This is a genomic window from Calothrix anomala FACHB-343, from assembly GCF_014696435.1.
GTDB lineage: Bacteria > Cyanobacteriota > Cyanobacteriia > Cyanobacteriales > Nostocaceae > Aulosira > Aulosira anomala_A.
On record NZ_JACJQG010000057.1, the window covers coordinates 1 to 57,671 of the forward strand.

At 38.5% G+C, this 57,671-nt stretch carries 56 protein-coding genes and 1 tRNA gene (1 of these 57 running past the window's edge); 9 read left to right on the forward strand and 48 right to left on the reverse strand.

Annotated features, from left to right (window positions below):
* Window positions 1–311: 311 nt before the first annotated feature.
* From H6G08_RS26500 to H6G08_RS26660, 34 genes are all read right to left on the reverse strand, one after another.
* Window positions 312–1,448: a hypothetical protein gene (locus H6G08_RS26500; protein WP_190548508.1), complete on the reverse strand. Its 1,137-nt coding sequence runs from the start codon at window positions 1,446–1,448 to the stop codon at window positions 312–314.
* 16 nt (window positions 1,449–1,464) lie between these two features.
* On the reverse strand, window positions 1,465–3,018 hold the full coding sequence (locus tag H6G08_RS26505) for a cellulase family glycosylhydrolase (RefSeq protein WP_190548510.1): 1,554 nt from the start codon (window positions 3,016–3,018) through the stop codon (window positions 1,465–1,467).
* Between the two features lie 9 nt (window positions 3,019–3,027).
* A complete protein-coding gene (locus H6G08_RS26510) occupies window positions 3,028–3,681 on the reverse strand; it encodes a hypothetical protein (protein WP_190548512.1) in 654 nt (217 codons plus the stop codon).
* Window positions 3,682–3,686: 5 nt separating this feature from the next.
* Complete coding sequence (locus tag H6G08_RS26515; RefSeq protein ID WP_190548514.1) at window positions 3,687–4,094, reverse strand: hypothetical protein; 408 nt, start codon at window positions 4,092–4,094, stop codon at window positions 3,687–3,689.
* Window positions 4,095–4,120: 26 nt separating this feature from the next.
* Entirely contained in the window at window positions 4,121–4,804 is a 684-nt protein-coding gene (locus H6G08_RS26520) for a hypothetical protein (protein ID WP_190548516.1), read from the reverse strand.
* 2 nt (window positions 4,805–4,806) lie between these two features.
* Complete coding sequence (locus H6G08_RS26525; protein ID WP_190548518.1) at window positions 4,807–5,895, reverse strand: tail fiber protein; 1,089 nt, start codon at window positions 5,893–5,895, stop codon at window positions 4,807–4,809.
* A 31-nt stretch (window positions 5,896–5,926) separates the two neighbouring features.
* Window positions 5,927–7,630, reverse strand: a complete 1,704-nt coding sequence (locus H6G08_RS26530; protein WP_190548520.1) for a hypothetical protein — start codon at window positions 7,628–7,630, stop codon at window positions 5,927–5,929.
* Between the two features lie 24 nt (window positions 7,631–7,654).
* Window positions 7,655–8,263 carry a phage tail protein gene (locus tag H6G08_RS26535; protein WP_190548522.1) on the reverse strand — a complete coding sequence of 203 codons (609 nt, stop codon included), beginning with the start codon at window positions 8,261–8,263 and terminating at the stop codon, window positions 7,655–7,657.
* Window positions 8,264–9,454 (reverse strand): baseplate J/gp47 family protein, encoded by a 1,191-nt coding sequence (locus H6G08_RS26540; RefSeq protein ID WP_190548525.1) that lies wholly within the window; start codon window positions 9,452–9,454, stop codon window positions 8,264–8,266.
* A 7-nt stretch (window positions 9,455–9,461) separates the two neighbouring features.
* Complete coding sequence (locus tag H6G08_RS26545; protein ID WP_190548527.1) at window positions 9,462–9,806, reverse strand: GPW/gp25 family protein; 345 nt, start codon at window positions 9,804–9,806, stop codon at window positions 9,462–9,464.
* A 626-nt stretch (window positions 9,807–10,432) separates the two neighbouring features.
* Window positions 10,433–11,167: a phage baseplate assembly protein V gene (locus H6G08_RS26550; protein ID WP_190548529.1), complete on the reverse strand. Its 735-nt coding sequence runs from the start codon at window positions 11,165–11,167 to the stop codon at window positions 10,433–10,435.
* A 416-nt stretch (window positions 11,168–11,583) separates the two neighbouring features.
* The gene (locus tag H6G08_RS26555; RefSeq protein WP_242046275.1) at window positions 11,584–14,373 is read right to left on the reverse strand and encodes a peptidoglycan DD-metalloendopeptidase family protein; all 2,790 of its coding nucleotides are present in this window, start codon (window positions 14,371–14,373) and stop codon (window positions 11,584–11,586) included.
* 3 nt (window positions 14,374–14,376) lie between these two features.
* Entirely contained in the window at window positions 14,377–14,904 is a 528-nt protein-coding gene (locus tag H6G08_RS26560; protein WP_190548531.1) for a LysM peptidoglycan-binding domain-containing protein, read from the reverse strand.
* Entirely contained in the window at window positions 14,905–15,693 is a 789-nt protein-coding gene (locus tag H6G08_RS26565) for a hypothetical protein (RefSeq protein WP_190548533.1), read from the reverse strand. It lies immediately after the preceding gene.
* A 73-nt stretch (window positions 15,694–15,766) separates the two neighbouring features.
* A complete protein-coding gene (locus tag H6G08_RS26570; RefSeq protein ID WP_190548535.1) occupies window positions 15,767–17,686 on the reverse strand; it encodes a phage tail family protein in 1,920 nt (639 codons plus the stop codon).
* 416 nt (window positions 17,687–18,102) lie between these two features.
* Window positions 18,103–18,507, reverse strand: a complete 405-nt coding sequence (locus tag H6G08_RS26575; protein ID WP_190548537.1) for a hypothetical protein — start codon at window positions 18,505–18,507, stop codon at window positions 18,103–18,105.
* An 18-nt stretch (window positions 18,508–18,525) separates the two neighbouring features.
* Window positions 18,526–18,999 carry a hypothetical protein gene (locus tag H6G08_RS26580; RefSeq protein ID WP_190548539.1) on the reverse strand — a complete coding sequence of 158 codons (474 nt, stop codon included), beginning with the start codon at window positions 18,997–18,999 and terminating at the stop codon, window positions 18,526–18,528.
* Window positions 19,000–19,014: 15 nt separating this feature from the next.
* Window positions 19,015–20,508, reverse strand: a complete 1,494-nt coding sequence (locus tag H6G08_RS26585; protein ID WP_190548541.1) for a phage tail sheath subtilisin-like domain-containing protein — start codon at window positions 20,506–20,508, stop codon at window positions 19,015–19,017.
* Between the two features lie 3 nt (window positions 20,509–20,511).
* Window positions 20,512–21,129 (reverse strand): hypothetical protein, encoded by a 618-nt coding sequence (locus tag H6G08_RS26590; protein WP_206758301.1) that lies wholly within the window; start codon window positions 21,127–21,129, stop codon window positions 20,512–20,514.
* Complete coding sequence (locus H6G08_RS26595; protein WP_190548545.1) at window positions 21,129–21,599, reverse strand: hypothetical protein; 471 nt, start codon at window positions 21,597–21,599, stop codon at window positions 21,129–21,131. Before H6G08_RS26595 ends, H6G08_RS26590 begins: the two co-directional genes overlap by 1 nt.
* 11 nt (window positions 21,600–21,610) lie before the next feature.
* The gene (locus H6G08_RS26600) at window positions 21,611–21,958 is read right to left on the reverse strand and encodes a hypothetical protein (protein WP_190548547.1); all 348 of its coding nucleotides are present in this window, start codon (window positions 21,956–21,958) and stop codon (window positions 21,611–21,613) included.
* A gap of 6 nt (window positions 21,959–21,964) precedes the next feature.
* The gene (locus tag H6G08_RS26605) at window positions 21,965–22,921 is read right to left on the reverse strand and encodes a phage major capsid protein (protein WP_190548550.1); all 957 of its coding nucleotides are present in this window, start codon (window positions 22,919–22,921) and stop codon (window positions 21,965–21,967) included.
* Between the two features lie 32 nt (window positions 22,922–22,953).
* Window positions 22,954–23,526, reverse strand: coding sequence for a hypothetical protein (locus H6G08_RS26610; RefSeq protein WP_190548552.1), 573 nt, complete (start codon window positions 23,524–23,526; stop codon window positions 22,954–22,956).
* 327 nt (window positions 23,527–23,853) lie between these two features.
* On the reverse strand, window positions 23,854–25,341 hold the full coding sequence (locus tag H6G08_RS26615) for a hypothetical protein (protein WP_190548553.1): 1,488 nt from the start codon (window positions 25,339–25,341) through the stop codon (window positions 23,854–23,856).
* A gap of 3 nt (window positions 25,342–25,344) precedes the next feature.
* Entirely contained in the window at window positions 25,345–26,595 is a 1,251-nt protein-coding gene (locus H6G08_RS26620; RefSeq protein WP_190548555.1) for a terminase large subunit domain-containing protein, read from the reverse strand.
* Window positions 26,570–27,085: a radical SAM family protein gene (locus H6G08_RS26625; protein WP_190548557.1), complete on the reverse strand. Its 516-nt coding sequence runs from the start codon at window positions 27,083–27,085 to the stop codon at window positions 26,570–26,572. The genes H6G08_RS26620 and H6G08_RS26625 overlap by 26 nt, the downstream gene beginning before the upstream one ends.
* Before the next feature lie 66 nt (window positions 27,086–27,151).
* Entirely contained in the window at window positions 27,152–27,583 is a 432-nt protein-coding gene (locus H6G08_RS37255) for a hypothetical protein (RefSeq protein WP_190555591.1), read from the reverse strand.
* Window positions 27,584–27,594: 11 nt separating this feature from the next.
* A complete protein-coding gene (locus tag H6G08_RS26630) occupies window positions 27,595–27,999 on the reverse strand; it encodes a helix-turn-helix domain-containing protein (RefSeq protein WP_190548559.1) in 405 nt (134 codons plus the stop codon).
* 114 nt (window positions 28,000–28,113) lie between these two features.
* A complete protein-coding gene (locus H6G08_RS26635; RefSeq protein ID WP_190548561.1) occupies window positions 28,114–28,359 on the reverse strand; it encodes a hypothetical protein in 246 nt (81 codons plus the stop codon).
* A 180-nt stretch (window positions 28,360–28,539) separates the two neighbouring features.
* Window positions 28,540–29,361 carry a phage antirepressor KilAC domain-containing protein gene (locus H6G08_RS26640; protein WP_190548563.1) on the reverse strand — a complete coding sequence of 274 codons (822 nt, stop codon included), beginning with the start codon at window positions 29,359–29,361 and terminating at the stop codon, window positions 28,540–28,542.
* Window positions 29,362–29,702: 341 nt separating this feature from the next.
* Window positions 29,703–30,347, reverse strand: coding sequence for a cobalamin adenosyltransferase family protein (locus H6G08_RS26645; RefSeq protein ID WP_190548565.1), 645 nt, complete (start codon window positions 30,345–30,347; stop codon window positions 29,703–29,705).
* Window positions 30,348–30,386: 39 nt separating this feature from the next.
* The gene (locus H6G08_RS26650; protein ID WP_190548567.1) at window positions 30,387–30,617 is read right to left on the reverse strand and encodes a hypothetical protein; all 231 of its coding nucleotides are present in this window, start codon (window positions 30,615–30,617) and stop codon (window positions 30,387–30,389) included.
* A gap of 471 nt (window positions 30,618–31,088) precedes the next feature.
* Window positions 31,089–32,609 (reverse strand): hypothetical protein, encoded by a 1,521-nt coding sequence (locus H6G08_RS26655; protein WP_190548569.1) that lies wholly within the window; start codon window positions 32,607–32,609, stop codon window positions 31,089–31,091.
* 124 nt (window positions 32,610–32,733) lie between these two features.
* Window positions 32,734–32,886 (reverse strand): hypothetical protein, encoded by a 153-nt coding sequence (locus tag H6G08_RS26660; protein ID WP_190548572.1) that lies wholly within the window; start codon window positions 32,884–32,886, stop codon window positions 32,734–32,736.
* A 640-nt stretch (window positions 32,887–33,526) separates the two neighbouring features.
* Here H6G08_RS26660 and H6G08_RS26665 point away from each other — a divergent pair.
* Complete coding sequence (locus H6G08_RS26665) at window positions 33,527–33,703, forward strand: hypothetical protein (RefSeq protein WP_190548574.1); 177 nt, start codon at window positions 33,527–33,529, stop codon at window positions 33,701–33,703.
* Between the two features lie 116 nt (window positions 33,704–33,819).
* Here H6G08_RS26665 and H6G08_RS26670 read toward each other — a convergent pair whose 3' ends face one another.
* The 7 genes from H6G08_RS26670 to H6G08_RS26700 all read right to left on the reverse strand — a co-directional run bounded on the left by H6G08_RS26670 (window position 33,820) and on the right by H6G08_RS26700 (window position 38,511).
* On the reverse strand, window positions 33,820–34,374 hold the full coding sequence (locus H6G08_RS26670; RefSeq protein WP_190548576.1) for a hypothetical protein: 555 nt from the start codon (window positions 34,372–34,374) through the stop codon (window positions 33,820–33,822).
* A 42-nt stretch (window positions 34,375–34,416) separates the two neighbouring features.
* Complete coding sequence (locus tag H6G08_RS26675) at window positions 34,417–35,556, reverse strand: tyrosine-type recombinase/integrase (protein WP_190548578.1); 1,140 nt, start codon at window positions 35,554–35,556, stop codon at window positions 34,417–34,419.
* Between the two features lie 112 nt (window positions 35,557–35,668).
* A tRNA-Pro gene (locus H6G08_RS26680) sits at window positions 35,669–35,742 on the reverse strand.
* Between the two features lie 50 nt (window positions 35,743–35,792).
* Window positions 35,793–36,158 carry a DUF1818 family protein gene (locus H6G08_RS26685; protein WP_190548580.1) on the reverse strand — a complete coding sequence of 122 codons (366 nt, stop codon included), beginning with the start codon at window positions 36,156–36,158 and terminating at the stop codon, window positions 35,793–35,795.
* Window positions 36,159–36,201: 43 nt separating this feature from the next.
* Window positions 36,202–37,461 carry an RNA-guided endonuclease InsQ/TnpB family protein gene (locus H6G08_RS26690; RefSeq protein WP_190548612.1) on the reverse strand — a complete coding sequence of 420 codons (1,260 nt, stop codon included), beginning with the start codon at window positions 37,459–37,461 and terminating at the stop codon, window positions 36,202–36,204.
* A gap of 214 nt (window positions 37,462–37,675) precedes the next feature.
* Window positions 37,676–38,194, reverse strand: coding sequence for a hypothetical protein (locus H6G08_RS26695; protein ID WP_242046276.1), 519 nt, complete (start codon window positions 38,192–38,194; stop codon window positions 37,676–37,678).
* Between the two features lie 80 nt (window positions 38,195–38,274).
* Window positions 38,275–38,511 (reverse strand): DNA-directed RNA polymerase subunit omega, encoded by a 237-nt coding sequence (locus H6G08_RS26700; RefSeq protein WP_096593431.1) that lies wholly within the window; start codon window positions 38,509–38,511, stop codon window positions 38,275–38,277.
* A 237-nt stretch (window positions 38,512–38,748) separates the two neighbouring features.
* Between H6G08_RS26700 and H6G08_RS26705 the strand changes: the two genes are divergently transcribed.
* Window positions 38,749–39,186 (forward strand): fasciclin domain-containing protein, encoded by a 438-nt coding sequence (locus H6G08_RS26705; protein WP_190548582.1) that lies wholly within the window; start codon window positions 38,749–38,751, stop codon window positions 39,184–39,186.
* Between the two features lie 94 nt (window positions 39,187–39,280).
* On the opposite strand, the gene gnd is transcribed toward H6G08_RS26705, so the two are convergent.
* Complete coding sequence (gnd, locus tag H6G08_RS26710; RefSeq protein ID WP_096647240.1) at window positions 39,281–40,711, reverse strand: NADP-dependent phosphogluconate dehydrogenase; 1,431 nt, start codon at window positions 40,709–40,711, stop codon at window positions 39,281–39,283.
* 313 nt (window positions 40,712–41,024) lie between these two features.
* On the opposite strand from gnd, the gene H6G08_RS26715 reads away from it, so the two are divergent.
* Window positions 41,025–41,819 carry a Ycf66 family protein gene (locus tag H6G08_RS26715; RefSeq protein WP_190548584.1) on the forward strand — a complete coding sequence of 265 codons (795 nt, stop codon included), beginning with the start codon at window positions 41,025–41,027 and terminating at the stop codon, window positions 41,817–41,819.
* 381 nt (window positions 41,820–42,200) lie between these two features.
* Here the strand turns inward: H6G08_RS26715 and H6G08_RS26720 are convergent, their stop codons facing one another.
* From H6G08_RS26720 to H6G08_RS26725, 3 genes are read right to left on the reverse strand one after another with little or no spacing between them, the layout of a single operon-like run.
* Window positions 42,201–42,605: an HNH endonuclease signature motif containing protein gene (locus H6G08_RS26720; protein ID WP_190548586.1), complete on the reverse strand. Its 405-nt coding sequence runs from the start codon at window positions 42,603–42,605 to the stop codon at window positions 42,201–42,203.
* A 52-nt stretch (window positions 42,606–42,657) separates the two neighbouring features.
* Window positions 42,658–42,789 (reverse strand): hypothetical protein, encoded by a 132-nt coding sequence (locus tag H6G08_RS38340; RefSeq protein ID WP_277877818.1) that lies wholly within the window; start codon window positions 42,787–42,789, stop codon window positions 42,658–42,660.
* On the reverse strand, window positions 42,782–49,627 hold the full coding sequence (locus H6G08_RS26725; RefSeq protein WP_190548588.1) for a PAS domain S-box protein: 6,846 nt from the start codon (window positions 49,625–49,627) through the stop codon (window positions 42,782–42,784). The genes H6G08_RS38340 and H6G08_RS26725 overlap by 8 nt, the downstream gene beginning before the upstream one ends.
* Before the next feature lie 285 nt (window positions 49,628–49,912).
* On the opposite strand from H6G08_RS26725, the gene H6G08_RS26730 reads away from it, so the two are divergent.
* Together H6G08_RS26730 and H6G08_RS26735 are read left to right on the forward strand one after the other, a co-directional pair.
* Window positions 49,913–50,725, forward strand: a complete 813-nt coding sequence (locus tag H6G08_RS26730) for a radical SAM protein (RefSeq protein ID WP_190548590.1) — start codon at window positions 49,913–49,915, stop codon at window positions 50,723–50,725.
* A 29-nt stretch (window positions 50,726–50,754) separates the two neighbouring features.
* On the forward strand, window positions 50,755–51,381 hold the full coding sequence (locus tag H6G08_RS26735; protein WP_190548592.1) for a 4Fe-4S single cluster domain-containing protein: 627 nt from the start codon (window positions 50,755–50,757) through the stop codon (window positions 51,379–51,381).
* Window positions 51,382–51,497: 116 nt separating this feature from the next.
* Here H6G08_RS26735 and H6G08_RS26740 read toward each other — a convergent pair whose 3' ends face one another.
* Window positions 51,498–51,992: a DUF6174 domain-containing protein gene (locus H6G08_RS26740; RefSeq protein ID WP_190548594.1), complete on the reverse strand. Its 495-nt coding sequence runs from the start codon at window positions 51,990–51,992 to the stop codon at window positions 51,498–51,500.
* Window positions 51,993–52,470: 478 nt separating this feature from the next.
* On the opposite strand from H6G08_RS26740, the gene H6G08_RS26745 reads away from it, so the two are divergent.
* Entirely contained in the window at window positions 52,471–53,496 is a 1,026-nt protein-coding gene (locus H6G08_RS26745) for a tetratricopeptide repeat protein (protein WP_190548595.1), read from the forward strand.
* Window positions 53,497–53,954: 458 nt separating this feature from the next.
* Here the strand turns inward: H6G08_RS26745 and H6G08_RS26750 are convergent, their stop codons facing one another.
* Entirely contained in the window at window positions 53,955–54,419 is a 465-nt protein-coding gene (locus H6G08_RS26750) for a CYTH domain-containing protein (protein WP_190548597.1), read from the reverse strand.
* 379 nt (window positions 54,420–54,798) lie between these two features.
* Between H6G08_RS26750 and H6G08_RS26755 the strand changes: the two genes are divergently transcribed.
* The 3 genes from H6G08_RS26755 (at window position 54,799) to H6G08_RS26765 (ending at window position 57,215) form a co-directional block, all read left to right on the forward strand.
* The gene (locus H6G08_RS26755; RefSeq protein WP_190548598.1) at window positions 54,799–55,461 is read left to right on the forward strand and encodes a bifunctional 4-hydroxy-2-oxoglutarate aldolase/2-dehydro-3-deoxy-phosphogluconate aldolase; all 663 of its coding nucleotides are present in this window, start codon (window positions 54,799–54,801) and stop codon (window positions 55,459–55,461) included.
* Between the two features lie 23 nt (window positions 55,462–55,484).
* Window positions 55,485–55,997 (forward strand): L,D-transpeptidase, encoded by a 513-nt coding sequence (locus H6G08_RS26760; RefSeq protein WP_190548600.1) that lies wholly within the window; start codon window positions 55,485–55,487, stop codon window positions 55,995–55,997.
* A 93-nt stretch (window positions 55,998–56,090) separates the two neighbouring features.
* Window positions 56,091–57,215, forward strand: coding sequence for an amidohydrolase family protein (locus H6G08_RS26765; protein ID WP_242046277.1), 1,125 nt, complete (start codon window positions 56,091–56,093; stop codon window positions 57,213–57,215).
* Window positions 57,216–57,324: 109 nt separating this feature from the next.
* On the opposite strand, the gene H6G08_RS26770 is transcribed toward H6G08_RS26765, so the two are convergent.
* Window positions 57,325–57,671: the 3' portion of a hypothetical protein gene (locus tag H6G08_RS26770; RefSeq protein WP_190548602.1), read on the reverse strand. It continues 115 nt past the right edge of the window; 347 of the gene's 462 nt are visible here — the last part of the coding sequence; the start codon falls outside the window, past its right edge; its stop codon occupies window positions 57,325–57,327.

The window sequence follows — 57,671 nt, forward strand, 5'->3', positions numbered from 1 at the left end:
TGGGATATGCTTTACTCATGTTGCTCTCTCGGTGCTGTCTACTATCTATTCACAGCGTATACCGAGAGAGCTTTTTTACAATCTGTCCGACTTTTCAAACATCCTCTTAGGAGATATTGATAATCCTATTGGTACAGAAGAGTTATTACTAGTAGTCTCCTGTCCCTGATTTAAATAGGCAGAGGTAGTAGCCAAATGAAGTTGATACTTATCTGTTGTTAAATTAAACATAAATATAGTTATTAATATAAATAAAGGCCCTTACTCAAACAAAGTAAGGGCTTTTTAATTAAATTATTGAAATTAATTTATTATCCTTCTATATAAAGACGATTCCATCTAAGATTAGAACCATTAACTGCTGTAGCTCTAAGCTGAATTCCTCCACCTAAATACTCATTAGCAGTAGGTAGATTAGTAGAAGTACTTCCACTAAAAGAAGTACCATCAGTTACATTATCTAACCTGTAACTAATAGTGCTACCTGCTCTAGGACAATAGATGTAGAAATCAAGCAACTTCTGTGCAGCAAATGTAGCCCCTGTGATTGCGGATACATTCTGAGTAGTACCGTCCTTAGTAGTAAATTGCCAGCTAGTATCTCCTCTTGAAGTGGAATATTGAAACCCTACAAAGTTACCATCTGGATTATCTACAGCAGTAACATAACCGTCCCAGAAGCCTTTGTTATCAGTAGAAGGAGTTCTACTATACATTCCTATAAATATTCTGGTGTCTGGGTAGCTGGTATCTGGTAGATAAATTCTGGCAAAGAAGAAGAAACCCCCAAAGCCATTAGGATTAGTTCCTCGACAAAAGATTCTACTATTAGTACTAATATTACAGAATATGTTAGTTGTATTAGGGACTATCTGATTGTTTAGCTGACTAGCACTGGCTAAATTAGCCATGTAGGGAATTGAATCATCAGAAGGAATAACGTGTGAGGTAGTACCAACTCTAGTTGAGTTTTGACCATAAGTACCTACAGCTACACCGTCTACTGGGAAGAATACCACCACCTGATTTCTAGCTAGCCCAGATTGAGCTATGTATTCTCTAGCGTCAGGGGTCTGCCAGATAGGAAATACTCTGCCTGATATATCAGTTGAATACATCAGAACATTACCAGAACTCGGAGCAGAAGGTTTACTACCACTAGCAGCTATGCTTTGGGATGTAATTGTCTTAGTGCCAGTAACAGTCTGATTAGTGTTGGTTGTTACTATAGTGCTTGCGTTAATGCTGTCAAGCTTAGTTTTATCAGCAGCACTCATCGATCCAGGAGCAGAACTAGTAGCGGGTACTCCCACCATTAGTTCATTTGGGGTCATTTTTCTATTTCCTGTAGTCCCCTCACTAACATCAACTATGGGAAATATGTCATTTGCTCTATCTAACTGAGCGCCAGTTAGAGCAGTCTCTTGACTGATTTTTGTATTACTCATTTGAATAATTCTTTAATTAATTAATAACTGTATCTTCCCGAAGGATAAAGGAATTGTCTTCTCTTAGTAGGAAAGTATTATCTTCCCTAAGTATTCCTAAGTTTATAGTGTTGATATTATCTTCTCTCAGCAGATAAGTACCGTCTTCTCTTAAGATAAAGTCCCCATCTTCTCTGAGTAAACTGCCGTAGATAATTTCAGAATCTTCTGTCAGTAAATAAGTACCATCTTCCCTTAAGAGATAACCACCATCTTCCCTAAGAACAAAGTATTCAGAGATAGGATAAGGTGAGGAATCTGAAGGAAGTTGTATCTTATAAATAAAGTCAGATAACTTTCTTATAGTCGTATCAGATAAAGCTTTACTTAATCCTAAGACTGTGTGAATCTTACCAAAGTAATTAACACCACCTATCTTTAAAGTACTCTTATATAAGGTATTATCCCAATATCTAAGCCAATTCCAGAAGTCTTCTCCATTATGTCTACCACCATTACTAGGTCTTAAATTAGTGGGTTTAGTACCATCTAAAGGAGTGATTGTATAGCCGCCTTGGATGTTTTTATTATCAATAACGTAAGTTGGTGTAAGACCTCTACCAGCCCCAGTATCACCATGATAATCCCAATATAAAGCACCAATTCTTTTCTCCCTTGAAATCGCGTAGGAAGCTTGAGTAGCCTTCTCAGTTGGATTTAAATTATTATCTGAACCAAACTCTCCTAAGAAGATAGCTAAGTCTAATTCATGTACCCTATTAATATAATTTCTAAGCTTCTCGGTGTATTGTTCTTGGGTATATGAATCGGTATCTAAGCCCCAAGTTTCATATACGTGAATACCAAATAAAATATTGTTGTAATTAGCTATAGGAGCATAAGGATTATTAGGGTCTCTAAAAGATAGTAAACTTCTACCTCTACTCAGAATTGCTGATGAGCCTGTAGGAACTGGATTAGCATTATAGCTAACACCTTCCTGCCCAAAGAATAAACCATTACAAACTATAGGGTTCGTCTTACCAGTATCTCTAATTGCCTTAATAAGTACTTGGTACATTCTTGCCCAAGAATCCAACTGACTGGCTGGATTCATATTACCAGGTTCATTTATTGGTTCTAGCCAGACATAAGGATTATCTTTGTATAACTCAGCATATTCCGCCCCTATATCAGCAACCTGTTGGAGGCTAGGATTAGTGGTTGAAGATAATATATAACCAGCAGCTTGACCGTTAACATGGTGGCAATATTCGAGCATACATACAATACCCCTGCTAGTAATTTCTTCTACAGCATTGGCAATTGATTCTGCTCTTGTATCTCCACCTAGAGTAGTATTTAAAGGATTACAGCATACTCTTATTGTATTGACTCCCCAAGCCTCAGCATAAACCATTGAGTCTTCAATATAAGGCCCAATAACTCTAGGCTGACCATTTATCCAAACTGTACCTGCTCTTTGATTAGTCTTGCCGTATCTATAGCCAAGAAAGTTAAAACCTCTAGGAATAAATTCAGAACCATCAGGGGCAAATATTCTTTTACCTACTATATTAAATCCAGACATATTAATTTATTAGTTGTTAGATACAACTACCCCATTTAAATATAATTTCTTATTATTACCATTAGAAGTAGCTGCCCAAACTCTAGTAGTATTTGTAGGAAAGTTAGATGATGGATTATCGTAAGTAATGGTAGTGCCAAATTGAGTAGCTGAGAGGGTATTTGAATCCGCATACCCTAAATTAACATTCTCACTTGAAGTAGGTACATTAGTGCTTAAAAACCAGTTTGAGCTATTAATAGAAGATGCATTCTCTCTGATTATTAAGGTTGAAATGTGGTCTGCAAGCCAAGCACTATCTACTAATAAATAGTTGGAACTAATCACAACACCATCAGGATTGAATTGTCCATTTATTACTATCCTGGGTTGAAGTAATGGATCATTCTGAAATGAATGTTTAGCCTTTCTACCTTGGTCATACCAGCCTACTAAATAACCAACACTAGAACCTACAAATTGAATTAAGCTTTCTAGGTTTATTAAGTTCTTATTTGTGTAGGGAATATCTACTACAGTATTATCTCTACGTACCCTCATGCAAGGGCCTTTATAAGAGGATACAAGCCGAACTATAGAATAGACAAATTCTAGTTCTGGGTAATTGTCTAATGGTAAATAACTACTATTTAATTGGTTATTTAATCCAATTCCTAATTGCATAGCTTTTACCTCTTATAGGCAATTACTTTTCCATATTCCAAGGTAAATGCTGATATATTCCCATATAAAATGAATCCTGTTGGTAACTCTACTCCTACGGCTGGGGTAGAAGTATTAGCACAGGTCATTGCAACAAAGGATGCAGCCTCAATTATTTGAATTGCCACCCAGGAACCTGATTGAGGAAGGGTACTAGTAACTAGAGTATGTCCTCTCTGCCCCAAAGACATTTCATTAAATGACCTAATATCGCTAGCTGTAGATTCAGTAGCAGCATTTAATGGTAAGGGTAGAGAGGTATTTATTATTGTATTGTCTTGCTGAGTTACATAAGGGTCATCAATAGTACCTGTCCCAGATGCCTTTAGATAAACATTCTTATTAAAAGCATCTTTAACTATAATATTAGCCATAATTTCTATTTAAATTATTTGATTTATCATGAGGCTCTCAGCCAAACAACTGGAGCACCTGTTTGTAATGTGAAAGAACTTGTAGGTGCAGTACTAGGCAAAGATCCATAGCTCTGAGAAGCTCTGGAACAAGTATTAAAAGATGTTGATACTGAAGTAGTTCCTAATACAAAACCTCCTATTGCAGCAGAACTACCAATAGTAGAGATAACAGCCGAACCACCACTCTGAGCTACTGCTAAAGCATACCAACCAGGTGTCAGATTAATGTTAATTGTTGCTTCTTTAGCCCCTGTAGAATCTATAGCAACATCACCAGCATCTACTATTAAGGAACTAGGTGTTATTCCACCTGAAGTAACATTATATATACCCAATCTTGCAGTATTTCCTGCTGAAGCTTGTGTAGTAACGTTAATACAAATCCTATCAAAGCTAGCTGTTACTGGCGTGTAGAAATAAATGTAGTAAACAAATCCTGTAGCTAGACTACCAGTAGTAGGAGCATTAAAGTAGTGTGGTGTGTAATATCTACCCGATACAAATCCGGGGTGATTAGGGCTAGCTATAGCAATATTCCCACTAGCATCAACAGGAATTACTGTTTGAGCATATTGTCCATTAGGTAGAGGAAACATACCTCCAATATTCTGACCAGCCGCAATGATTAAATCTGCATACTGCCCATTAGATAAAGCGATTCTTGTCATATTTAAGTTTTTATGATGTAGTGAACTACAAGAAATGGCGGCATATTCTCATGTGAACCGTTACCACCTTGGGTATTGGTAGTAATTCCTGTACTAGCCGCACTCAAATTAATCCCAGACCTTGCACCAAGAATACTAATATTAGTGCCTGAAGTTAAGGCTTCAAATTCATTAGTTACAAGAAACTGATGACCACCATTACTATCAGCAATATAATTACCAGTACCGTCATTTCTATTAACTCTTACTTTATGGCTGTGGCCTGGATCATTAATGCCGTGGTTATGTCCTGGGTCGCTAATAGCGTGATTATGTCCTGGGTCATTAATTCCATGATTATGAGAAGGTATTTGAGAAACGTTTAAAGTAACTGTTTCTTGACCACCAGATTGACCTAATGTTCTATTAGTTAATCCGGCACCTTGTCCTGCACCAAGACCTACCCTTCCTCTACGATCAGGAACTCTAAAGGTAGTGGTTCCATTTCCACCATAAGTAGTACCTATAACAGCGTATAAGGCCGGATAACTATTAATTTGATATTCTGCCCCATTGCATAATAACCAGCCCGTAGGAGCCGTATTACCAGCAAATTCAGTCATCATTCCTGTCGGTACTATCTCAGTAGAAGGAATGGTTGAAGGAGAAATTCTGTCTACTAATTTATCTCTTAGGTCTATAATATTTCCACTTAAACTTCCCTCAGCAGTCGTCAATTTTGCTAAAGGGAATGATTCATTAGGTAATACACTAGATTGTTGTACTAACCCATTACTATTGATGAATATATATACAGTGGTGTTATCGGGAATATTAATAGAACCTGTAGAGATAGTTACAATATTACCGTTACTAAGTAGTACAGAACCCCCTAAATAATTAAAGGTTAGCCCTGATTGATGAGTAACCTTAAATCTGTCGTAAAAGCTATAGAATCTGGACTTTATTTGGTCATTACCATCATCTAAATAGCTGTCTATAATCTTCGGCCCATGTCCAATATAATCCTGCCCATCTGGGATAGGATATGCTATCTGATTTGCATCTTCGGCATAAAAGACATCACCATCAGAGAATATACGCCTTGTCATATTTCTTATTTACTAATTAATAAATATTTAGTTAAAAGGAACTGAGAGCCACTCTACGCCATAAATTTGTGGCCACACAAACGTGTATGAAATTTGGAGATATTCTAATGTCTCCTGGGTTGCCTGTAGCTGTTGAGCTACCTAAATCACTAGTTAAAGTATTATTTAAGCTTGTACAGCTTAATTGACCGTTAACAGTAGTATTGCTATTAAGGGTAATTCTGCCATTATTACGGTCTATGCTAAATGCAAATCCTAAATAATTCCCCGCATCGTCATATCTACTAATTGCCAGATTAGATCCAGTATTACTACCAGATTCTAAATCCTCGGTCTTAAATAGTTCCCATCTTGTTAATCCACTGCTGTTTGACAGTCTAATATTTGAACGAGAGCCGTTAGCAGATTGAATATCAATCCCAGGAGTATATGTCCCTGAAGGTTTAATATTTAAGGTTGTGCTAAATACTGTACTGTTATTAAAAGTAGTTACTCCAGTAAAAGTAGAACTACCATAAAATACTGGGCTAGTGTTAGGAGCATAAAAATTAAGGATGTTCCTGACATGGGCTGTAGTAGCTATTCTCGTTGTATTGTCAAATGGGTCTGAAGGGGTAGTAGATTTAGGAGCCCCTGTAAATGTAGGGCTTGCTAAAGGAGCTAATGTCGATAACTTATTATTTACCCAAATAGAATTAACTACTCTACCTGTATTATCTGTACCAGGAGGTGTTGGTATATAAATCGACCTATCGAAACGGTTTATAGATATACAATAACCAATTAAATTACCCGAATCATCATAAGCATTGATAGTTAAATTACTACCTGCATTACCACCAGTTTCAGTCTGCTCACTCTTAAATATTTCCCATCTAGCTAAACCAGTATTATTACTAAACCTAATTACTGACCTAGCTCCACTAGCTGACTGAATATCTAATCCGGGATTAAATAAACCTGGAGTTCCTGTACTAAGTGGTCTAGTTCTTAAGGTGTTATTAAAATTAGCTACCCCAGAGAAAGTAGGTGAATTAATATTAGCTTTTAAAGTAATGTCATTGAGGACGGATTCTATCTTCGTATAAACAGCATTCTGAGAAGTAGCTAAACCTGAATTACTCCATGAAGGCCCATAAGGAGTAGCATCACCTAATATTAAGCTCCCGTTTGGTTCAATAGGAAGTTGCATCCAATAGGCATTATTAGTAGGTAATACTCCCGTAATAGGGGTAAAACTTCTAGAGATATAAGCTCTATTTAAATAAGTTACTAAATCTCTATACCTATAAGTTACTGCTTCATTCCAATCTCCTCTAGGAAAGGGGCCCCCAATAGTTGAAGATAAGTTAGGATCAGCAGCAATTAATTGTGCTATTCTTAATGCCCCAGTGTCTAATACATCGTTCACCATTCCAGTAGGAACTAGATTGGCAAACTGTACTGGTGTACTATTAGGTACTAGTGCATAAAAGTCTAGAAGGGCAGGTTCAATTAAATTACCATCACCATCTGTCTTAAAGAATTCAAACCTATATGTTATCTTCTTAGTTTCTGATTCATCTAGATTTATATCAACCACACCATTAGTGATGGTGAATACACTTGGTTCTATAAGATATATAGAGTCTGGAGTAGCACTTACTTCTACAAGAGTTCCGCTAAGAGTTACTCTTAACTTACCCGTTATAGGATTGCCCCCAGAATCTAGGAAAGTTCCTAAAATCTGACTCATATTTGAATATATTTAAATTAGTTTTTATAAAAGTGTGTAAACAATAAGTTGACTATCATCTAGTATTAAGTAGTCCTTAATTACAGAATCATCAAAATTAATGTTAGCTTTACACCAACAAGGCCCAAAGAGTTTAATTAACTTTTTAACTAGTTCAACCTGAGGAGTATCCCTGTAAATTGTCTTTAGATATACTGTATATTCCCAACCAGATTTACCTAAAGGATCTTCTCCTAATTTAGATTGCCCAAAGATAAAATCTCCTCTACCTGCAATCTCATGTGGTATCTCAAAGCAGAATAAAACTGTACTCAGAGCTTCTCTACTACCCTTATTAGACCAGATTTTAGTATATGAATAATTTAATAGACTTCTTTTATGCTTATCCTGCCAGTTCTTATCCCAGTAAACACCTGTAAACCCACATAAAGGAGCTAAGAAGTCTAACCAGTTAGCATCACAGGTAAGAGGATTTAATTGTCTAGGAATATCATCAACTTTAGTTTTAGTTGCTATTAATAATTCATCCCAGAAGGCGGTTAAATATCCAGTTACTAAATTATCTTTATAACATTCAGGTAGGCGAGAGAATATTGGAGCTTTATCTACTATCCACGCCTGATAAGTTGTCATTTACAATTCCCCAATGAATGTTTCAGATTCTCCAGCCCCTCTAAGAGATTCATATATTACTCTATCTTCAGATAGCAGTTGAACAAACAAACTATAGGGGTAAGGTAATGAGTATTGATTTGGTATAACTATGTTAGTTGGAGAACCATTAAGACTAAGTGTTTGTATATTCTTAATCCCCTCAGTTAGCCTTAGGTGATACTCTACTTCATTAAGGATGATATCTTGACCAACTGGGTAGGTAGATGGGTTTAAATAACTTTTATAAGCTTCCCATAAATCATTTATAACCTGTTCAACATTAGCTCCAATTGTTACTTTAGCTATCAATGATGCACTGATATTTATAAGCTCCATTGGGCTTATATAAAGCTGTGTACCTAACTGAATTCTTCTGCTTAATGAATCACTAACTAGTTGCACTTGAGCGTCATTAGCGGGTTCCTGATTGGCATTTAGAAGAAATAAATGTACTGCCCCTAACTCTTCCTCATTCTTATTTCTAGATAATAATCCTATTGCCTTAGCTACAGAACCTTCACCTAATATTGTCTCGGCAGCAACTTCATAATCATCTTCCGATACTAGATTTCTAATTCTTAATTCAGTTAATCCTCTACTTATGGTTTGGTCTAATGTTTCTGCATCAGTACCTCCTGAAGAAGATTCAACATTAGTTATCGAGGATAAGAAACTAAGGGGCTGGGTAGCTCTAGTTATTGTGTAAGCTGGTAGATTATATTTGCTACCTACTTCCTCAGCAGTAGCAGTCACAGAACCAGCTATAAGTCCAGGAGGGATTTGAAGGGTAGCATCAGTGAAGAATGAATATTGCCCCGAAGAGTCTACTACCTCAAATCCCTCAGGAATTGTAAATGGTGTTGATTGCGGTGCGGTAAGGGTAAAAGTTAATGTAGTTACTGCCTTAGTACCTAGAGATTGCTCTACACCCGTGACCTTTAAGAAGTCCACTACTAAAGCTAATGGAAGTTTATTTACATGATAGAGAAACTCAGAAGCAGCAAAAGCTTGACCTTGAATTAAGGCAGCTACAGGTGAATTCTCAGAGAAATCGTTTAGCTGACCCCCTGAGGCGTTGTATACCCTAAGTTGAGCTTGGGAAACTATTGATTCTTCATCTCTATCATCTAGAAGAATCGTATCTAATGGGATTGATGATATATCCGTCATATTAAATTTAAATTCTTACTGTAATTGATTCTTCTTCATCTTGATACTGCCAATAAACCGTTATAAGGGCTTCCCCTCGGTCGTTGATATTGCCCGCTACTTGGAATTCAACATCGGGAATATATCTTATTAATCCTTCTCTAATCTCAGCAGAGAAAGTATTTATATCTTGAATGGATTCAAATAAAGGATCTCTCATCCCATAAAGCGGCCTCATGACCCTTTGTTTAGGTTCAGTTTGCAGCCAAGATAATATATGCCCCTTAAATAATTCCCCTTCACTGGCTACCTTTAAGTTGCCCCTGATTGGGTCAATTTGTAATGGGAATGCTATCCCTTTCTGTATTGTCATATCTGTTTTCTATTAAATACTAATGTCCGAGTTTATTAAATTAGGGTAAGTGATACTTAGTAAAATAATTTGCATAGTAGGAGCAAAAGGGGTGTGTAAATTGGCTGAAAGTCTTATAGGGAAAGGGTTATACTTACTCAGTATAGAGTACTATGCTATCTTTCTCTCTCTCCTTCCCTCTCCTTTCCTTTCTTCCCTGGTCTCCTTCTCTCTGGTCTAGTTTGCGGCGATTTACTGTCTAGGTTTCTATCTGGTTTATTATTTAGGGATTTTAGGTGATTGATAATAGTTTAATTAATCAACGGTAGAATCAGGCTTTCAGACGTTAAAACGAAGTAATTTTATAAGCTCAAAGCTATATGGGGTAAGGATTACAGCATATTACTATGGATACTTATACTATGTATATCCTCAATCTACCCTTCTCCCCCTACTCACCTCATCTTCCCCTACTTCACTCCTCTCCTTTCCCCCTTATCCCACCCACCCTTCCTAAAACGCTCCGCTACGCTCCGCCCCTTACCTAGACCATTTAATAGACCATTTAATAGTACTAAATACCTAAACTAGGTAACTGTCTAGGTTAGGCGGTTTATTCTCTATTGAATCTAATTTCACCTATATTGTTACCAGCCCTTATTGACTATTACATCCCCGTCACTATCTACAGCCCCTAATGTTGTAATCTGCTTCCCGTTAACAGATAGAGTTGAGCAGTTAGTTAGCTCGATACCATAACCCCCGCAGTTAATTGTTAGCACCCCACCACCCATCTCTGATGTCCCATTACTGTAGAGCTTAATAAACCACTGACCAGCTTTTAACATTACATACTGGGCTGCTACCAAAGTAAGTGCTTGTAAAGCATCCATTAAGATATTTCTCTTAACTTCTACTTTGAAGTCTTCTTCAGCAGTATGGGTTGCACTCTTGTCTGTAGTGGTAGAGAATTCTCCTTTGACGGTTAATGAATCATCACCACCAATTTCAACAACCTTATTACCAGGAATACTTTCAGAATAATCATCTTGAACTGATTCCTTATCTCTAGGGGGATTAGTTGCATTCATTAGGGATATATAATATCCATTAGTCTCAACCCCTTCTGCATAAAGCACTAGAACTGTTTGCCCTACGATAGGTAAAGGCGGGTCAACAAAAGGAGATGGTAATAATCTCCTTAACCAGTCACTTTCTAACTGAGGAGCAGATGGTAGAGATACTTTTACCCTTCGTTTGTTCTCTGGATCTTGGTTATTTACTACTATCCCCATCACGGGGTAATTGTATCTTCCTACTGAATCTAATGCCACCTGTGAGGCTTTATTAGAATCTAATAATATCTTAAATATCTCTTCCATAAATTTAAAATATACTACTACCTACTGAAGGTAGTTTTACTCTTGTTGTAGGGTTAATAGGAGTACCATTAACCCTAATTTCCCAATGTAAATGTGGCATTTATATTCACTCAAGGTCGTTAATCTTGAGCCGCTACTTTAAGTAACTGCTTGTACTTTAATACAAGATTAGACTACATCTTAATCCTCTAAGGATTCTCCCCATTTCCACCTACTTAGGTGTACTCTTCTAAAGATAGTCGTTGAAGCTTTTCCTTGTCTAATTGATTTAGGAACTTGCCTGCTGATTACCCAATCTTTAACTTTTCTAACCTTCACACTTACCTTTTCAGATTATGTTGTGGTGTTAAAGCTCTTAAGGCTTCCCAGCAATTAAGGGAGATTCAATATAAAGTTACCTCTATATTGGGCTACATTTAACCTGTACTATGCCCAGTGCTGCCCATTAATCCTATTAATTGACCTTGCTGAACTTGTTGTCCTACTTGAACTTTAATACCCCCATCCTCTAAGTGACCATATAAAGTCTTCTCATTATTAGAATGGTCAATGATTATCTTGTTACCATAACCATCTGAAGCATTACCCGCAGTTGATACTGTTCCTGAAGCTGCTGCATATATAGGAGTACCTGAAGAATTAGCTATATCTACTCCATTGTGGTTTCTGCCACCTCTAGGCCCAAATGGAGAGGTGAATGTGCCTTTAGTTGGGATAATGTAGCCTGTAGGATTACTACTTGTTGAATTTGAATTAGTATTAGGAGGAAGGTCTGCACTAGCGTTCTTATTCTTGAGTGGAGAATAGCAACTTACTTTAGTAATAAAGGTGCCCCTAGAGTAATCATGGGTAACCGTATCAACTACCCACATCCTATCTAGGAAGGTACTTACACCTTTAGTCAGGAATGGTGTATCTGGATCTAATGTCAGAGCTTCTGGGGTAGTAGGGAATTCAGCACTAGCTAGTATGCCCTTAATCCTGTCCTCATTAGCTTTCCTGTCAGCATCTTGCTTATCAGTAGTGCCAGTAGTCTTAGGGGCAGGTGCTTTGATTGGTGATCCAGTTGTTGCGATCGCAGAATCTCTACCAGTACCAATTACATTCTCCTTCCTCTTCTGCACCATTTGACCTGTATCTGGGTCAATCTCATATTTCCTTTCCCCTGTTGAGTTATTAGCTCCTGGTACAGATGACCTAGCACCACCTTCAGCATCCTTTTGGGCTTCATGTACTACCTCAAAGCTAGTGCCCATATTATCCCCATACTCTAGGACAAATATCTCCTTATCTGTAATGACACCTGCTCTAGGTTTAATAAATAAGGTAGCCCCCTTGGTATACACCCTGTAACCAATCCTTCTAGCTTCAATTAGTAAAGCTTCATAGTCAGTTTGACCACGCTGAGGGAAATAATTATAAGTTGGGCCTTCCTCAGGCATATCTAGCTTCATGCCATAAGAGCTTGTTATTCTCTGACCTATCTTCTTGAAGCTAAGGTTAGTGTAAACAGTATTCTTAATTCTCTGAGTTAATACCCATGAAGCAGCTTGCCCAGTAAATTCAAGAGCATTTGGTTCAAATAAACTGAATCTTAAACCTGTATGGATAAAGGAATAAGCTGCTATTGTCTTGCCGCTATAACCCAACTCAACTGTAATCTGTGAGCCAGCTAAAGTAACTGGAGTAGGCACAGCTTCCTTAGTGGGAGTAGTAGACGTAGACTCGGCTGCTTTAGTAGCAGCACTAGCCGAGGCAACTGTACTGAGTGCTTTTACTACCCTTTCCATATAGGGGTATAAGGCATCCCTTAATGGTGCAAAGTTATCATTATTAACTCCAGCGATAGTTAATCCAGTTAGGACATTATTAAGTGGAGCTATCTCTAGGATTGTGATTCCCCTGGTAGGTGCTCCTAAATTGTCTCTATGCTTGAAAGGAAAGTGTCCAAACTCCTTAGCTAAGGCAACATCCATAACACTAAGGAAGTTACCACTGGCATCATACTTAGCCCCTGCTATAACTCCAGCCCTACCAGCAGGCTCATCAAAGTGTAATTCCAGAGCATAAGCACCAGTCTGTTCTTTAAGCTTCTGTACCTCATCTTGGTAAGACCTACGGGCAGCATCTCCTCTACTAGAGCCAATGGGAGGAGCAGTGATTACTGTATAGCCAGCTTTCATCAGCATTCCCCTAAGCAGTTGAGCAGCTATCTCAGTAGTTACCGATTCTACTGTTCTAGTTTCACCAGCATAAGTAACACTGCTACCACTAGTACCATTTGTCCCACTACTGATATCTATTCTATGACCAGAAGTAATTATTATTGACTTAGTTGGCCCTACTTTAGGTAATGGCCAGTCACCTATCTTCTCTGCTTTAAATGGGTTATTACTAGCTTGCTGTTTCTTAGTCTTTTGAGCATCTTCCTGAACTATTTCTTGTACAGTTTTATTTTTATTAGATGATGAAGCAGTAGTGGTTTCTTTCTCTAACCATTCAATCTTGACATTAATAATTCCAGGTGTAGCATTATTAGTTAATTCTTTCCATGCTCCAGGAGTTAAATCAATCTTTCTTGTAGGATGAGGTCTAAGAGGTCTTAAGGCACTTTTGCCATCTGGTGTTGTTGCAAAAGGGCCTGTTGATACAACAGTAACTATTACTGATTTATTATTTGCAAGATTAGTAACCCTCATCTTGGCATACTTGTAATAATTACGCCAATATTCAGAATCAGAAGAAGAAGGATTATAGTTTGGGTGAATCATGGCAGCAAACATACCATTAAAGTTTATAGGATCACCCCAAGCACCCTTATCACCCCCTTGCGTTGATTCACCATAACCAAAGGTAGAAGCTTGAGTATTCTCATATAGAACTTTACCCGCCGTACTATTTGACTGGTCTGGTTCAGTAACAGGAGCAGTATTACTATTAGTAGATTGATCTCCAGGATCAGGAATTGGATCTAATCCACCTACTGTTTCTATATAAGAGAAGTATTTATCTGCTAATTTTTTATCTGGGTCTAATACAGTAAAGCTACAGCTAGATTGAACTTTACCTTCTCCTAGAGTTACTGATGCGAATATTAGCTTTCCATCTCCTACAGTGAAAGTATCGCCACTTTGACTACCTAAGCTACCTAATGTAATACGTACAAAAGGATCTATTAATCTCTGAGATGGGTTTGGATTAACCATAATTTAAATAATATTAGGTAAATATAATAATGAAATATTGATAATTAAAGCAAAGGTCAGCACCCAGTCAATAATCCTCCAGATAGGTACTTCGGGCTCATAACTGCTAGTTTTAAGTGCCTTCCTAATTCTCTCTGCCTTAGTAGGAGCACTCAGACTCTTAGATATGGAAGATAAATCTAAATCTTTAAGTATTTTATCCTGGTCTATATTAATTCCTAATAGCTTAGTAATAGTTTTAACTTCTCTAGAGTTTAATATCTCTTTAACCCTAGATTGAACTTCCTTGTTAATACCATTAATCTCAATAGCAGCTTGGTCTTTAAATCTCCTCTCTGCTTCTTCTTTAGTAGGTATTGTTAAGGTTTGCCCTATCTCTATTGCCTTGAAGATATCTATATCATTCATGACTGCTAGCTCTCTCCAAGAGGAATAATCCCCTAGTACTTCACTTGCTATATTCGCTAGAGAATCACCAGCACTTATCTTTATAGTTTTAGTTAAATTTAAAGGTAAAGGTTGTGTACTCATTTATTTATTAAAAGAATTTAAATTATTATTACTACCTGAAGTGTCAAGCTTACCATCCTTGTACCAACCTACTACTCCTAAAGGCTTGGAATTATTAGTATATAAAGCAACAATCCCATTATCCTGAACAACTATTTTATACTTATTAATCTTGACTAAAGAAGATACTTTCTCTGGTAGCTTCTTTATGTTCTGATTTAGCCATATTTTAGCTTTAGAGGCGGCATCTTCCTTCTGCCTATCTGTTAGCTTGTTTGATGACTTTAAGGCAGCTTTAAGCTTATTCTGAGAAGTTTCTACCTGAGCTTTTCTAGGTAGCTGACTCTCCGGTATTTGTAATAAGGTAAAGCTAACTCTAGCTGATGCTACTTCACCATTAAGCCAGCTAGTTTCAGACCAACTAAGGTCAGTAATGACGGCAGGGCCAAACTTATCACTACCCCATTTAAAGTAAACAGGAGTAGGGGCATACTTACCTTTAACTGGATCAGCTACCATTAGGGCTTGAAGCTTATCTAATAGAATCTGACAGGTTTTACCTCTTGTATAACTTTCTAATATTAAGTTGGATAATCTAAGGGTTAATCCACTAGTATAACTATAAAACTGAGAAGGAGTAGATGTTAGAGCAGTTGCCCCTTCATCATATTTAGCTTGCTTTGAGAAGGACTTCTCTTCGGGATTATAGAGAAAAGTGAAGGTTAAATTATCTAATTCATCTACAAGATAAGCGTAAATATTCTTTGTCTTTTTAGCTGGATTTAGACCTACAATGACAGTTTCATTCATATATTTAAATAAAAGAAAAGTCCCCTACTATTGAGACAGTAGGGGAAGTTTTAAAGTAGTGATTATTTTATATTTAGGCTGCAATTGCTAGGTGGCTCTTTTGATAATTACTCCACTCTCTAGCAATGTAACTAACTACAGTCTTAGCTATACCTTCTGCATCTTTAGCTTGAGTATTAATAGTGATTGAGCCTATATTTAAACTTCCACCTCTGGAAGATAATCCATTTAATAATACAGCTTGCTGTTGCCTATTCAAGATAGCTTCTGAGGTATTAGCTACCACTAATCCTGAGCCTTGAGGTGCTTGATTTAGTTCCCTAGCAGCAGCACCTAATAGTCCTTGGTAATTAAGCCCATTAGCCGAGTTAGGTGTCTTACCTGTTAGTTTATCCCACCAGTTTTGTAGTCCTGTTTTAGCTTGATTGGGTTGCTTAGATTCAGAATTAGATCCAGAAATCCAGTCTTTAAACTCATTAAATTTATTAGCTATACCACCAAAAAATCCTTTAATCGATGAGACCATATTATCCCATAGACTCACAACATCCTTCCAGAGATTACTGAACCCCTCCCCTATAAACCTAAAGAAGTTACCAATTGGTTCAGTTATAGATCTTCTCAGTTTAGGGTCTTTAAGAATACCTATAACTATTAAACCTACTGCTGCTATTGCTAAAGTTATCCAACCAGCAGGGCCAGACATAATTCCCATTAGTACAGGAGCTAATTGGGCTAGGATTGTAGGTAATACTCTACCAGCAAACCAAGCTGCTCCTATAGTTAATAATCTGCTGGCTATAACTTTAAATAATGCAGTAACCCCCATCTTTAAGAGAATACCTGCACCAATAGCAGCATAAACACTACCATCTAAATTAGCTAGGAAGGAGCCAATACCTTTAACAACTCCAATCAGCCCCTCACCTATGGCAGTAGCCAGAGTTGAGTAGAAGATTGGGGAATTAGACCCAGCTAGGAAGCTAAAAGCAGTACTAACAAATTCAGCTAACTTTTTACCTAATAATTCTAAATTAAGGAATCTTTTAAAGAAATATCTTATATCATTCTGAAGCTGACCTAAATCCTTTAAAGCATTAAAGTCACTGAATATTAAATTTAAATATCTAACTCTAGCTGCAAAGGAATTAGCCGCATCTCTTAGGATTCTCATAGGGTCACTACCTGTGACTCCTAATATCTTTAGAGTTGCTCCTAACGTACTAAATAAACCATTGTCCCCAAATAGAGCTAAGAGAGCTTTATTAATTGCTTTAAAGGCTGATTGATTGCCATTAGTAAGAGGATCTACATCCCTCATTAAGCCAAATAGACCAGTCTGTAGCCCAAATAGCTTATCATTAATGGTTCCAAATACCCCTTCTACTGAGTTAGAAAGTTCTTCTAATACTCTTGGGTCTAATCTAGCAGCTTGAAGGAATATTCTCTGTCTTTCATCACTAGATAATCGCCTTAAATCTCTTCCGCCTAATAACCTTTCAAGCTCATTTCTAAAAGTAGTGTTCTTTTCATAAAGGTCTAAGGTCTTTAACTCTTTAAGGGTTCTAGTACCTGATAGGAAATATGCAGCTTGGGAAGATGCTCTAGTAGAGTCTATACCAGCAGTCTGCCCTAATAATGTACCAAAGGTAGTTAAGTCTTTTAATCTACCTAATGCTGCTCTTCTTTCTAATGAGTCTAGTTTGCCATCTAAACCAGCAAAAGCAGGGATAACATCATCCATTATCCCCCTACCAAATGCAGTAAAATCAGATGCCATTCCAGGTAACTTAGCGGCTACCTCAGACATTTGAGATTGGAAATCCTCTACAAATGAAGTAGCTTGGCTAAAGTTATAGCCAGTTAGCTTCATTAAGTTACCTGAAGTAGCAATAATACTAGTTTGAGTAGTAGCAGCTTCATTAAATAAATCGGTAGCTTTACCAGCTAATGAAATAATAGAGCCTAATCCCTTCTGAATAGCTGCCGACATGAGTTCAGCGCCTAAGACGGCCTTCCCAAAGCTATTTGTGGCCCTCTCATTATATTTCTGTATTTTAGTAAAGTGACCTTGTATAGCTTTAGTAGCGTCATTAAGAGAAGATAATAATTCCCCTACAACGCTTAATACCTGATTGACGGGATTAGGGGTTGCCATATATAAAACTTATTTATAATAATCCAAAATCATTTGTTGAGAAGCCCCAGTCTTTAAGCTTATTCTCAGGAGAAGGGCCTTCCTTCTGCTTTAAGTTAATAAATATATAAAGGTGATATAAACACTCAGATATATCCATATCTAAGAACTGAAAGTAAGCTGGATTGAATTTCCCACCACAAGATAGGATAAGCAACTCCAGTAAATCATTAATTGTTAACGCATCTAGGGAATCAATACTAAAGTAGAGATTATCCTCTGAGAGCTTCAAGTTTATCCTGAAAGCACATGATAGCTTCTGCTACCCTCTCTAAATCAGTGATCTCTAGTTCATCTAATAGCTCATCAAAGGTTACTTTATCTTTATTACCAAACTTGGTTATACACAGTGATGCTAATTTGACTGCTATAAAAGATTCAGTTTTATATTCAGCTTCAGTTGACTTCATGAAGCTCTCTAGTAATAGAAACTGTCTAGTCTTAGGAGATTTCATTACTACAGGAGTACCATCTTCTAACTTAAAGCTGGCTATACCTTCTTCTGCATTGAAATCAATTTCGGACTTCTTTTCAACCTCTTGGATAGGTTGAGATTCATTATTAATTAAAGTAGGAGACTCGCTAGGAGTCCCCTCAATCACTACTCTTTTAGCCATAATACTTAATTTAAATTATTAGCTAGCTGTATCAGTCATATCTGAACCTTCGACAGTGAACTCTAATTCAAGTTCCACTGCTTGACTACCATCTGAGGTGTCAATATTGCCTCCCCAGGTTAAATTAGATACCCGGCATCCATATAAAGTAAGGGATTTAGCTCCTTGAGTGGAACTACCATTTACATATTTAATTGGGGTTAATGTAAGAGTGAATTCTTCTCCACCTTTATATCTATTAAAGAAATCGAATACAGATTGGTCTCTATCTATATCGTAGGGTTTAGATAAAGTAACAGGTTGATACTCTTGAGTTCCACCTTCCCCAGTTAACATTTTATTAGAAAGCCCATCATTAAATTGAGGTCTTTTAAAGCTAACTTTAAGTCCAGAAAATTTAGTCCAGTAAATATTAGAACCTATCTCTGGACTAGCAATTAAATAATCTGAGTTAGCTACTGGTCTTAAATTACTTATTGGTAATACTGCCATTGTTTATTATTTCCCTTATGATTGAGTATTAGATTGAGTCTCAGGCTGGATTAATTGAGCTTCTACTTGGTCTTGATTTAAAGGTAAAGTACCAATTGAAACTCTGATTGTATTAATCAACAGTTTCTCCATTGCTGGGGCAGGTACTACATAAACTTCCAATAGAACATTACCTTGCTCTAACTCATCAGGGGTATTATTCTCGAAGTCACATTTAACTTCAAATGCTTCAGCTTCAGTAGCGCCAAATAATGCTTTACCTCTCCATAAACGCGAGCAAACCGATTTAGCTGTAGCGGCAATAGAGGCTAATAGAACACCTTGACCATCAACCACAGAGAACAGTTCATTATCAAATCCCTTACGAAGTGTTCCATTAAGGACATTCATAATAACTCTAGTATTTAGGAAGGTATAAAACTCATTACTAGAACGAGTTCTCATTGCCCACACAACTACACCTTTATTTCTCAGGTTGCGAATGATATTAATACCTAGTGGGTTTAGTATTTCTTGTTGCTGGGTGTTGACCTTGGTAACTACATCTTTAACCCCCAACACTGGGAATTTAGCACCAGCAGGAGGTTGTTGGAATCCTTCTTCCCTATATCTGCGAGTAGCCATACCAGCTACACCTGCTGATGGAGGAACTACACCATCTTCCAGGTCAGTTAGGTAAGGGTAATAAAATCCTGTATGCCCTTGCGGAGAGGTATATAAGATACCTTCTGCTTGAGCTTGAGCTACGGTTAATCCTGAACCCGCATCAATCAAAGCTACCCAATCAAAAGATTCATCAGAAGCTAATGCTTCCATTGCATTACCAACAGATAATCTGTCAGATTGTGTAGTTAGTAATTGGAAAGCTTGAGGGGCAATTAAAAACCCTTGAGTCCAGTCATCCTGACTATCAAAGGAGTTCTCGATCGCATAAACGTAGTCTGTAGCAGCAGGGGTAGTGAGGTTTAAGGCCGCTACGGATAAATTTGAACCTACAGTAACCGCTAAATTATCTAGTGGATTATCTGCTCTAATAACAACTTTATCAGTGCTGTCTCCAGAAATAGCGGTAACGGCACTGGCTACAGAAGAGTTATTAACAGCATCAAGTAAACCAGAAGCAACACTAGCAAGAGTAGGCGTTGGACTAGCAGGTGCAGTGTAGGTAACCGTAGTTCCGTTGATTGTGGCTGTATAAGCACCTGCTACAGCAGTGCTAACAGTAATTGTGAATCTCTTAGCAATAGGTGTTCTTACAAAGTAAAGTAACCCTCTTCTATTATTTCTGAAGAATAATTTAACTGATGCTTCAGAAGGAGATGCACCAAATACATTGGTAAAATCAGTTAGTGAGGTAACCTGTGTTGGAGTTAGATAGTCTCCCGATGCTGAGGAGCCAATCATATAAACTGTCTCAAATGAGGCAATTGATAATGACCTGTATCCTTGAGTAGATTCTTGGATACGAACTCCAGGCCCCTTGAAATTGGCAAATATGCTAGTTGTCATATTTTATGGAATTATATTAATTTCTGAATCTAAATTATAGGTTGAGTTATTAGTAGTAATAAACTTCTCTTTAGCTCTGTAAATACGTATCTTCAATTCTTCTAAGGGTGGAGGATTATTAAAGTCATAATAATCAGGTGATTGAATATCATCCAATCCTGGAATTGAAGTGGTGTTAAACTTCACATCAAAAGCAAAGTTGAGGTAAATTAACCAATCAGAACCAGACCCGTCTGTATTAGAGACTGTAATAGAATCCTCTACTTTTACTGGAGTGAATGATTCTATATCTGGGTCTGGGGATTCAAGAAGGGATACTGTTTGAATATAAGAAATTATCCCTTCTAAACCTGTATGGGGAAGAGAATGATAATTTAGCTGACCTGGAAACCTGTATGCAAGCCTATAAGGGAATCTAGCTAATGTTTTAATTTGGTTAAAGCCTTCTTTATAGTGAAGTACATTCTGTACAGGCAGTAAAGTAAGCGAGTTAGCTGGATAAGTGCCCGTTAAAGTAGGAGCATATATTTCGCTAGGATATTCTAATTGCCAGTAATCTATCCTGACCCTAGCTATTAAGAAATCGTTTATACTTTCCCTTATAGTCTGAATATTTGTCATTATTTCTTCTCCTTCCTTAGGATGAATTTCCATAGGGTAGGGTCATTATCCATTAGCATCATCATCTTGTAGAAGCCTGCTCCACTGATTTCCTTAGTAGTTGGATTGGTGTATACAACCTGATTATTAGATACTGGAGGTTCTAAGATGAATAATGGTCTAATGTTATTAGGAGGTTCAAATAATGACCTTGGGAAGGTTCTCGGTATCTCTACCTGGATGTCGGTTATATATAAACTGATCATCTTCTCAGCCCCTTCAATTGCTATTGGAATAGCAGCCAGCTTAGGAGAGACAAAAGTAATATAAGGTTTGGGTAATATTAAGGTATCAGTTATATCTAAGACCCTGGTTGATTGATTGAATATCTGATGCCTTACTAATAAATGCTTACGCTGAGGATTCCCCAACTTAACCTCAACTTCAGCCATCTTACCCTCAACTTCAGCTAGCTTCTGATATAAAGTCATGGGTTATATCCTTACCAGTAAGATTTAGGTTGGCAGGGAGAGTATTTATTAAAAGCTACTTCTACTGATAGAATATGGGCTAACTCCTTTAGTAACCTTGTAGCTTCAGATTTAAGGTGCCCTACGTGTTGACTGTAAGATAACTTAGAACCCCTAGATTCAGTGACATAGCTGGTATCAGTTGCCTCTTTTAACTTGGCATTAATATCATCTAAATCAGTTAGTATTGCTACTGCTCTGTCATAAACTACTTGAGCGAAATTGGTAGATAATTGAGTGTGAACTACTGAAGATATGGGACTGTTATATCCCAGCACCATCTCTATCTTTTCTATTTGAGTTGTTGTGAAGTTAGCCATTATTCTTTACTGAGTGATTTTCTCTAGGCAAGCCACACCCTTAGCTCTGTTGTGAACCTTCAATTGAGGTTTTACATATACAGCATAATTCTCTGCATCAGGGTTACTAGAAGGTAATTGCTCAATGGCAAACTGCATACCTTGAGTAGAACCAGTGTTGTTCTGGCTGAAGGTGTATAGAGCTACTTCAGGTTCGTTGACAAAGTACAGAGTGTTGTTGGGGCAGTAGGGATCTTGAATGATTGGGCGACCAGCATAAGATACACCAGTGTAACCAAGGTCAGCTTGACCAGCAGGTAGCACATTATTGATAGAAGTGTTAGCAGCGAATAATAGTTTATATTTAGCTACAACTTCAGGAGTGGTGTAAATAGCTGTAAAGTTTCCACCCTTTCTTGCGATTGCAGTTTCCATTGCAAGTAGCAAATCAGCAGATAAGGCTCGGTTGCTTGCGTTGGTATTAAGAACGGCTGACCAAGCAGTGTAGGTAGCAGGGTCAATACCAGCATAAGCAGCATTAGCTACCACAGCACCTAGACCAACAACACCACCAGCAGCAGCTAAACCAGTACCAGTGTATACATATCCGCTAAGGGATTCCATAATGACTCTTAAGCCACTATTAATCTCGAATCCGTACAAGTCTCGTAATGCACCTTTACCAGCACTAGCGGCTTCAGCACGGTCTTCCTTTTGGATTTGGAATGAGTGACGTAAGCGGTTAGTGCCAATAGGTAAGGAAGCACCAATAATACTATCTTCTGTATAAGCACTAATACTAGCTGTAGTAGCTTCACCAGTTGCTCCAGCACCACCAACATTAGTATTCCATTTAACTGTCTTCTGGGAAATAATCTTTTTATTTAGACGGCTCAACATAGGGTAATAACCCAACTGTAAAGCGGCGACTTCTTCTTCCACCAAAAGCATCAAACTTTTGGTTACATCATTAATAATTGCCATATTAATTTATAATTCTTTCGTGTTTGTTTAGTTTATAGATTTGAAATTGAATCAAATAGAGCATCTGCGGCACTTACTTTAGTATTTGGATTAGCAGCAGTTACTTTAGTTTCTTGAGATGAGGAACCATTTACTCCAGAAGGAGGTAAGAATAACTTTCCATCATCTGAATTTAAATAATTCTTTAGAGATTCCTCTAGGGAGAGTACCTGACCATTCCTCTCAACAAACCAATTACCATTTTCTTCTTTTAACTGAGAAGAATTCTCCATCATATAAAGCTTATGAAGAGTTGATTGGTTGAGAACATTAGACTTGGAGATTGCTTTAGAGACGGCTTCTGAACGTTTAGCGTTATATGCTTGTTCATCTTTCTCTCTAAGCTGAGTTTGGAGGTCTGAAATCTGTTGCTGTAAAGCTTTTAGGGATAAATTACCTTTAGGTTCTTCATCACTTTCTAGGGGCGAAGTAGTAGTTAATTTCTTGATTTCTTTAGAAAGTGAACTAGCTAAACCTGCATTCTTCTTATCAACTTCAGATAATATTTCAGTCTTAAGTTCTCCTAATGTTTGTTTTAAGAGGTCTTGTATTTCTTCAGGGGTCATTTGTTAAATTCCTTATTGGATATCTGTATTTAAACCTAACAGTATGGTTATCTGGTTTCTACCTTAACCAGTTGGTACTATCTAATAAAAACTATTGTCCGATTTCTACTAAGGGGTGGTCAATTAGTGATTAGGGTGTATCATACCTTTTCACTATTAAGTATGAAGATTAAGGAGCACGTTAGTTCTCCGCTTCAACTTGCGTCGAAGATGCAAGCGAACCAAGTGAGGAAGCAAAAGGGGTGCGTAAAATGGCTGTAACCTATATTAGATAAGGGTTGTAGCTACTCTACTAATAGTACTATGCTATCTTGTCTCTTTCTTTCTCTACTTTCCCTTCTCTTCTCTTCTTCCTCCTCCTATCTCCTCTTCTATTTCCCTTTCCTGTTCTGGTGATAGGTTTCCTAGTAGTAGTGTAATTAGTTTCTTGTAGAGAATTAAATATGCTGTTGGTGGTAATTGAGCCTGTAGAATGCTTAAGTCTGTGTCTACTAACTCTTTAATATTTGTTAATAGGTTGTCTAAATTATCAAGTTCAAATTTATCTAGTCCACTCACCGTTACTAAATCGGTAATTCCTTGAGATTTAGCTACTAATTGGAGCAGGTCTTGATAAGCGTCTACTAGTATTTGCCCATAGGACTTGAGGATGGTCTCTTGATTATAGAAATCTAGCTGCTTGGATACACCGGATTGCTGTACTGCCCCTAATGAAGAACTTACTCCCCCAAGGGAAACCAAATCTCTAACCTGATTCTCTATCTGGGATAGACTTTCTCTAAGGTGAGCTAAGATATGCCCCTGAGGTTCAGACCATTCAAACTTCTCTAGCTCTAGTACGTGCTGTAATCCAGTAGGAGGCGCTTCATCATCCCCCTCAAAGGTGGCATGAATATCTCCATCAGGTGTCTGTACTCGCTTATAGGTGCGTTGGAAGTAAGCCAGAGTTAGTAAATCATATTTAGAACAGTCAGTTCTTAGATGCTCTAATGCTTTAGATGCCGCCTGATCGCAGGCCCACAGGTCATCAGGAACTTCAACCTTTACTACGGGTATTGTCCCTAGATTATGAGGTACTCGACTATTTAAATAGACATCAACATCTCTATTACCTCTTTTATCCTCACCCTCAAGTACATTCTTGATATTTCCTGCTGAATCCAATTCCACATAAGCTTCATATCTAGCAACGTATTTAGCATCAATAAAAGTCCAGATAGCTTTAGTTTGTGGGGGAGATAAAGGATTAGTTGTATCTTGAACTATTTGGTAGACTTTAACCCAATCAGGCCGCCCTTTGGTCTCTGACCAGTTAATTACCTGCATGGCAGAGTAAAGGGTTACATAAGGTCTAATACCTAAGGTTTCCTCTTGAGCTTTATTAAGTGGAGTAACCTCAGATTTAGGTTTGTCTACGTGAAGATATACTTTCTTAAACTTCAGTAATTCTCTAAATATATTAGATATTAAATTCTTCTCTGATCTGCCAGCTAAGTCAGTATCGTCTCTAAAGTCGTCCCAGAAGGTTTGATTCTTCTCTATACCTGAAACGGTAACAGTACTGTTATTAAATTTAGATAGCTGCTTACTGATAGCCTGCCCTAAGACATTAGAATAAGTAAACTTATGCAGTCTGGTTTCATAGATATCTAAATCCTCTCCTGGTCTTCTAGGGAGGAATTGTTTTATCTGTGCCTTGAGCTTATAACCACCTGAAGCTAGTAAATCAATCTCCCTATAAGCGGGCAGCATTAAAGTATATTCTGGGTGCGTTGATTGAAGTAGCTCCAGAGGTAATTTATTCGGATATTCCATAGATTATTTTAAAAAGTTTTTATATTCTAGAGTTGCTATGACATACCTAGTAGCATCTACTAAGTGAGCGCACTCCTGATTCTTAGCTGGTTTATCTATCACATTCCCTGAGGAATCAGTCTCCCTTACATATGACCTGAGACTATCTTCTAATTTAGTTTGGGTTGATTTAATTAGTAATCTATCTTGATAAAATAGGCTATTTACTATAGTGCATCCCTCAGAGATTCCAGGTTTATTTCTATCAACAGCTATAGCTTTCTTCAGCCCTTCTATATCCCGACTCTTACCAACCTTCCTTAACTCAAATATTGAGGCAGGTCTATCATCAGGTAGATAAGCCCTACGTACTTTATATTTATTACAGAACTCTATAGCTTTAGTTATTAAATCTGCTTGAGGTACAGCATTACCTGGGTGTGGATTAGACCATGAATCTATTAGATAATATTTCTTATCTTTGTATCCAACTACAACCAGAGCAGGATTTATATCTCCCCAATCACAACCTAGAAAGGTGTGGTCGAATTCACTAGGAATATCCGCAACTATGTGGCGGGAATCTATACAGTCAAATATAGCCCCTGTAAAGTCTTCAAAGCTGGCTTCAAACTCCTGCCTATATGTTCTAGGAGGTAGGATGATTTTAGCTCTGTTAAGGAACCTCTTAGGTACAAACGGATTATCTTTTGTTATGAAGTGATAATAAGCCCAATCACTATAAGTTTTAATCTGTAAATGAAATCTATGAAGGAAATGAGCTTTACCTTTAGGAGTACCAATTAAAAGAGCTTTAGAGTTAGCTGTATCGGCTAATGCAGGATAAACAACATCTTCCCAAGCTCTAATAGAGAAGTCTTGGAATTCATCTAAACCTGCCCAGTAGAGTTTTAGACCTCTTAATCCATCCCCATTATTATCCGCACCTCTTAATAAAATATCTGGCTTATTACCTTTAAGTTTTATTCTGAAATCAGTTCTAGAAATACTTTCTACAAATGGCTGATTCTCTAATAGATTTAATAAAGGTTGCCAGTGAATTTGTCTACATTGTTTGAGAGTAGGCATTACTATCAAGCAGACAGGAGGGCTAGCTGGGTCAATAGATTGATTAAATGAAAGAGCAGCATGGATAGCTGAAGTTAGTAGTAGTCTACTTTTCCCCCAACGTCTAGCCGCTATTAATAATTTGAATCTAGCTTTAGAGAGGAATACTTCAGCTTGCTTCTTATGGAGAGAGAGATTCATCATCATCTTCCCCCTCAATTTCTATAGGGTCAGTTAGAGTTATGTTTATCTCATAGTTGGATTCATTATTTATATTCAATTCATCCATCTCTTCTTTAATACTCTTCACAGCTTGGACTACTACTGGAAGGTTAACTTTATGCAGGTCTACTACAGTTCCTTTTGATGTCTGAACCTGCTCTATATATCCGTTTAACCCTAAGTCAACTACTCTCTCTAATACCTTTAATCTAGCTAGTTTATGAGAATATCTAAGTAATCCTATTTCTAAAGCTTTCTCTATAGCTAAGGTACTATTATCAGTGAAGAATTTAAATGCTAATCCTTCTTTCTGCTTTAGATATATAATTTGCTTGTCAGTTAATGATTGACCTGGAAATCTTTCATTGAATTCTTTTTTAATTTGCCCATTACTAAGAGTAGGGTTAGAGATTAGTAGAAGTATTAGGTAATCTTTATGTTGTTGGTTTAAATGAGCGGTCATAAAAAATGGCATCTGATGAGATGCCTTTAAATATATGAATTAACAATGTGTATTTATACTAATTACTTATGTCCGAGATTAAATAAGGTTTCTAATTTCTTCTGATAGAGAGATGAATGATTGGATATATAAATCACTCACCCATTCAGTAAACTTCAGACATGTATTAGAGTTGATGTAGTAATGTTGAAGAGTTGAACTATCTTCATTATTAGGTACATTGTAAAGCTTAATAGCCGCCCTATAATGTTCTGGAAGCCTATTTAAAGCCTTAGTTAATGTTGGAGAATCTAATTGGCCATATAAGGAATTAGATGGGTTTAATTGGCTCTCTGGTAGGTATAGTCTAGACATAAACTCGTCTACATCATCTAGTTGATTAGCGTAATAAAGCTGAAGACAATGCAACAAGTCACCTGGGTTAATGTAACTAGTTTTAATGGTGAGCGGCTCCTGAGAATCAATGTAGTATTCTCTAGAACCTGGAACATATTTATAAGATATTTTCATATAATCATCCTTTAGGAAATAGGAATTAACAATTCAAATAACTCCTTAAAGTCTCTACTCTTGTGAAAGCATTCCTTTAAGGTTAATGAGCGTATCTGCTTATCTGTATAAAACTTAGTATTAGGAGATTTAACATTAAGTAATAGTTGAAATAGTTGCGGGCTATTTAGCCATTCTCTAATCTGTTCTTTGTCTTTAGTCGAGATTTTAGGGTCTGTTAAGTATTCCTTAATAATGTCAATGATTGACCTTAAGTTGGTATAACCTCGACCATAAATTCTCTCAAATCTGTCTCTAAGAGTTGATTTGGGTGTATTAAAGTGAGATTGTAATTTCCTTAATGACCATCCCTTCAGGTATAAGGAGAAAGCTCTTTGGGTAGCGGCTTCTTTATCAGATAATTTCTTATTGGGCATTACATCCCCTTAACTCTATGCTTTTAAGATAAGGTAACTATGTTAGTAAGAAGTGGGATTATTTAATATAAAAGGGGTCATAAGACCCCCGTGTTATCAAGTTAATTTAATTAATTATTTAGTATTGGTTATAGTAGGAGAGTTAATATTTGGTTTTACTAGTTTCTCATACCCAATATATAAAAGTCCTGATAGAGCAATTAATGTTGTTAAAGAGTAACCAATAATCATCATCTTTGCCGTATTCCTCTCATATTCTACTTGTTCTTCAAGAGCAGATATAGCCTTTTGCCCTTCGATAAATTCTTGGTGGGCTTCTAATTCTTCAGGGGTGAATTTAGGTTGTCCATGTTCAGACATTTAGTTATTCCTTCGATTTATTTTATCTATGTAATTAATATATGTGAAAGATAATGATATAAAGTGGGCTTCTATCTCATTCTTCGACAGAAGAGTGAGCACTTTAATTCTGACAATAATAAAGGGAGTGATTAACTCCCTTGGATTATTTATTTAGTTTTATCTATTGTAATAATAACGTTAGGCGACTTGAGGTAACTTATATCCGGCATATTCTAATAAACCAATTATGAACTCAATTCCTTTAGGTGATACTAGAGTAACTGTATTATTTACATTCATTCTATTAGGCTTGATTACAACTTTAAAGTACCCCTGATTAACGTAATTCTGGTAGGGAGTATTATTACCTCTTAGAATTCCCTCATTTCTTAAGAAGGAGAATAAATTGTTTCTACCCATATTCTTAATATTAATAATTTTAGCTACCTCAGCCATATCATGAAAGGTATTATTGGCTATTACTTGGTCATAGACCTCTGCCTTAGGTTCTAATACTTTTATTGTCTGTTCCTGTTCGGCGGCTTTAAGGGCTAGTGCTTGTTTCTCTTCTTCGGCAGCTACAAGGGCTTTAAGGGCAGATAAATAATCTTGAGGTAGTTTAGGTTGATTAGATTCAGAAGGAGATTTCCACCCATTAATCTGTTGAATATAAACTCTAATACCTACAGCAGCAAAGGCTCCTAGAGAAATAGCAGCTTCTACCTTACCTTGTTGAGCGTAGTGGGTTAATACTGCTGCACATACTGTATCTTTTAGGATAGCAACATTATGATATTCTGAGTTGGTTGTAAGTGTTAAATCCTCCAAATTCTTACCAGTAAAGGGTTCTAGAATTTCAGAAGGTGATTTGGTTGTAAGTCCCAATATTAGTTTATTAATGGCTTGCTGAGATACACCGCAGGCTCTAGCTAAACCTGATTGAGACATTCCACTTTCACCAGTAGCATTGATGGTGAAATATTGGATTCCGTTCTGAGTTGAAATAATTAAGTTCGACATAGTTGTGTTTTATTTAATAATTAACTATGCCCTAACTATATAAATAATTAAATGGTATAAAGTGGGCACGTTAGTTCTCACGAACTAAGTGAGTGAGCGTTTATTAAATTTAATTTCAGCGTTTAAAACGTCACCCTTACCACCAACCAACTCCGCACTTATGAGGATCTGGTAATACATCTTCTCGTTTATCAATAATGATAAGTGAGGATTTCCTCAATCATGAGGAAAACTAACCAATAGAAAAGGAGAGAGATATTACTCCCTCTCCTATATAGTTAATTAATAAATGAAACCTATGTTCCTTTAACATATCACTGAAATATAGTATAAAGTGGGATTTAATTAATAGGAGGATTCCATTCTTCTACTACAGCTTGCCAATATCTTTCTTCTATCAATTCCCCCCTGCCCTTCAGCATTCTACCTTCCTTTCTGATAGCCCAGAACATATAACTGCTCAATCTATTAAGAATTGCTGAATGGTAATTAACATTATTAGTTAGGTCAGGCTTGAGTAATAGAAACCCTACTACCTCATTGCTATACCGCCACCTAATAAAGTATCTTTCTAGTTCCCTGATATCGATTCTTAGCTTATCTAGACTAATTAATGTTGGGTGATTATGGTAAAGGAAATCAGGACAGTGACCTAATTCTTCTTGAAGGAGCTTGATATTCTTATCCATCCATTCTATTAGAGAGAAAGGTAATAGATGCTTGTCTGTATTGGCTTTTAGGTAACAGAAACTAGCTAGAGAGAATATATTTCTATTTAGGTAATAAAGTAGATAATTTAGGTCAGGAGATAGGTCTGGATTGAGATATAAGGCGCTTTCAATAGAGTTCCTGACTGTTTCTATCTTCCCTTGAATAGTACAAGCTGGAGACGATTTTAGTAGGAGTGGAGCATCGTGCAATACTTGGGCAAAGCCGATATCGCCGCTACCTGCGACATAATTAGCCGTGATTCTTTTATTAGACATATTCATTAATATATAAAAGTTACATAATTCTTGTAGTAGTTAATCATCTACTACATCAGGCTTTTCTACATATACATAATAATGGTTACCATAAGGGCCCATTTCTTCTAGATAATAAGTTCTAATTTCTTCTCTGAGTTCACCAAGATAACCACCATCAAAGTGGGGAATTATAACTGTTACTGGGTTGCCATAAAGCCTTAATGGGGTTCTACAATTCCTCCAAGCTATACCAATACCAGGGAAATATTTTGATATATCTTTCATCATTAGGAATATATATATTGATGACTAAATCATCTTTAACCTAGAAGTAGACTATAAAGGTGGGCGACAAATATGCGATCACAAATAAAGTAAATAGCTACCAAATAATCACCTAGACATTAAAATGTTCACAAACTAGACTAGGGAAGGGAGGAAGAGAGAAGAGGAGGGAAGAAAGGTAGAAGGAGAAAGAAGAGAGAAATAGAGAAACAAAGATAGCATAGTACTACTATTACATAGTCTGTAATCCTTACTGTATATAGCTTTGAGCTTGATTTACACTCCCCTTTTGCCCCTAATTTACTGTCAATAAGTAACGTAATAATAGGAACTTCATAAACCTTATTGAGAATGAATAGATAGCTTCCATCTCCGATGAAAGAGGAGCTCCCATCTCTATCGAGATACGAGATAGAGCCACAATAAAAACTAGGAGATAACTCTCCTAGTTAATTATTTAGATATTTAGTTGGTTTATAGGAAAGGTTTTTCTTCTAGAATGGCATATTTAAGACCGCTTTGTTGTCGGGCATATTCAATAGCTTCTTCGGGAATCTCCCCTATAACTACAAACCCATCATGCTGATTATTCATAACCTCAAACCCATAATGTTCACTAACGCAAGTAAGATGGTGGATAAATGCTGCCTCATTACCCTGTAAGTAGAAAGCCGCCAATCTTCTTTTTAGTTGGTTAAGGTTCTTCCACTTACCCTCCTTATCCCTGTAATCAGAAATACAAAAAGTTATGCCAGTCTTATTAGAAACATACTGCTTACCTTTGGGATAAGAAGAACTAATGGGAACATAGGTATTGATTAACCAATCTTGCCACTTATCAATAGAAGCTTTTAGAGGAGCAGTTAATTTAGTAAATCTGGTATATAGATTGATTGCTAGGGAATCATCACCCCCAGCCTCTTCCATTAAATAATTAATAATTGCTAAATCGGAATCTAAGAAATCTTTAGAAGTAACTTTCTTTGGTAAGTGACCGCCCATAATCAAGGCAAGGAAGCATTGTTTCCATCTATCTTTAGATATACCAACAGCATCAGCAAACTCTTGTTTATCCTTAGATAAGTAGACTCTAAGCCATTTGGTATCGATGTTAGCCGCCTCAAACCATTGAATCAGCCCCCAAACTTGACTGGATTTCAAGTCATAGTTCTTTAAGTTAGGAATACCACTAAAAGCTATCTGTTTCATTTCTCTTGAGCAAGATTGAAAACCACCTTTCCTTTCAGTTAGTCTACCAGAAGGTTGAGATTCATAGCTAGGGTAGTACTCTATCAGCCCATCCTCTAATAACTTGATTCCAGACTGTCTAATCCAGTCATAACAATTTCTATCATTTAAATATCTTGCTCTTTCTTTCTTTGAACCTCCAAAGGATGTATCAAAGTCCTTTTCATCTAAGTATTTCGTAACTGCTTTATCATTAACCAAACATCTTTTAATAGCTTTCATACTTTCTTTAATTAGTTCTGGGATAGAATTCTCATTCTCATCAGTAAATTTATGTCTCTTGAACTGATTCATCTTCTTGCCAGTCATCAGGTCGTAGTACTGGCAGGTAACAAACTCTGATGTTTCTTTAGGATATTTACCTAATATCTGCTCTACTACATCAAGGGGTACTCTAAACTCTCTGCTCTTACCATAATCTTTACTATAAGTAATCTTCTTACCGTCTTCAGTTTCATGAATAACTTTAACTTCTAATAATCCATCTTCAACTAGTAAGCCCCACTGTAATTCTTCAGGCTTGCCCCATTCCTTCTTCATCAAGTTATAGCTAACTGGAACCCAACCTTCTTCTCTTTCATCTATAAGGCGGTGCCTATCTCTGCCAATATAATAAGTAGTTCCAAATAAAATATGTACAAATAGTTGTCTAGTAGGCTTATTGTATGGATGTAGTAAGTGATCCAACACAAAAGTCTTTACACTCTCTGGTACTCGATAGGAGTTAATAATATAAGCTTCGGTCATTTTAGTGTTAGGTTTAAAGTTTAAATATAGTAATTTAGGAAATGTGGAAAGGGAGTTCACTACACTCCCCTTATCGGGTCTAGAATCCTATCCACAATTAGATAGTAGGAGATTGTTCATAGTATTAAGTGGGCACGTTATCTTTGTAATATTGTTCAAGAATCCACCTGATCTGTCCTGATCCTGACCTTTGATTGATTGCGGCATCTTCCTGAATTTTTTCCCATAATTCTTTAGGTATCTTAATAGGAATAACGGCTACATCTTGCTTAACCATACTCTTTATGAATAATTAAGTATAAGAATATTATACCTCTAGAAACTAGAGACAAACATAAGGAGAAATAAATTATTTATTAAATAGTTAAACAACCCACTAGTTACCTAGACAGTAAATTGTTCGCAAACCAGGGAGGGAGAAAGAAAGGAGAGATAAGGAGAGAAAGGAGACCAGAGAAGAGAAGAAGGAAGGAGAAAGAGAAGAAACAGAGAAAGAGAAGGCATAGTACTACTAGTAATATAGCTACACTCCTTATGCAGTAAAGGTTTGAGGGCGATTTACGCACCCCTTTTGCTCGTATTTATTGAGAATAAATTACCTAATAATCAGGGTTCTATATTTCTTATTGATAATGACGGTATAAGTATCCATATTAAAAGGCTGTAACCCTTATCCCATAAAGATTACAGCATATAAAATTAATTCGTTTTAACGCTTGAAACCTTGATTCTACTGTTAATAAATTAGGCACTCTACTCCCATACTCTAACGAGTCTTCGCTTGCATCTCAGACGCAAGACTGAGCGAGACAGAGATGGACGGCTGATTGAGCCGCCTTTCAATTCACAGTATTTACACTGTTATCATTAGCACAATATGTAAGTTATTAAAGAACTACTACTCTTTAACAACTTCTATGAGTTCTCAACAAGGTAATGTACCTCCTGGAATGTATATAGCTCTTATTATTGTTATGTGGATAGGAGGTATAGTTATTATGGATTATATTCCAGAGAGTAATATTGCTATGAGAAGGGCTATTGGAGGTATACTACTTGGAATGACAGCAGTTCTAGCTAAAGGAGCAAGTTAGTCATATTCCAAAGCCTTAATTACTCCTCCCTCTAGATAACAGTCTTCTACTACTATCCTACCTACAGTATTACTACAAGTCCCTTCTGTCATCTTATAAAACACATATCTAAACTCTTATATCTCATTTGTATTGGGAGATTTATTGTTCTCTTCCTCAAGCTGTTTCTGTTTCTGAAGATATTTAGCCGTCTCTTCTATTATCCTATACATAATAGATTGCTGTATTTCTCGATATCTGTCAAAATGTAGCTGCTGACAGTATAACCATATCAATCTATCCCATATTTCTTTCTTCTTCTGAGGATTACCCTCATCTTTCAGACGAAGGATATTAACATATTCGATCTCCATATCAGATAGTTCATCAATTATATTTAGGTCGCTTAACTGCCAGTCATTTAGTGCGTAGAAGTCATTCTCTAACTTACCTTGACTTATCGTAAAGTCCTTGAGAACGTAAGCTTCAGTGGCCAATATATAAGTTGCATCATGCATTTTTACTAGGGAATTGCTAGTCCTTATAATAATTGCACTACTCCTAGAGAAGATATTCTCCAATTTTCTGAGCCAGGTTTTTACTTTAATTTTCTTACCCTGTTTCATATGTTTCAGAAGGGGGATAAGGTAATCCTCTTCTAGGAGTGCATCATTAATGTCAATAAAATTCATATATTATGCCAACCTTGTTTCTAAATTGATTAACGTTAATAGTTAATACTCAAATAAAACTGGAACTTGGGGCTTACTAATTACAGAACCAGCATAGTTTTCATATAAAACCTGTACATCATGCCCAACTAAATGGGCAACTGTTGTAGGAGAAAGTCCACTTTCTAGGCAATGTGAAATAAAACTATGCCGCACATTGTAGAAAGACCTGTACTGAACACCCGCAATCTTAAGACAAGTATTCCAAGCTCTTTTACCAAATAGAGAATCATTAATAGCTTTGCCTTGTGGGGAGGGAAATACTAAATCCTCTGGATTAATTTGTTGAGGTTTTATTGACTTTAATAATTCTTGAAGTTGTTGATTACAGGGAAATATCCTAGCTTTATTAGTCTTAGTTGGTTTACGTACCCCTCTAGTAAGAGTAGAACCAATCCAAATCTGAGAAAAATCGTCAGCGACATCCTGCCACCTTAAACCAGTAGCCTCAGAAACTCTGGTTCCAGTCATAAATCTGAATTTGACAAAAGCCAAATAGAATTTATAATTCCTATGCTTCTCAAATGCATTAAGAATTGCTGTGATTTCTTCCTTAGTAAAAGGTCTAGGTAAAGGTTTAGGAGGGACTTTAATTCTATTAGGTAAATCTAACCAGGGATTATCTTTGACTAAACCTTGTTTAATTCCCCACTGCCAGCAAGCTCTAATTATGCTTAATCTTTCTTTTAGAGTTATTGGTGATAGCTTTTGGGAGAGAACTTCAGTAAACTTTTCTACATCAGTAACCTTTATGCTAGAGGTCAATTTAGTACCGAAGAAATCCCTTAAGTTCTTAAGCGCAATGTTGTATTTCTCTTTACTTCTATCATAGAGAGATTTAGATTTATATTCTCTAAACCTCTCAAACAGATCGATAATTCTAATATCCTTGATCTCAGGGATAACTTTCTGACTAGGGGGCTTGTATTTGCTCAGGGTAGCGTCAAAGTTGCCTGAGGCTATATCTAGTTCAATCTGAGTAGCTTTCTGTTGGGCAGCTTTCCAATTGAGTTTAGTATTGGGCAAGCCAAGATAAAGGCAATAACGCTTCCCAGCATAAGACCATCTTAGTCTAAGCCTAGTCTGATATTCCTCAACGGCTACAACTCCCTTCTGGACTTGGTTTTGAGCTTTTATTTTCATACCAGTTTCATACCAGTTATAGTTGAAATTGGTATGGAATTTAAACTTAAGCCTACAAATGGGAAAGCCTGCCGAATCCTGTAAAAGGAAGGCAGGCTAGGGATTTTAATAATCGGAGCGGCGGGATTTGAACCCACGACCTCCACTACCCCAAAGTGGCGCGCTACCAAGCTGCGCTACGCCCCGGTCAGAATTATCATAGTAGCAAGAAGTTTGAGGATAATCAAGAGGTTTATTTAAAAAACTTTGAGCATCTCAGCTGCTTGCAACAAACCAGGGACGGCAGAGTTATCCCATTGACCTTCTGCACAGCGTCCTGTATTCAGGATAAAGCGCAGACTGTAGCTGTGGGCATAGCCTTCTACCTCCATCCATAATAAATCGCTTTCGGCCTCGCAAGCAATTTTTTCTTCATCCATCAATTCGGTTGCTATTTGTTTGATGGTGTCGGCTAGCTGTGCCAATAAGCGGCAAAAGTCGTTCAACTCGGCTTCGGTTAATTCAACTGCCCAATCATCTGTACCCAATAAACCTTTAAACTCAGGTGCATGAGGGTTCCAACCAATACGCCAACCAGGGCCGCTTTTAACTAAACGTTCCATATATTAATTATGGTTGGGGTGTTGCTGAATAACTTGAAGTGAACTACCTACACTGACCTGAAGGTACAGTGTAGGCTTCCTGCCCAACAGAAAGCGTAGTAGTAGATTTCTTGCGTCCTCCCTTACTGCGACTTACATCTGGGCGACAGGCTTTATCCCCCGTTCCAGAGGTCAAGATTCGTAGTCCCTCATCTCTGAGATTAATAGCTGCATTCACATCTCTGTCATGTTTTGTATGGCAGTTTTTGCAAGTCCAGAATCTTACATCTAGCGGTAAACTACCAACTTGATTCAAACACACATGACAGGTTTTTGAACTAGGGAAAAATCTATCAACTTCCTGATAAATCTTCCCTGACATTTCTGCCTTGTATTTCAGCATTGTGCAAAACATTCCCCACCCTACGCTCTGGATGGATTTAGCCAAACAATGATTTTGCATCATACCCTTAACATTAAGATTTTCTACAACAATAACTTGGTTCTCGTTAACTATCCTACGCGATAGCTTGTGCAGAAAATCTTCACGACAATTAGTGATTTTTCTATGGACTCTAGCAACTTTTATTCTAGATTTAATTCGATTCTGAGAACCTTCTTGGTGCAGTTGTTCATGGGGGAAACCCCCAAGACCACACTGCACCGCTTTTTGCTTTCTAGATAATTGCTGTTGCTTAAGTTTTAAATTCTTCTCATGCTTGTTTAATATTCTAGGATTATCAAATTTTGAGCCATCGCTAGTAATAGCGAAGTGAGTTAATCCCAAATCAATACCTACTGCTTTACCTTCTGTACTTGATAATTGTTTATCTTTACCATCGTCAACAAGAATTGCTGCAAAGTATTGATTAGAGCAGTTTTTGGATATGGTGACAGTTTTAACTTTACCCTCAATGGATCTGTGAATTATTGCTGATACTTCACCTATTTTAGGTAGACTTAAACAATTATCAGCAACTTTCACATTTTGAGGATATTGAATCGACTGTTTACCATGCTTGGATTTGAATCTAGGGTATTTAGCTCGTCTTTCAAAAAAGTTGTTAAATGCTACTCCTAGATTTAAGCAGACTTGCTGCAAACACTGCGAATAAGTCGATGTTAACCATTCATACTCTTTCTTCAACTGCGGGATTATCTTTTTTACTGCGTATCCAGACAAACCCTTACCAGTTTCTTTGTATGTTTGGTTCATCAAGTTCAGACAATAATTCCACAGCCAACGACAACTGCCAAAAGCTTGTGCTAGAGACTGCTGTTGCTGGACATCTGGATATAATCTGACTTTGACGACTCTTAACATATTAGAGTAAACAACGTTTGCTATAAGAGAATATAACATAAAAATTTCTCGTTTCCTCCATGTCCAACTCCGGGTTTCCCCTGCGGGAAAATTTGGTCAAAGGACTGTCGTCAACTCGCCTGCCATTCATGAGGACACTTGCGTGGGCGGGTTTCCCGACTTGAGCAAAGTGTCCGTCCCATGCTGCCCTATCGGGTCAGACGTGGGGCTTCTGTCAGTTCAAGCTAAAGATGTTAGTTAAGACTTGCGCTAGAGCATTTCGCTGGCTGCGGGTAAGCTTGGCAATCGCAGCGCGATCGCCTTCTATGGGATTTTCTCGTAATGTATCATGTCCTGGATAGGTAATATCATACATAGTTTCATTGGCATTCAGGTAATCAGCCAATGTCAGCTTCCAGTCTAAGCGATAAGCTGGGGAACGCTCTTTGACATAAACGTGATATCTAATTAAGCGACCAGCTAAGGTATTATTTTCGGCAACTTTACCAGTTTCTCTGCTAATATACTGATTTTCTTTCGGGAAATTTGGCAACTGTTGATACACTTGCTGCCATACTTCACCAGGGCTGATCCTTTGAGCTAATGCAGGTTGGACAGTGAGAAAAGCTGTATATTTTGATTTATCTATCCCCAAACCTAAAATAACTCCAGCCCCTACGAGGAAAAGTATTGCTAACTGGAGAGTTTTCACTATAAAGTTCGACTGCAAAACGGGAGAAAATTTTTTATTCATAAGCAAATATTCTGAGTTAAAAGTGCAACAAGAATACATACAGTACTCATAAATCAACACTTTCAACCCAGGACTATATTTTATACTTCGCCAATAATTTCTGGCTGAGTCAGTTCATCAGACATTTCGATAATTGCCCTGAGTACAGGTTTCATCATTGCATCTTCTGCACTTTCAAAGTCTTCATAACGGCGACGTTTGGCACGGTTTGCCACTTGAACTGTAATGCGGTAGCGATTTGAGGCTGCACTAATCAGATCCTCAGCACGGTGCATAATCTGAGACTGAGTTGTCTCGAACTTAGAACGCTTTAGCATAGTCAGTGGTTCTTATGGTGATCGGGAGGATGAAGCTTTAATTATGAAGTATGAAACACAACATTTTCATGCTTAATCTTTGATTCTTCATCCGTTCTGTGTTATTCCCCAGTTTAGCAGCACTAACAAATCTACTGCTGTGTTATCGCTCCTAACCTTTCTCTTGATAGAGGTTGAGAAACTTTTGTCCTTTTATAAGTAGGTTGTAACAGCAAGTTAATAAAGTAACCTAAGCGCATGGCTGATCTAGTGGAAACTGCGATTCAGGCAGGAAATTTTAATACCTTGGTGCAGGTTGTGGAAGCTGTGGGACTAACGGAAGTTCTTAAGCGTCCAGGCTCTTTGACAATTTTTGCACCTACTGACGATGCTTTTGCTCAGTTGCCAGCAGGAACTTTAGATAAGCTACTGCAAGATATTCCCAAATTGAAGAAAATTGTGGCATATCACGTAGCCTCTGGGGATGTTCGGTCTGATGATTTGGTGCAAATTAATGAAGCAGAAACTCTTGAGGGGTCAATTTTAGCCATTGAATCTACTCATGGTGCAGTGAAGATTAATGATGCTAATGTCCTGCAAACTGATATTTTGGCTGATAATGGTGTGATTCATGTGATTGATGCAGTGTTAATACCTGCATTGATTGCTGGGGGAACGAGTTCGTCTGTAGCGTGATTTGTTGCTGATGAACAAAAAAGTGGCTCTGAAAATCAGAACCACTAGCTAAATAAGTATTTAACCTGGCTACCCCATTACAAGATGAAGTTGATTATTTCTTAGCTTCAGTAATGGGAACCCATTCAGTGTGGAAGCTTCCAGGCTTATCGGTACGCAGGTAGGTGTGTGCGCCGAAGTAGTCGCGTTGTGCTTGAGTCAGGTTTTGAGGCAAGCGCGCGCTGCGGTAGCTGTCAAAGTAATCTAAAGATGCGCTAAATGCTGGTACTGGAATTCCCAGTTTGGCAGCTGTGATAATTACTTCCCGCCAAGCTGCTTGTCTGTCAAGAATTGTTTGCTTAAATTCTGGAGCTAAAAGCAAGTTGGGCAATGCTGGATTTTCGTTAAAAGCCTTCTTAATCTTATTCAAGAAGCCAGCGCGAATAATACAGCCACCTTTCCAAATCCGCGCCATTTCGCTCAAATTTAAACCCCAATTATATGTTTTTGAGGCTGTGGATAACAATGCCATCCCTTGAGCGTAAGAACAGATTTTTGAGCAATACAGAGCATCACGCACTTTGTTAACAAAGTCTTTAACTTGGCCATCATACTTACCGCTAGGCCCTGTCAAAACTTTTGATGCGGCTACCCGTTCATCTTTAATGGAAGAGATGATTCGCGCATTCACTGCGGCGGTAATTGTGGGGATGGAAACACCCAATTCTAATGCAGTTTGTACAGTCCAACGTCCAGTACCCTTTTGACCGGCTGCATCCACAATCAAATCTACGAGCGGTAAATTTGTTTCTGGGTCGATGTAGGGGAAAATATTCTTCGTAATCTCAATCAAAAATGAATCGAGTTCATCAGTGGTGTTCCATTGAGCGAAGACTTCGTGTAGCTGATTGTGATCGAGTCCACCGGCATTTTTCAGCAAATCGTAGGCTTCAGCAATTAGCTGCATATCACCATACTCAATGCCGTTGTGAACCATTTTTACGTAGTGACCAGAACCACCGGGGCCAATATATGTTACACAAGGGCCATCATCGACTTGCGCCGCAATTTTGTTAAAAATTGGTGACAAATACTCGTAAGAGCTTTTTGTCCCACCAGGCATGAGTGAAGGGCCATTGAGTGCGCCTTCTTCACCACCACTCACGCCCATCCCAATGTAGCGCAGTCCAGTGGGTTCTAGTTCCTGGGTGCGGCGTTCTGTGTCTTCAAACCAAGAGTTGCCACCGTCAATAATGATATCGCCTTCGTCCAGCAAGGGTCTTAGTTGAGCAATCACCGCATCAACTGGCTTACCAGCTTGCACCATCACTAATATTTTGCGGGGACGTTCTAGTGCAGCTACGAACTCTTCCAAGGTGAAGGCGGCTTTGACGTTCCGTCCTGGCGCACGTTGAGCCATGAAGGCGTCGGTTTTTTCTCTGGAGCGATTATAAACTGCAATTGGGAAGCCATTACGCTCGACGTTCAGAGCGATATTCTCGCCCATAACGGCTAAACCAATCACACCAAAGCTTTGTAGGGTCATAAACTATGTTTGGCTAACTCTTGCAGATCCTTTTATCTTTAGGGTAGTCCGATATTTTCGCTTCTCTCCTAAAGAAGACATTAAGAAAGAATTTATTTTGGCGGCAGAAATACACAGCTAACATAGATATTTAGTTTTAATTTGTATCTAAATCAACAATTAACTTGTAAAATTTGCAAAATTAAAATATCCAATTCCAGGGGCTAGGAGCTAGACATTAGGGACTAGGGACTTGAGTATTTTCTGACCTTGAACCCTTAACCTCTAACTCTTAATCCCTAGTCAAAATGACACATTCAGGAGTTACCAAATAATGCTGGCATATGTCCTAGCTTTAGCGGTGGGCCTTGGGAGCTTAACCATTTACTTAGCAGCTTTCTTTTTTCCAGAAATCCATCGCAAGAATGATTTTATTTGGAGTGGTGTAGGGCTGTTTTACGCACTGATATTATGGGTTTTTGCACAGCGTATTAATGGTGGCCTTTTGCTGGGTCATGTAGCTAGTGTTGCACTTTTGGGTTGGTTTGGTGGGCAAACTCTCTCTTTACGTCGCCAAGTCACGCCAAAGCTACAACAAACACCAGTACCCAGTTCAGATGCGGTAAAAACTTCAATTCAGCAACAGGTGACTAAGTTGTCTTTAACAGATAGATTAGGTCAGTTGCAAAAGGGTGTTAGTAACACCTTGACGGGAGTGAAAGATAAATTTCAAAAGACTCCGAAAAAAGCACCGCCAAAACCAACTACTACAAAAACATCTACTGCTAGCACAGTTTTACCGACTGTAGAGATTATTGATAACACTACTGCTGTCACAGCAACGCCAGTAGAAGATGTAGCTACTACTACCGAGCCGGAAACTACCATAGCAGAAACGCCAACTGATGAGGTAGTTACTACTACAGAAGCAGCAGCGACAACTGAAACTTTACCAGAAGTGATTCCGCCAAATCCCCCATCGCCGGAATTAGTGGAAGCGGCACAAGCAAATTCTGAAACTGAGAACAAAGAACCAATTCCTGTGGAAGAAATTGCACCGGATGCGGTACTTGCTCCCCCAGCAGAAGCACCGCCAGAACAATTACCACCCAATAATCCAGCTAGTTAAGTTGAGTGAAGCCCAGCATTTACAGAAAGTCGGCGGGAAAGCTTACTCCTTGATGGGGTGGGATGAACCTCCGCCCGCCGACTTAGGGCATGGGGCATGGGGCATGGGGCATGGGGCATGGAAAAGCCACAAATGCCTTATGCCAGCGAAATGCCATTGACTTGTAGGGGATGAGCTTAACTCATATCATGTTGGGTTTTAATCAATTAGGACACAAGCGGCGGGTGAGATGGAAGCAGGAACAGAACAGTACGCGCTTCGGGGCATGGCAGTGCCAGTGCCCCTACAATCAACGATAATCTGTATCTCACCATCTGGTAATTTGCTGTATATCCAAAGGGTAAGGTGGTATTTCCATGACTAACCCTTATTTTGAAAAGGCTATTTCTTTTTGTTTTCTTTGCGAGTTTTCTCTATGTGAGCTTTTCGGGTTAAAACTTGCAGATTATCTATAGTGGTTAAACCACCTTGAGACATAGGTTTAACGTGATCAATTTGGAAATCTCTTCGCATTTGGCTTTTGACTCCACTGATTGCACAAGTTATAAAACCTTTTGCATCTGTGTGCTTTTTGAATACAGCATTTTTAATTCTTCTGTATTCTATAACATCTCGTTCTTTAATTTCATATAAAGATAATTTTTCTATAGGTATATTGTCAAAAATTACATTTGGCGTTGATACTACCGCATTAGTATATAACCCTTCAATTTTTAGAGTTTCAATGTCCAACTGCTTCCTAAAATACAGTTTTTCATAGCTAAATAAAACTTGCCAACCCAACACCCGGATAAATGTTGGGTTTCGTTCCTCAACCCAACCTACAATTTTTTTTGCATCATTTGATCTGTGTCAATCCAGTAGGATGCATTACCACGAATGTCCATTGTTCGGAATGGTTAATGACATCCCAAACTTGTGTAATAGGTGCTTCAATCTCCCAAGTTGTTAAAAATTTGTAATTAGCCATCTTGGATATCTACTTTCTCTGTTAACTCCATGATTCTCTCAAATTGGAAGTTATTTGCTAAGTCACTAAGATAGTTTTTCAATTCATCGTTATCTGAGGTAATTTGATTGAGCAAATTTAAAATCATATCGTCACTACATTGAGCGGCGGCATGGTAAAGTTCTTTTAACCATGCAGTTGACATTTGCGACAATAAAGGAATTAAATCAGCAGGTGGTAGCATTTGCGCTGATGTTTGCCTTGCTGTTGTTAATTGATGGTTTTCTTGTTGATAAAGATATTTGACTCGTAAATATTGGCTAAGTTTTTCTAGGAGAATTTCTTCGCGGAATGGTTTGTTAATTAAGTCATCACAACCGGCTTGGATTATGGCGGCTCGTTGTTCTTCAAAAGCGTTGGCGGTTAAGGCAATAATAATTGTCTGCTGTTCGGCTTGGGGATTTTGAGATTCAGTAGCTTTAATGACTCTTGTGGCTTCATAACCATCCATGACGGGCATTCGCATATCCATTAAAATTAGCTGGGGTTGGTATTCTTGCCAAAGTGCGATCGCTTCTTCGCCATTTGTAGCTTCCCATACTCTAAAACCAATAGATGTAAGTAGTTGCACTAATACAAGACGGCTTTCGGCGGCATCGTCAACTACTAAAATGCGATATTCTTTGTGGGGCGGTTCTAAACCAATGACTAAAGATTTTGTTGGTTGAGGCTGAATTTCGCTGGCTGAGGCGGGATGAATTTCAATATCAAAGGTAAATTTACTACCTTCACCTAAAATACTGGTAACAGTAATATCTCCGCCCATCATTTCTACATATTTTCGGCTAATTGCTAACCCTAATCCGGTTCCTTGTTGGGATTTTCTCCCGGTTTCAGTTTGTCCAAAGGCTTCAAATAATAAGTTGATTTCTTGGGGTGCAATACCGAGTCCGGTATCTTCGACTTCAAAGAAGATATGGGAGGGGTGAGGGGGATTTTCTGCTGGTTCTAAAGATGTACTATAAACTCGTAAGATGACGCTGCCTTGATGAGTAAACTTGATAGCATTACCTAAGAGATTAAGGAGAACTTGCAGCAATTTACTTTCATCGGTTTGTACGTATTGGGGAATATTAGGGGCATATTCAAATATTAACTCTAGGTTTTTAGCAGCTGCACGCAAATGCAACATTTTTTCTAAGCTGTTTAACAGGTTGATTAAGTTGAAACTGCTAATATTTAAAGTGCTTCTCCCGGCTTCAATTTTTGACATTTCTAAAATGTCATTAATTAAGCTCAATAAATGTTCGCCTGCACGATTAATAATGGCTAAATGTTGCTGATGTTCGTGAGATAAAGAATTTTCACGGCTCATGATTTGCGTGAAACCTAAAATGGCGTTGAGGGGGGTGCGCAATTCATGACTCATGTTAGCGAGAAATTCGCTTTTAGCACGATTGGCTGCATCAGCAGCAACAACGGCTGCTTGTAATGCTTGTGATTGACTTTGGGTTTGGGCTAATAGTTGTACTTGCTGTAAAGCAACTCCTAATTGATTACCAATTTGCACAGCAATATTAATTTCTTCGGTTTTCCATTGGCGGGGGTGAGAATTTTGATAACTTGTTAATAATCCCCAAAGTTGATCGCCGCATAATATGGGTACTGTAATATAAGCTTTGGCTTGAAAACGCTCTAATAAATTAATGATTTCTGGTGTAAATCCAGCATTATGAATATCCTCTACACATTGATAAGTCAGGTTTTGTTCTGTGGATAAATCGGTATTGGGTAGGATATCTGCATTCATTAATAATGTCATCATCCCCCGATCGCTCTCTAGTTTAAGATTGGGGTGGTTGGTTTGGAGTTCAATTAAGGAAATCCAACCATTTTCTACGGATTCAGAGACAAATTCCCCATTACCTTCTAAATCGCAACGGTAAACAGCGACGCGATCGCAATCTAACACTTGGCGCAATTCTTGGGTGGTAGCGGCAAATATTGTCTCTAAATCCAAGGTTTGACGCATTCTTTGAATTACTTGGGCGATCGCTTTTTCGCGTTCTGCGCTTTCTTTTAAGGCTTCTTCTGCAAGTTTTCTTTCGGTAATATCTGTCACTGTACCGATATAACCTTTAATTTCGCCATCATCGCCAATTTCTGGCAAACATTGGGATAATACCCAGACAATCGCCCCATTTGTGCGTAAAATTCGATATTCTAATTTATACCCAGTTTTAGCGGCTCTGGCTTGCTTCCATTTGCCGACAACGCGCCGCCGATCCTCAGGATGTATGGCTTTTGTCCAAGCTTTGCGCAGAGATTCGGCTAAGGAAAGTCCAGTAATTTCCGTCCAGCGTTGATTTAAATATAAAACATTGCCATCAACATCGGTGTGAAAAATACAAGCTGGTGAGGCTTCAGCTAAGAGTTGATAGCGTTGTTGGCTGGCTTGCAAGGCTAATTCTGCTAATTTTCGCGCATTTACATCTGCCCAGTAACCAACACATTCTATCGGCTTTCCGGCTTCATCGCGAATTAACCTGACTTGCTCGTATAACCAATGATATGTACCATCAGCATGTAAAAAGCGATATTCATAGGAACTGTATTCTTGCTCAAATAACAGAGAAAATTTGCTCAAGATATACTCAACATCTTCTGGATGAACGTGACGCAACCAAAAATTGGGATTTTCGAGAAATTCCCGCGCTTCATAGCCAAGCATGGTTTTCACGTTCTCACTCATAAATGTATGCCCAAAATCCCCGGAGATTTTGCTGCTATAGATAACTACAGGGCTAGAAGTCAGCAGATATTGTAAGCGTTCGTTGGCTAACCGCAGTTTTTGTTCTGCATATTTGCGATCGCTAATTTCTACCATTACCGTTCCCACACCCAAGGGGCGATCGTCTTCGCCGGGAATGGGAAAATAAGAAACCAAAAAGTGACGCACAATCTCTGGTTTTTTCGTTGAGGGAATACTGACTTCTAAATTGAGAATTGCTTGACCGGTGAGTAGTACTTGTTTGTAAAATGGGGCAACAAACGGAGCCATTTGGGGCACAACTTCATATATAGTTCTGCCAATGTGGTTTTTTTGCGGTTTTCCGTGAATTTCTGCCATTAATTCATTAATTTGTACAAACCGCAGTTGTTTATCTAAAATATCCATCCCCACAGGCGCACCAGAGAAAAAGGCGTTGAGGCGTGCTTCTCTAAGGGCGATTTCTCTTTCTAAGGTTTTGCGTTCGGTAATATCTTTGTGAGTACCTGTGATCCGCAGGGGTACGCCTTGTTCGTCGCGTTCAAAAATTTGGGCGCGAGTTTGAATCCACTTCCAAATCCCGGAGGAACAACGCATCCGAAATTCTGCTTCATAAACGGAAGTAGCACCTTGAAGATGGTTTTCTAAAGCTGATTGTACTGCGGCTAAATCTTCGGGATGAACTAATTCTTCAAAAGCTTGTTGATTTTCTTCAATTTCATCTTCTGTATAACCGAGCATTTTTTTCCAGCGCCAATCTCGGTAGATTCTCCCACTGGTAAAATCCCAATCCCACAAACCCAAATCGCTAGCTTCTAAGGCTAACTGTAAACGTTCTTCGCTTTTTCTATGGGCTGCTTCTACTTGTTTGCGTTGAATTAATCCGCCTAATTGGGAAGCTACCGCACCGACTAACAATAACAACCGCTTATCCACTGACATGGCGCTGCTTTTAAAGAAGACTAACACGGCTAAGACTTTGTTAGCGGCGATAATCGGTACGCCAAAGACAGCTTTTAATCCTATGTTAGTTGCTTGGGGCGATCGCAAAAAAATCGGTTGGGCAACACGAGAAATATCCTCAATCCATTCTGGCTGCTTGCTTTGCCAAACTCTCCCCGGTAAACCTTCGCCTAAAGCTAATTTTAGGCTTTTACTTTCTAAGCAAAATTCTTCTAAATTGTTGCGATCGCCATACCAGCCTAAACTATGTTCTAAAATCGCGCCATCATCGCTGGGTATCCAGGCTTCGCCAAAGTCCCAGTCGATATTTTGGCAAATTAGACGTAAAACCATAGATAAAGCGCTGTTAACATCAATGGCACGCGTCATAGCTTGAGTTGTCAACAGCAACAACCGACTTTCGTTTTCTGCTTGCTTGCGCTCAGTGATGTCTTTGGCTGTACCCAGGATGTACTTTTGTCCATCAATTTCACTCATTTCCGCACTTAACAGCGTTGTCTTAATTTCCCCACTGGCAGTGCGAATATCTACTTCATGGTTGCGGAGTACTTTTGTTTGTTCTAACATTTGGCGCAGAAAATTAGACTCTTCGGGATTCGCCCAAATTCCTAATTCTGCACTGGTATGTCCGATTACCTGAGAGCGAGAATAGCCAAAAAATGTACAGAAACTATCGTTAACTTCGATATAGCGCATCTCAGGAAATGTACTGAGGCTAATCGGATCGGGAGAGGAGCGCAAAGCCGAGCCTAATTTCTCTTCGGACATGCGCCTAGCTGCTTCTGCACGGCGGCGTTCCCTGGCTTCTAGAGCTAAAGAAACTAAATTACCTAAAGAACGGGCAAAATTTTGGTCTTCTAATGTCCAATGATGGGGAATTGCCACTGCTTCTAAGCATAAAACGCCAACAGTTTTACCTCCTAGTCTGATTGGTGTATTCAGCATGGAAGTGATGTTAAATGGCGTCAGGTAAGCATCTAAAAATTCTTTGGTGCGCGGATCTGTAGCTGCTTCATGGGCAACAATAATCGGATCTGAGTGCAAAGCTTGAAAATAATGGGGATAATCTGTGGCGCACAGGGAATTTCCTTGACTATGTTGCTGTTGACTGTGGGTAAATAAATCTACACATTGCAAAATATTATCGTTTTCCCCATACAGCCAAACGCTAGCGCGTTCTACTTCCAGATTTCTCACACCGACTTCGGTAATTTCTCTCACAGCCGCTTTCAAGTCTTCTTGATACAGCACTTGATTTTTAGCTAACTCTGTTAACACTAAGTTATGCTGCAAAAGTTTAAGGGCGCTGGTATGCAGTGCTTGTTCAGCACGTTTTCGATCAGTAATATTACTAGCTGTACCAGTGATGCCTACAACATCGTCATCATGATTTTGGACAGCGATCGCATTAATTGTTAAATATAAAATGCTCCCGTCTTGGGCAAAACAGCTAACTTCCTCGTGAAAAATAGACTCTCCGCGCAAGAGACTGGCGAACTTTTGTTGAATCAGTGCCACTTGCTCTGGCAAAATAAAATCCGTAAAGTTACGCCCAATCATCTGTTCCGGTTCGTAACCAAAAAACTGTTTAACAGCTGGATTGACAAAATTAATCACACCATCCACATCCACAGACCAAATCATATCTTGGGATGTCTCAACTAGCTGACGATATTTACCTTCGCTAGATTTGAGAGCGACGAGACGCGCTTTGCGGGAAGCTTCGCTGACGCTAATTTCTTGCTGAAGTTGGATGATTTGGGCTTTTAAGTTATCTTCGGCTTGTTTACGTTGGTGAGCAATGGCGATCGCATTGGCGATTGCTTGTAATATCGAGATTTCCCCAGTTTCCCAACCGCGAACTTCTACACAGTTATCAAAGCCAATCAAGCCAACAAATTCACCGTTAACAATTATCGGTAACATCAAAATCGCGAAAACGCCTTGCAGTTCTAACTTTCCCCGTTCTAAGTCTGGACATTCAGTGACAATTTCCGCGATCGCTTCTCCTTGAGTTAATAAAGTCGCCCAACGCAGCGAAAAATCCTCAGCAGACACAGTTTTGCGGGTTGGATGGAGAATTTTCGGCGGAATTCCGGGAGCGCACCATTCCCCACATTGGCTAATTGCAAACTTACTCGCAATTCCTGGACGCTGCTCATAAATATATACACGACTAGCTTTAGTGATTGGCCCGAGAATTTCTACGATTTTTGTGTAGTATTTATTGCTACCATCAAAACTTAATAACTGGTGTTGAATTTGTCCCAAGGCGGCTAAGTAACGTTCGCGAGACTTTTGTCTAGTTTGTGTTGCTTGATGGGTGCTAATATCAATCAGCGTTGTCACCACAAATTTGCCATAATCCTTTTGACAAATCGCCTGAATCATCTCGACATTTAACCGCGAACCATCTTTACGGGTAATAGTGAATTCCCGTTTTTCTGGTTGGGTATTCAAAGCCAGAAAATTTTTATATTGCTGAATTAAATGGGCTTTTTCGCTAAATGTTAAATTGCCATAATGTACTGTAAATGGTTGTCCTATCAGTTCCTCACGTTCCCAGCCATACATCTGGCAATAATCCTGATTGACTTCAACAAAATAGCCATTTTCATCGGTGAGGCATATCCCAACTTTCGTAGCATCTAAAATAGATTGATTATGCCGATTTTGTTTGATGGCTTGCTGTTTTCTTTGGATGAGTTGCTGATGATGTTCGTGAAATCTAGCTTTAACTTTTTGCAAATTTAATTGTTTGTGTAGCCGTAATAAAACTTCTTCACGCCGCAGTGGTTTGGCAATAAAATCAACTAAATCTATTTTATTCGGCTGGATTTTCTTCACTAAATCTGCATCAAACCCCAGAAAAATTACTGGTATATACTTAGTTGCTTTATGAGATTGCAACTGTTGCCAGACTTCATAACTATGCATATCTGGCAAAACAACATCCAGCAAAATCATCTGAGGAGGAGAAGCAAGCGCTGCTGTAAGAGCTAAATTCCCAGAATTTACCTCTTGCAATTGATAATCTGGAGCAGCAAGAATATTTGCCAAAAAAATCCCGGTTTCGGGCTTGCTATCTACCAACAAGATTGTAAATTGCTGATTATTATTCGCCATACCAATTGTTTAGTGAATTTCCCATCATCGAGCCAGATTTGATAGCCATCACGAGTAGCTAATTAGCAGTACAGAAAACCCTGGGACAGCATCAAGATGGCAAAGCCAGAAAAGGCAGACAAATAATTCAAAATTCCCAATGCCCCATGCCCAATGCCCAATGCCCCATACCCCATGCCCATACCCTCACAAGTTCCTCAAATTCTGGAGATAAATTTGTAGTGAATCTAAATTTTAAATAGATTTTTGATACCAGTGTATGTTTGATTTTAGGAAGCGGCAAGTATGAGTACAACTTTATCTAAACCACAACCCCATGATTCTACAGTTTACGGCCCGGTAAATTCTTGGCGATTTGGGCGATCGCTAGGGATCGATCCCATTTGTTCGGTATCTACTTGTTCTTTTAACTGTGTTTATTGTCAGCTGGGAAAAATTCAAGCCAGTACTGCGGAACGCCAAGTTTTTGTGCCAACAATGCAAATTGTTGACGATCTCCGCACAAGATTACCTTTAGATCGGGTAGATGTAGTCACTTTAAGTGGTAGTGGCGAGCCTACCCTAGCATTAAATTTAGAAAAAATTATTGGGGTTGTTAAGAAAATTACTAGACTACCGACAGTAGTTTTAACTAATAGTACGATGTTGCACGATCCAACAGTTCGGAATGCGTTAAAAGTAGCAGATATAGTAGCCGCAAAATTAGATGCAGTTTCGTCAAATCAATTGCAGCGAATTAATCGTCCTGTAGAGACAATTAATCTACCAGATATATTAGCGGGAATCGAGCAATTTCGGCAAGAATACTCAGGACATTTGGCTATTCAAACAATGGTTTTGTCTCGTTGGACACCCGACATGGTAGAGGATTATATCGAAATTATTCAGCGTCTAAAACCCGATGAAATTCAAATTAATCTGCCTTCCCGTCCGCGCGTTTTGGTCAGGAAATTAGAAGCACGTGGTAATAATATTGCCCCATCTAGTCCTTACCTGGTGCAAAACCTCAAATGTGTCAGCAATGACATCCTGGCGGCTCTTGCTACTCAAATTCATGACGCCATCAATATCCCGGTAAGTTACCCGGCTATGGCTTAACTTTATTAACGCTTTGAAGGAGGAAAGAGATGGAAACAAAATCTAGCAGCCCATCGCTACCACTAATAGAAATTCCCCCTGAGCATTTAAACATCATGGGTTATGTTGATGAATCAGAAGTCAACGGGCCTGGTTGTCGTGCAGTGGTTTGGGTACAAGGTTGTCTCAGAGAATGTCCTGGTTGTTTTAATACGGCTTCTTGGCCATTTGAAATTAATCAATTAATTACTGTTGATACTCTGGCAGAAAATATTCTCAAAAACCCCAAAAATACAGGTGTAACTTTTTCTGGTGGCGAACCATTTTGGCAAGCACCTGCATTAGCAGCTTTAGCTAAAAAGCTCAAAGCTGCTGGGTTAAATGTCATGTCTTTTACAGGATTTACTCTGAAGTTATTACAATCGGAATCGGCTCCACCAGGCGCGCAAGATTTATTAGAACAGCTAGATATTTTGATTGACGGGCCTTTTGTCGAGTCTTTAGCAATTCATTCGCCAACTTCTCCCGTTTCTTCTAGCAATCAACGAGTACATATTTTTAATCCTGAGTTCCAAGATAAAATTTCTTGGGCTAGCGATCAGATAGAAATCCATGTCCTCAAGGATGGTAGCCGGATTGTGACTGGCTATCAAAGTTTATGGGAGAAGTCAGAATAATTCGTAATTCGTATTTGAGAACCATAGTTTTTCATGCGTAGTGGGAGCATCTTGCTCCCTGGTGGTAGTAGCGGGCAAGATGCCCGCACTACTCCAGTTTTGAAAATGGACGAAGTTTATCTCTTAATTTTTTGCAAATTCTCGACTGTGAGATAGATTTCTTCATCAGCTATTTGACTGTTGTAGTCGATGTTAATTTGGGTGGGATAGCCCAATTTAGGATCGTACTGTACAGTCAGGTTAGATGCTTTTTTGGCGATCGCATCTTCAATGATCTTGAATAGCTTGGGCACTGTATCGTATTGTTGGAATAATTCTCGCTCTACAGGTTTACCTGTCGCATCAGTTAGATAACTTGTACGTCCTTTTCTTACCGTGACGCTAATCGGCCCGCTAGCTTTGGGTGCGCAGAAGCAACTGCGGCTAAATGTATACCGATAGTTACGAATGTTTTGCTTTTTCCATAACTGACGGTTCGCTGTTAATTGCTTTAGCTGTGAATTAGCAATTGTTGCTGATTGCGGTGCTGGATTTGCAGGTAGAGAAAGCACAGGCGCATTTAAGCTCAGTGCAAGTAATAACCCTGCACTTATAAAAATAGGTAAACGCATATAAATAGATAGATTGAATTTGTAAGTTATGAGAATTGGGTAAAGTTGTGAAAGTTCCTGCTTGAGTTTATTCCCGGCAAAATTTATTTTTATGTTAATTTGGACACTCAGCAATAAAATATTTGACTGTATTATAGATTACAAATAGCCAACAGTATTTGTGAGCGATCGCCAAATAACAGCAAGATTCAACTTAAAACAATTATATTTTGCTGGTTCTTAATCCTGAAAGCTGGGAACTGCTATGAATTCTGATAAACCTTGCCCTGTAAGCATTTGTGGTTTTTAGCTAGGGCTTTTTTGAGGAACCTAAAATAAGTATGTAATTATACCATATCACCTCTATTTACGTCTTATATCTAAAGATAGAGAATAATGGTTAACTTAAATTTGGGAATTATTACTTGAGAGGGGTTAATTCTCAAATCAATCCGCTCAATCAACACAGCCTATCTATCTTTAGTGCAACCGAGGTCAGATGACGCAACCTTTAAATCCAGTTAGCGAATGGGAACAACGTCGCAATCGGGCAAGCCGCTATTATAAGCGGGGGGAATTTCAAGAATATCTCGCACTAGCTACCGAAAATCTCAAGTTAGCTCGGATTATTCCCGATCGAGCCAGAGAAGGTCATACATTAAATGACATAGGTTTAGGTCACCTCGGTTGCTGGCAAACTCAAAGAGCATTAGATTGTTTTACTGAGGCTTTGGAAGTGGCACGGGAATTTGGCAATTTGCGAGCTGAAGCCACAGCAATGAGCAATTTAGGTTCTACCTACAGCCGCTTAGGCATGTTTTCGCCCGCGCTAGAGTATTTTGAAGGTGCGCTGCAAATTTTCCGCAAATTAGAAGATCCTCAAGGTGAAATCTCCACACTCAATGATGTGGCGTTGATTTACACCAAATTAGGAGAACCAAAGCGATCGCTATTACTGCAACACCAAATTTTAAGAATGCGGCGCTTGCTGGGAGATTTTTCTGGTGAAGCCACTACACTCAATGGAATTGGCTTTGCCTACAGTACTTTAGGTGATTATAAGCAAGCTCTAGAATATTTTGAAGCTGCGTTACCAATTCAACGCGCCGTCAAAAATTTAGTTGGCGAAGCTACCACCATGAATAATATTGCTTCTATGTATAGCGATTTAGGGCAACCTAAACAAGCACTGTTGATTTACCATCAAGTGCTATTAACACGTAGAGCATTAAAAGATAGAGCCGGAGAAGCTACAACCCTCAATAACCTTGGTTTCGCCTACAATAATGTCGCAAATCATTGGCAAGCACTGAAATGCTATAAACAAGCTGTAGCCATTTATCAAGAATTAGGCGATCGCTTAGGGGAAGGTTCTACTTTGTTAAATATGGGTAGCCTATACGCTAAAAGAAGACGTAAAAAATTGGCTCTCTCTTGCTACAACAACGCCCAGGAATTAGCTAAACAAATCGAATATCAACCATTGCTCGAAAAAGTAGAAAAGTTTATTCAGGCTTTATCTTAGATTTCTCGCCAGCCAAAAGGGATTTCCTAGTCATACAGTAGATTGCCAGTTGGTGAGGTACAGATAATCATTGATTGTAGGGGCACTGGCACTGCCATGCCCCGAAGCGCGTACCTCATTTACCTGAAATATGTTGTAACTTTAGTCCTTCAATCAAAAACTAAAGTTCTGACTATGAATTCATATAAAAAATTGTCTAACAATTTAAATATTGTTGGCGGCAAATCGATATATTCTAGAGGGCATGGCAGTGTTCAAATGAAGCAAAAAATAGCCTCTGTCTTAGCTTTGTCATCCGCCTGAGAATGAATTCTCAGGCTAATAGCCCAAGTCTACTAAAGTAGACTCAAGATTTTGAGGATGGCTAATGGGTAAAGAAATTTATTCCCCAAAAAATCTGTCTTTTCAGTCAACAGTCAACAGTCAACAGTCAACCGTCAACCGTCAACCGTCAACAGTTACCATTGTGAAAAAGGATGTTTGACTAAATTACTGTTGAAATACTTGGGATTATCGGAAACCTCTTCACCAATCCAATCTGGTAGTTCAATTTGTTGTTTTTCATCAGTGAGTTCAACTTCTGCAATTATTAGCCCTTTATTCACACCTTCAAATTCATCGATTTCCCAAATTAGATTACTGTATGCGATTTTGTAGCGCGTTTTCTCAATTAAAGGGCGATCGCATAAAGTATCGAGCATTTCTTGCGCATCTTCTACAGGGATAGGGTACTCAAACTCCGATCTGCTATATTGGACAGTCGCCCCTTTAATTGTCAAGTAACCTTGATTACCAACGATGCGAACGCGAACAGTAGCTTGTTTAGCTGTCAAAATATATCCCTGAACATATCGACTACCTTCAGCTAGCTGTCTCCAGCGATCGCCTTTGATTAAAAATTTGCGCTCTATCTCTGCTGCCATTGTATTTTAAAGGGACAAGGAGGACAAGGGAGACAAGGAGAGAAGTCTGAGCGCCGGCTTCCGGCGATCAGAACTTCGGAGGGACAAGGAAGATAAGTATTTGTGGCTAATAAACGGATTGTTATATATCGCAATCCTAATTTAATACTAATTTGCAAAAATAATGCGACAAGTATACTACTAAAACCTGATGATATCTAGTAGTCTGGCAACCCAACTTTAAGGGGTAAAGAAACGAACCGCGAAGACGCGAAGTACTCAAAGAAAGAGGAAAAGAAGAGAACGAGAAAATTTGATGCCCCCAGCAAAGTTAACTTGTCAGAGTACTAGCTTTGTTAATTTTGAATTTTGAATTTTGAATTTTGAATTTTGAATTGTAATGTCTAATCTAGTTTGGTTATCACAATTGCAACAACACCGGGCGATCGCAGTTATCCGGGCGTCAAAGTTAGAATTGGCAAAGCAAATGGCTTTGACTGTCGCAGCTGGGGGAATGCAGCTAATTGAGATTACTTGGAATAGCGATCGCGCTGGGCAATTAATTAGCCAACTGCGTCAAGAATTACCACATTGTACAATTGGTACGGGTACTCTATTTAACGTCACTCAGTTAGAAGATGCGATCGCTTCTGGGGCGCAATTTCTCTTTACACCCCATGTAGATTTAGCGATGATTAAAGCCGCAGTAACCCAAGATGTACCGATTATTCCCGGTGCGCTGTCGCCTACAGAAATTGTTACCGCCTGGAATTATGGCGCTAGCTGTGTCAAAGTCTTTCCCGTGGAAGCAATGGGTGGCGCTAATTATATCAAAAGCCTCCAAGGGCCATTAGGCGAAATTCCTTTAATCCCCACGGGAGGAGTTAATATCGATAATGCCCCAGAATTTTTACAAGCAGGTGCGATCGCCATCGGTTTAAGTAGTCAATTATTTCCCAAGCATTTAGTTACCGAAGGCAATTGGTTAGCGATTGGCGAAAAAGTGCAAAAATTGATACAACAGTTAGGATACTTTAGGGTAAAAACAGAAACTTTATCCTAAGCTTCCTATTAAGTGTATTTACGATGAAAAGCTTAATTGATCGTCAATTGATGCGCCGTCTAGGTATAATGCTTGTCAGTATATCCCTCACATTAGGCGTAGCAAATGTAGGACTGGGCGGAGTTTCCGCCAATGCAAAAGATAATACCACTAGCCAAAGCATCGAGACACTCAAAAAATCTGAGAAACGTTGGATTCAAATAGATTTGACAAAGCAAAAGCTAATTGCTTGGGAAGGTAATACGCCTGTTTATGCAATTATTATTTCTACAGGTAAAAAATCTACTCCTACCCGTGTTGGTACTTTTAAAATTCAAACCAAACTGAAATCTACTAGAATGCGTGGTAGAGACTACGATGTGCCTAACGTTCCCTATGCCATGTTTTATCAGGGTAATTACGGCATTCACGGTGCTTATTGGCATCGCAGATTTGGTACTCCCGTCAGTCACGGTTGCGTAAATGTTGCCCCAAATCATGCAAAATGGTTATTTGATTGGGCATCAGTAGGCACAGCAGTATTTATTCATAAGTAATGGGCATTGGGCATGGGGCATTGGGCATGGGATATTAGATTTGAAAGCCTTTGTACAGACGCGATTAATCGCGTCTCTAACAACTGACAAATTATGATGAATTTGGCTGACATTCCTTTAATCGATCAACACGCCCATAATGTGTTACGCCCGGAGGTAGCGGCGCGTTATCCTTTTGCGGCTGCTTTTACAGAAGGATATGACGAGGAAATAGTTAATTATCATGCGCGTCATACTTTATTTTATCGGCGCAGTCTGAGGGAAATAGCGGCTTTATTGGAATGTGATGCTACAGAAAGTGCGATCGCAGCGCGACGAGATAGTTTAGGCTTAGAAAAGCTTACCCAGCTTTATTTTCAAGCGGCAAATTTAGAAGCAATTTATCTCGATGATGGTTTAGAAACTGAAAGTATTTTACCTATCTCCTGGCATGAAAAATTGATTAGTGTCCGCAGAATTCTGCGGTTGGAGGTGCTAGCAGAACAATTAATTCCCCAAAGCGAAGATTTTGCTTCTTTCCTCGCTAGATTTCACAGCGAAATCGATCCGCCACCATCGGGGGTTATTGGCTTTAAGAGTATTGTTTGTTATCGTACTGGCTTGAATGTGCAACCTGTAACTTTTGAAGTTGCTGCATCTCGCTTTGACGAAATTAAACGACAGCTAAATAATCAACCACTACGCTTAGTTGATAAACCTCTGATTGATTTTTTGTTACAACAAGCTTTATTAATTGCAGCGAAATATCGCTTACCAGTACAGTTACATACAGGCTTTGGCGATCCGGATTTAGATTTACGTTTAGCTAATCCTCTGAATTTGCGATCGCTTTTAGAACAACCCCAGTATCGTCATGCACCATTGGTATTACTACACGCTTCTTATCCCTACATGCAAGAAGCTGGATATTTAGCTGCTGTCTATCCCCAAGTTTATTTAGATTTTGGTTTAGCAATACCTTCTTTAAGTGTATCGGGAATGCGAGCAGCCATCGGACAATTACTGGAATTAACGCCAACTACTAAATTAATGTATTCTTCCGATGCTCATTCAATCCCCGAATTATATTATTTAGGCGCTAAATGGGGGCGTCAGTTATTAAAAGAAGTACTAGAACAAGCAATTCAAGATGGGGATTTAACAGGAGACGAAGCTTTTGCGATCGCTACAGCAATTTTACGCGAAAATGCTTTATCTCTGTATAATCCTCAGTTGTGAAAAATATCAATTTTGGCTGTCAACAGTCAACAGTCAACCGTCAACAGTCAACAGTCAACAGTCAACAGTCAACCGTCAACAGCCAATAGAATTTTCCTAAAGAGTATTGTTAATTTACTCTTGGTCTAATATACTGGCGGTCAACTCCTTTATATTGACCTTCTAGACCTTGTTTAATCCAATTGATGCATTCAAATTCGGATTTGAATAATTTTGGTGCTGCAATATTATTCAGCAACTCTGGTGGGTAATGATCGTAAAAATATTTACCCTCCTGTTGAGAGATAATTATCAAATTGTAGCGGTAAAGATAGCGAGATTGAAAACTATCCCCGCAATTGATGAAATCTGCATTTTTGTTAATATGCTCCTTGGCAGTCTCAATAATATTACTGATGCTACTGCCGTAAATTCCTGCTGGATTCTCTGCTTTGTGAAATTGGCTCTTATCTCCAA

Excerpts from the sequence above, each read along its gene's own strand:
- H6G08_RS26500 (WP_190548508.1), bottom strand. The coding sequence starts at position 1,448 with ATGAGTAATACAAAAATCAGTCAAGAGACTGCTCTAACTGGCGCTCAG.
- H6G08_RS26505 (WP_190548510.1), bottom strand. The coding sequence starts at position 3,018 with ATGTCTGGATTTAATATAGTAGGTAAAAGAATATTTGCCCCTGATGGT.
- H6G08_RS26510 (WP_190548512.1), bottom strand. The coding sequence starts at position 3,681 with ATGCAATTAGGAATTGGATTAAATAACCAATTAAATAGTAGTTATTTA.
- H6G08_RS26515 (WP_190548514.1), bottom strand. The coding sequence starts at position 4,094 with ATGGCTAATATTATAGTTAAAGATGCTTTTAATAAGAATGTTTATCTA.
- H6G08_RS26520 (WP_190548516.1), bottom strand. The coding sequence starts at position 4,804 with ATGACAAGAATCGCTTTATCTAATGGGCAGTATGCAGATTTAATCATT.
- H6G08_RS26525 (WP_190548518.1), bottom strand. The coding sequence starts at position 5,895 with ATGACAAGGCGTATATTCTCTGATGGTGATGTCTTTTATGCCGAAGAT.
- H6G08_RS26530 (WP_190548520.1), bottom strand. The coding sequence starts at position 7,630 with ATGAGTCAGATTTTAGGAACTTTCCTAGATTCTGGGGGCAATCCTATA.
- H6G08_RS26535 (WP_190548522.1), bottom strand. The coding sequence starts at position 8,263 with ATGACAACTTATCAGGCGTGGATAGTAGATAAAGCTCCAATATTCTCT.
- H6G08_RS26540 (WP_190548525.1), bottom strand. The coding sequence starts at position 9,454 with ATGACGGATATATCATCAATCCCATTAGATACGATTCTTCTAGATGAT.
- H6G08_RS26545 (WP_190548527.1), bottom strand. The coding sequence starts at position 9,806 with ATGACAATACAGAAAGGGATAGCATTCCCATTACAAATTGACCCAATC.
- H6G08_RS26550 (WP_190548529.1), bottom strand. The coding sequence starts at position 11,167 with ATGGAAGAGATATTTAAGATATTATTAGATTCTAATAAAGCCTCACAG.
- H6G08_RS26555 (WP_242046275.1), bottom strand. The coding sequence starts at position 14,373 with ATGGTTAATCCAAACCCATCTCAGAGATTAATAGATCCTTTTGTACGT.
- H6G08_RS26560 (WP_190548531.1), bottom strand. The coding sequence starts at position 14,904 with ATGAGTACACAACCTTTACCTTTAAATTTAACTAAAACTATAAAGATA.
- H6G08_RS26565 (WP_190548533.1), bottom strand. The coding sequence starts at position 15,693 with ATGAATGAAACTGTCATTGTAGGTCTAAATCCAGCTAAAAAGACAAAG.
- H6G08_RS26570 (WP_190548535.1), bottom strand. The coding sequence starts at position 17,686 with ATGTCGGCAGCTATTCAGAAGGGATTAGGCTCTATTATTTCATTAGCT.
- H6G08_RS26575 (WP_190548537.1), bottom strand. The coding sequence starts at position 18,507 with ATGGCTAAAAGAGTAGTGATTGAGGGGACTCCTAGCGAGTCTCCTACT.
- H6G08_RS26580 (WP_190548539.1), bottom strand. The coding sequence starts at position 18,999 with ATGGCAGTATTACCAATAAGTAATTTAAGACCAGTAGCTAACTCAGAT.
- H6G08_RS26585 (WP_190548541.1), bottom strand. The coding sequence starts at position 20,508 with ATGACAACTAGCATATTTGCCAATTTCAAGGGGCCTGGAGTTCGTATC.
- H6G08_RS26590 (WP_206758301.1), bottom strand. The coding sequence starts at position 21,129 with ATGACAAATATTCAGACTATAAGGGAAAGTATAAACGATTTCTTAATA.
- H6G08_RS26595 (WP_190548545.1), bottom strand. The coding sequence starts at position 21,599 with ATGACTTTATATCAGAAGCTAGCTGAAGTTGAGGGTAAGATGGCTGAA.
- H6G08_RS26600 (WP_190548547.1), bottom strand. The coding sequence starts at position 21,958 with ATGGCTAACTTCACAACAACTCAAATAGAAAAGATAGAGATGGTGCTG.
- H6G08_RS26605 (WP_190548550.1), bottom strand. The coding sequence starts at position 22,921 with ATGGCAATTATTAATGATGTAACCAAAAGTTTGATGCTTTTGGTGGAA.
- H6G08_RS26610 (WP_190548552.1), bottom strand. The coding sequence starts at position 23,526 with ATGACCCCTGAAGAAATACAAGACCTCTTAAAACAAACATTAGGAGAA.
- H6G08_RS26615 (WP_190548553.1), bottom strand. The coding sequence starts at position 25,341 with ATGGAATATCCGAATAAATTACCTCTGGAGCTACTTCAATCAACGCAC.
- H6G08_RS26620 (WP_190548555.1), bottom strand. The coding sequence starts at position 26,595 with ATGATGATGAATCTCTCTCTCCATAAGAAGCAAGCTGAAGTATTCCTC.
- H6G08_RS26625 (WP_190548557.1), bottom strand. The coding sequence starts at position 27,085 with ATGCCATTTTTTATGACCGCTCATTTAAACCAACAACATAAAGATTAC.
- H6G08_RS37255 (WP_190555591.1), bottom strand. The coding sequence starts at position 27,583 with ATGAAAATATCTTATAAATATGTTCCAGGTTCTAGAGAATACTACATT.
- H6G08_RS26630 (WP_190548559.1), bottom strand. The coding sequence starts at position 27,999 with ATGCCCAATAAGAAATTATCTGATAAAGAAGCCGCTACCCAAAGAGCT.
- H6G08_RS26635 (WP_190548561.1), bottom strand. The coding sequence starts at position 28,359 with ATGTCTGAACATGGACAACCTAAATTCACCCCTGAAGAATTAGAAGCC.
- H6G08_RS26640 (WP_190548563.1), bottom strand. The coding sequence starts at position 29,361 with ATGTCGAACTTAATTATTTCAACTCAGAACGGAATCCAATATTTCACC.
- H6G08_RS26645 (WP_190548565.1), bottom strand. The coding sequence starts at position 30,347 with ATGTCTAATAAAAGAATCACGGCTAATTATGTCGCAGGTAGCGGCGAT.
- H6G08_RS26650 (WP_190548567.1), bottom strand. The coding sequence starts at position 30,617 with ATGATGAAAGATATATCAAAATATTTCCCTGGTATTGGTATAGCTTGG.
- H6G08_RS26655 (WP_190548569.1), bottom strand. The coding sequence starts at position 32,609 with ATGACCGAAGCTTATATTATTAACTCCTATCGAGTACCAGAGAGTGTA.
- H6G08_RS26660 (WP_190548572.1), bottom strand. The coding sequence starts at position 32,886 with ATGGTTAAGCAAGATGTAGCCGTTATTCCTATTAAGATACCTAAAGAA.
- H6G08_RS26665 (WP_190548574.1), top strand. The coding sequence starts at position 33,527 with ATGAGTTCTCAACAAGGTAATGTACCTCCTGGAATGTATATAGCTCTT.
- H6G08_RS26670 (WP_190548576.1), bottom strand. The coding sequence starts at position 34,374 with ATGAATTTTATTGACATTAATGATGCACTCCTAGAAGAGGATTACCTT.
- H6G08_RS26675 (WP_190548578.1), bottom strand. The coding sequence starts at position 35,556 with ATGAAAATAAAAGCTCAAAACCAAGTCCAGAAGGGAGTTGTAGCCGTT.
- H6G08_RS26685 (WP_190548580.1), bottom strand. The coding sequence starts at position 36,158 with ATGGAACGTTTAGTTAAAAGCGGCCCTGGTTGGCGTATTGGTTGGAAC.
- H6G08_RS26690 (WP_190548612.1), bottom strand. The coding sequence starts at position 37,461 with ATGTTAAGAGTCGTCAAAGTCAGATTATATCCAGATGTCCAGCAACAG.
- H6G08_RS26695 (WP_242046276.1), bottom strand. The coding sequence starts at position 38,194 with ATGAATAAAAAATTTTCTCCCGTTTTGCAGTCGAACTTTATAGTGAAA.
- H6G08_RS26700 (WP_096593431.1), bottom strand. The coding sequence starts at position 38,511 with ATGCTAAAGCGTTCTAAGTTCGAGACAACTCAGTCTCAGATTATGCAC.
- H6G08_RS26705 (WP_190548582.1), top strand. The coding sequence starts at position 38,749 with ATGGCTGATCTAGTGGAAACTGCGATTCAGGCAGGAAATTTTAATACC.
- gnd (WP_096647240.1), bottom strand. The coding sequence starts at position 40,711 with ATGACCCTACAAAGCTTTGGTGTGATTGGTTTAGCCGTTATGGGCGAG.
- H6G08_RS26715 (WP_190548584.1), top strand. The coding sequence starts at position 41,025 with ATGCTGGCATATGTCCTAGCTTTAGCGGTGGGCCTTGGGAGCTTAACC.
- H6G08_RS38340 (WP_277877818.1), bottom strand. The coding sequence starts at position 42,789 with ATGGCTAATTACAAATTTTTAACAACTTGGGAGATTGAAGCACCTATT.
- H6G08_RS26725 (WP_190548588.1), bottom strand. The coding sequence starts at position 49,627 with ATGGCGAATAATAATCAGCAATTTACAATCTTGTTGGTAGATAGCAAG.
- H6G08_RS26730 (WP_190548590.1), top strand. The coding sequence starts at position 49,913 with ATGAGTACAACTTTATCTAAACCACAACCCCATGATTCTACAGTTTAC.
- H6G08_RS26735 (WP_190548592.1), top strand. The coding sequence starts at position 50,755 with ATGGAAACAAAATCTAGCAGCCCATCGCTACCACTAATAGAAATTCCC.
- H6G08_RS26740 (WP_190548594.1), bottom strand. The coding sequence starts at position 51,992 with ATGCGTTTACCTATTTTTATAAGTGCAGGGTTATTACTTGCACTGAGC.
- H6G08_RS26745 (WP_190548595.1), top strand. The coding sequence starts at position 52,471 with ATGACGCAACCTTTAAATCCAGTTAGCGAATGGGAACAACGTCGCAAT.
- H6G08_RS26750 (WP_190548597.1), bottom strand. The coding sequence starts at position 54,419 with ATGGCAGCAGAGATAGAGCGCAAATTTTTAATCAAAGGCGATCGCTGG.
- H6G08_RS26755 (WP_190548598.1), top strand. The coding sequence starts at position 54,799 with ATGTCTAATCTAGTTTGGTTATCACAATTGCAACAACACCGGGCGATC.
- H6G08_RS26760 (WP_190548600.1), top strand. The coding sequence starts at position 55,485 with ATGAAAAGCTTAATTGATCGTCAATTGATGCGCCGTCTAGGTATAATG.
- H6G08_RS26765 (WP_242046277.1), top strand. The coding sequence starts at position 56,091 with ATGATGAATTTGGCTGACATTCCTTTAATCGATCAACACGCCCATAAT.